The sequence below is a fragment of the Paenibacillus glycanilyticus NBRC 16618 genome, assembly GCF_004000805.1.
In the GTDB taxonomy this organism is placed as follows: domain Bacteria; phylum Bacillota; class Bacilli; order Paenibacillales; family Paenibacillaceae; genus Pristimantibacillus; species Pristimantibacillus glycanilyticus.
This window is the reverse complement of record NZ_BILY01000007.1, coordinates 115,343-173,013: the sequence shown is the minus strand read 5'-3', so window position 1 is coordinate 173,013 and position 57,671 is coordinate 115,343. Positions and strand designations below refer to the sequence as shown.

Genomic DNA, 57,671 nt, shown 5'->3' with positions numbered 1-57,671 from the left:
TACTTATATTGTCCTCTTTGATATGCCTTATAATTGCCTTTACTGTTGGTCTTTTTATGGCGCGCAAAGCTCTTCAGCCAATCGAACGGGTCGTCCACGCTACCGAAAAAATTCATAGCGGTTCCGATTTGAGCGTGCGGATTCCGATTGAGGGTCCGAAGGATGAGATTGGCCATTTGGTCTATACTCTGAATATTATGCTATCCCGCATCGAAATGGCGTATAACGGACTGGACGAATCGTATAAAGCGCAGCGACGGTTTGTTTCGGATGCGTCGCATGAGCTTCGTACTCCGCTGACGACGATTCGCGGCAATATTGAACTGCTGCAGCGGATGTGGTCCAAGACGCTTGAGCCGGATGAAGCGGGAGATATTGTACTGGCGCTTGATTCACAGCGCTATGAGCTGTCTAACGAAGCCATGCAGGATATTGCGGCGGAGGCGCGGCGGATGTCCACTCTCGTTAACGACCTTCTAGCTCTGGCAAGAGCGGATGCGGGGTACGAGATGGAAAAAACAACGCAGCCAATGCTGCCGATCGTGGAAGAAGTAGGCCGGAGAGCGGGCCTCTTGCCTCGCAATGCGGAGTGGCGGATTGGGGATTTGACCGCGCTGGACGGTTACCAGGTACACGGGAATGCGGATTATTTGCAGCAGCTGCTGTTTATCTTCATAGAGAATGCGTTCAAATATACGCCAAGCGGCTGGATCGAGATGTCGGCGACACGCCGGGAGAACCAGCTTGGCATTATTATTAAGGATACGGGAATCGGCATGAATCCGAAGGAGGTTCCTCATATTTTCGACCGGTTCTACCGGGCAGACGAATCGCGCGGCAAGACCGTTGGCACGGGGCTTGGTCTGTCCATTGCCAAATGGATTATCGATGAGCACCGCGGCTCGATTGAGGTGACGACGATGGAGGAAGAAGGGTCCACGTTTGTCATTTGGCTGCCAATAGACTTTTCCCCCCAGCCTGCTTCGATTATAATAGAAGGAACCGATCGAATCGAAGACTAACCTTCGTTATTCAGAAAGCAGGTGCAACAAGTGGAAATTGTTAAAATATCGCCGCGAGGCTATTGCTATGGCGTTGTGGATGCCATGGTGCTCGCGCTGCAAACCGCCAAAAACCTGGACCTTCCGCGTCCGATTTATATTCTTGGCATGATTGTTCATAATGCGCATGTAACGGAAGCTTTCGAGCAAGAGGGCGTCATTACGCTTGACGGCGAGAACCGTCTGGAGATTCTGGAGCAGGTGGAGAGCGGAACCGTTATCTTCACGGCCCACGGCGTATCTCCCGAAGTCCGCAACCGTGCGCGCGAGAAGGGTCTGACCATCGTGGACGCGACTTGTCCGGATGTAACCAAGACGCATGACTTGATCCGGGAGAAAGTCGCCGAGGATTATCATATTATTTATATCGGCAAAAAAGGCCATCCGGAGCCGGAAGGCGCCATTGGCGTGGCACCGGAACGCGTTCACTTGATTGAACGCGTTGAGGATATTGCCAAGCTTAACGTGCCTGAAGGCCGTATTATCATTACGAATCAGACAACAATGTCGCAATGGGACATCCGTCATATTATGAGCAAGCTTCTGGAGACGTATCCGAAGGCGGAGATTCATAACGAGATCTGCTTGGCTACGCAAGTACGCCAAGAGGCTGTAGCGGAGCAAGCCGGACAGGCGCAGCTGTGCATTGTTGTTGGCGATCCGCGAAGCAACAACTCCAACCGCCTTGCCCAGGTATCCCAGGAGATCGCGGGCGTACCGGCCTATCGCGTATCCGACGTATCGGAGATCGAGCAGGAATGGTTAAAAGGTGTTGACCGCGTTGCCGTAACTTCGGGCGCCTCGACACCAACTCCGATTACAAAAGAAGTTATCGCGTATTTGGAGCAATACGACCATAACGACCCCTCCACGTGGGAGATCAAGCGTACGGTCAACAAGAACAAGCTCCTTCCGACCATTCGTACCAAATCGGCTTCCGGCGCAGCCGAAGCTTAATAGAAGATCAAGTAGATGCGGTGCTCCCTTGCACCGCATTTATTTTGTTTTATGCAAGTATCAACGATGCGGCGCATCGTCAAGCAGTGAGAAACCCATGATTAGGCGGTCGTTTGCATGGTTTAATCGTGCCTTAACGATGTACGTCATCGTAAAGGTGGCTACTCTGCTCTAAATGATAGAGCTTAACGATGCCGCGCATCGTTAAGCAGTGAGAAAGCCATGATTAGGCAGTCGTTTCCATGGTTTAGCCATGCCTTAACGATGCACGGCATCGTTAAGGCGGTTGCTGTGCCCTAAAAGGAGAAGCTTAACGATGCCGTGCATCGTTAAGAAGCGTGAAAACTGTGAAAAAGCGGCCGTTTGCCTGGTTTAGCCTGCCTTAACGATGTGCGACATCGTAAAGGTGGCTGCTCCGCCCTAAATCATAGAGCTTTAACGATGCCGCGCATCGTTAAGCAGCGTGAAAGTCGTGAAAAGGTGGCCGTTTCCATGGTTTAGCCATGCCTTAAAGATGCGCGCCATCGTTAAGGAGGCTGCCCCGGCCTAAATGATAGAGCTTAACGATGTCGCGCATGGTTTCCATGATTTAGCCATGCCTTAACGATGTGAGACATCGTAAAGGAGGCTAGTTGTCCTAATTGGTGGAGTTTAACGATGCCGCGCATCGTTAAAAAGCGTGAAAGCCGTGAAAAGGCAGCCGTTTGCCTGGTTTAGCCGTGCCTTAACGATGTGCGACATCGTAAAGGTGGCTGCTCCGCCCTAAATGATAGAGCTTAACGATGCCGTGCATCGTTAAGAGTGGAATGAGATTAAGCTGAGCAGAGCCCAGCTATCCTGACATCGTCGCCAACGATTTGATCATTTTTTCGGTGACAGGAAATTCGGATGGACACAGATAAGGTGTGAAGGTCCGGTTCCCCCGGACATTAGGGTTGAGTGTGTTATTGTTTTCCTGAAGCAAACTGCGGCGAAGGAAGTGAATGTTCTGGAGAAGCGGAGATAATGCTTACGAAACAGCTTTCCTTTGGAAAGCTTGTAGCTCGCCTTGCTATTTGGATTTCAACGGATAAGACTAGTTCAGGGAAATCCGAATAGAACAGCGATCGTAAGAATATTCATTTCCGTAGCTGCTTAGCAGCTGGTTTAAGAAAAATAATAATTGACGAACCCAAAGTCCATCGTGTATATTTGCTTTAACAAGTAAAAGCATAAAAGCCGCAAAGCCGCAAAGCATAAAAGCGTATAAGCGTTGAAGTGAAAAAGGAGAGATGGACATGATTGTAATTACTAGCCCACATATTGCCGAAGAGCGTATTCAAGAAATTGTGAATCATATTGAAAGAGCGGGCGTGCAAGCCCATGTTTCCAGAGGGACGGACCGTACGGTTATCGGAATTATCGGCAAGGCGGAGCCAACGCTTGCGGAGCATCTCCGTCAAATGAAAGGCGTAGAGAACGTGATCAAAATTTCGAAGTCCTACAAGCTGGCGAGCCGGGACTTCCATCCGGACGATACCGTCATCGATATAAAAGGCGTTAAGATCGGCGGCGAGAACCTTGTTATTATGGGCGGCCCTTGCGCGGTTGAATCCCCGGAGCAGATCGATGAGATCGCACGCCTTGTCAAAGCAGCCGGCGGACAGGTGCTTCGCGGCGGCGCGTTTAAGCCGCGCACGGGTCCATACAGCTTCCAGGGCGTTGGCGTCGAAGGTTTGATCATGATGGCGGAAGCGGGCAAGAAGCATGGCCTGCTCACGATTACGGAAGTCATGACTCCGGAGTATGTTGATGTATGCGCCGAATATGCCGATATCCTTCAGGTCGGTACACGCAACATGCAGAACTTCGATCTGCTCCGCAAGCTCGGTACCATTCAGACTCCGGTCTTGCTGAAGCGCGGCTTCAGCGCAACGTACGACGAGTTCCTGAACGCGGCGGAATACATCCTCGCGGGCGGAAATCCGAATGTTATGTTGTGCGAGCGCGGAATCCGAACGTTCGAAACTTACACGAGAAATACGCTGGACTTGTCCGCGATTCCGGTCCTGCAAGGGCTTAGCCATCTACCAGTCATTTCGGACCCGAGCCACGGTACGGGCCGCCGCGAATTGGTAGAGCCGATGTCCAAAGCATCCGTTGCGGCAGGGGCGAACGGTCTGATTGTCGAAATGCACACGGATCCGGATAATTCGATGACAGGTGACGGTGTACAATCCTTATTCCCTGACCAATTCGCTAATTTATTAAAGGATTTAGAAAAGCTGGCGCCAATCGTCGGAAAGCAATTCAACACTCCAAAAGAACCCGCAGCCGCTTTTGCGGAATGGAAAATTTAATCCAGTTTTAAAATGTGAAAAGCCGGGAAGCCTTGATACACAAGGCCTCCCGGCTTTTCTGATCGAATGTAAAGGCTTAATTGTGAACAAATGTTTAAACTTGTAAGTATACCTTACATATGAATAAAAAATACCTGACATAAGTATTGACGATGCCAAAACGTAGTCTTATAATTACCTCATAGTTTAACGAGAAACTTGAACAATAACTGTTCACCACTATGCAAATGTTCGGAAATGGAGGAAATATCTGATGTCAGTTCAAAAAGTTTTGGAACAAATTCAAGAAAACAACATCCAGTTTGTAGATTTCCGCTTCGTGGATCTTGCTGGTCGCGCGCACCACATTACTCTTCCTTCGACAGAAGTTGACGCTGATACTTTCGTAAACGGTGTAGCTTTTGACGGTTCCTCGATCCCAGGTTTCCGCGGTATTGAAGAATCTGACATGGTAATGATGCCAGATACTGATGCAGTATTCGTTGATCCTTTCACAGATCATCCTACACTGAACATTATGTGTAACATCCATACACCGGACGGCGAGCGTTATGAGCGTGACCCACGCAGCATCGCTCAAAAAGCGGAAGAATACCTGCAAACAACCGGTATCGGTACAACTGCATTCTTCGCGCCTGAGTCCGAATTCTTCATCTTCGACGAAGTTCGCTACGAAAGCACAATGAATTCTTCTTCCTTCTACGTGGATTCCGAAGAAGCAGGCTGGAACACGAACCGTAAAGAAGAAGGCGGCAACCTTGGCTTTAAAGTTCCTGTAAAAGGCGGCTACGTGCCAGTTGCTCCGGTTGACCAACAACAAGACATCCGCAGCGAAATGGTTCGCCTGATGCAAGAAGTTGGCCTTCGCGTTGAGCGTCATCACCACGAAGTTGCAACAGCCGGCCAAGCAGAAATCAACTTCCGTTTCAGCACTTTGACTAAGACAGCTGACAACCTCATGCTGTACAAATATATCGTTCACAACACAGCTCGCCAATACGGCAAAGTGGCTACTTTCATGCCAAAACCGCTGTTCGGCGACAACGGTTCCGGTATGCATGTTCACTCCTCGATCTTCGACGGCGACACTCCGCTGTTCTATGAAAAAGGCGCTTACGGCAACCTGAGCCAACTGGCTATGCACTACATCGGCGGTATTCTGCACCACGCACCAGCTCTGATCGCTTTGACGAACCCTTCGACAAACTCGTTCAAACGTCTGGTTCCTGGTTACGAAGCTCCGGTTAACCTCGTATTCTCGAAAGGTAACCGTTCCGCTGCAGTACGTATTCCAATCGCATCGGTAACGCCAAAAGGCTGCCGCATCGAGTTCCGTACTCCGGACTCCACAGCTAACCCTTACCTGGCATTCGCGGCTATGCTGCTTGCTGGTCTGGACGGCGTGAAACGTAAATTGGATCCAGTTGCTCTGGGCTACGGTCCATTCGACAAAAACATCTACGAACTGCCAGAAGAAGAGAAAAAAGAAATCCGCAGCGTACCTGGTACACTCGACGAAGCGCTTGACGCTCTCGAAGCGGATTCCGAATTCTTGACTGAAGGCGGCGTATTCACGGAAGAATTCATCGCTAACTATGTTGCCGTTAAACGCAGCGAAGCAAAAGCGGTATCGATTCGTATTCATCCACACGAGTACAGCCTGTACTTCGGCTGCTAATTCGAAACGCACTTATTCAAGCGGACTCCCTTGGCGGGAGTCCGCTTTTTATTTGTCGAATTGTGCGACTGCAATGGGATCGTACATAGGTCTTTCGCCTAACCGGGTACGGTATAGCGTAATGCCGGTGATGTCGAAGGCTGTCTGATGCTGCAGAAAGGGGCTTGAGAGCTTCTCAAGCTTTTCGGCTGTGCATGGTTCATCGGCGGAATATTTCCGCGCTAAGGTCACGTGAGGCCGGTAAGGACGGGTCTCCGGCGTATAGCCAATACCCGAATGAAGCGACTGGCCAAGCGATTGATGAAGCCTGGTTAGCTCGGCGGGCAATTGCTTTAAGCCAAGCCATAAGACGGAGGGGCGTTCCTCGCGTCCGAAGCTGCCAAGTTTCGACAGTTCTAACGAGAAGGATGATGTTCGGGAAACGGCTTCCTGCATGGCAGTCTGTATGGCGGGAATGGAGGAAACGGGCATGTCCCCGATGAAGTGGAGCGTTATGTGCAGATCCCGGGGATCCACCCATTTCTGGAAAGAGAGCTGATCCTGCCAATCGGGCAAATGGCTAACGATTTGTCCGCTAAGGTTTGCTGGAATGGATATTGCGGTGAAAATCCGAATATTATCTGCCATGTGAATAATCTCCGTTCGACTTTTTGTCACTAACATTATGTAAATGTACTTGAAGAGAGCCGGTAAAATTGCTATCATAATCAATATCATGTGAGATGCTTAACAAAAACAAAAGGTGGGTAACGGAAATGAAACGAGCCTATAATTTCAATGCAGGACCGGCCGCTTTACCGCTCGAGGTGCTGCAGCAGGCGCAAGAGCAATTTGTCGAATATCAGGGCGCGGGGATGTCCATCATGGAAATGTCCCACCGCAGCGCACTTTATGAGCAAGTGAACAACGAATCACAAGCCCTCATGCGCGAATTGTTCGGTATTCCGGATAACTATCATGTTCTTTTCCTGCAAGGTGGCGCAAGCCAGCAATTTGCCATGATTCCAATGAACCTGCTTTCCGCGGGCCGTCCAGCCGCTTACGTTAAAACGGGCGCTTGGGCTGACAAAGCCATTAAGGAAGCGAAGCTGATTGGCGAGACGGTTATTGCTGCTTCGTCAGAAAACGACAATTTCATGCGTATGCCAAGCATTAACGAAATCGTTGTGCCGGAAAATGCAGCTTACCTTCATCTGACATCTAATGAGACAATCGGAGGCGTACAGTTCCAGGAGTTCCCAACGAACCTTGGCAATGTACCGCTTGTAGCCGATATGTCCAGCGATATTTTGAGCCGTCCTATTGATATTAGCAAATTTGGCCTCATCTATGCCGGCGCGCAAAAAAATCTTGGTCCATCCGGTGTTACGGTTGTTATCGTACGCGATGACCTGGTTCAAGAAAGTCCGAAAAACATCCCGGCAATTTTCCGCTACGACACGCATGCGAAGAACAAGTCGCTTTACAATACGCCGCCATCCTTCTCGGTCTATATGGTTAACCTGGTTCTGAAATGGATCAAGGGCAACGGCGGGGTTGCTGCTATGGAGCAGCTCAACCGCGATAAAACAAAGCTTATCTATGATGCGATTGACCAAAGCAACGGCTATTACGTGGGATGCGCTCATCCGGACAGCCGTTCGCTTATGAACATCACTTTCCGTATGCAAAGCGAAGAGCTGGAGAAGCAATTCGTTAAGGAATCGGAGCAAAACGGTTTTGTTGGCCTGAAGGGCCACCGCGATGTTGGCGGTCTGCGCGCTTCGACGTACAACGCCGTTCCGCATGAGAGCTGCAAAGCGCTTGCTGAATTTATGGCTGACTTCCAGCGCCGCAACGGTTAAGAAAGTTGACAAAGACCGCCATTTCCGTAATCGGAAAGGCGGTCTTCATTGTTAGGGGTGTCTATGCCAGTGACGAATCGGCCATATTAGGGGCGTGAAGCTTGTAGCCGACGTTGCGGACCGTCATAATGTACTCCGGCGTTCTTGCGTTTTGCTCGATTTTATCTCGAAGATGGCTGATATGAACGTCAACGATTCGCGTATCGCCGAGGAAGTGGTAGTCCCATACCCCGTGAAGCAACTGCTGACGGCTTAATACTTTGCCTCTATGCTTGCATAAGAAGAGAAGAAGCTCGAATTCCTTCGGTGTCAATTCAATGGTCCGGCCATCAATCAGCACTTCGCGCTGTTCGGCGCGTACCGTCAACCGGCCAATATCGAAGGTTGTTGATTCAGCTTGACCCGGAAGGGACTGAATTCGGCGGAAAATGGCCTGAATACGCGAGATCAGCTCTTGCGGGCTAAATGGCTTCGTCATATAATCGTCGGCCCCGTTATCAAGCCCGGCGATTTTGTCCGTGACGTCCTGCAAGGCGGTTAGCATAACGATTGGTACCGCATTGCTCTGCTTGCGCAGCTCACGGCATACTTGGATGCCATCCATCTTCGGAAGCATCAAGTCGAGTACGATCAGGTCAGGACGGAATGGCTTTAACATCTCGAATACGGCCTCGCCATCGCTTACACACCGGACATCGTAACCGGCGAGTTTCAAATTAAATTCGATAAGCATGGAGATGGACGGCTCGTCATCAACGACCAATATTTTCTTTTTCATCGTATCTATTCTCCTTTTGCCTCCTACATGATGTTTTCATTATGAGGGGAGACATTTATGCGGAGATTAAGAGTACGTTAACCTAATGTAAAAATTGCCTCTTTGGCACTGGTGCGAGAACGCAGTGTTTCGTGTATAATGACATAGAATGTGAGGTTGGTACAGTTATGGCTTTTCATATTGTTTTGGTTGAACCTGAAATTCCTGCAAATACGGGTAATATCGCCCGGACTTGCGCCGCAACAGGCGCGCATCTTCATCTTGTACGCCCCCTTGGATTCCAGACCGATGACCGCACTCTCAAACGCGCCGGACTGGATTATTGGCATGCGGTTCATGTGGAATACCATGATTCCTTCAAGGAGCTGCAGGATGCGAATCCAAACGGAAGATTCTTTTATGCAAGCACGAGAGCTACCAAAGTGTATACGGAGTTTGACTTTCGGGACGGGGATTTTTTCGTGTTCGGGAAGGAAACAAAAGGACTGCCGCAAGAGCTGATTGATGCGAATCTGGATACTTGCATGCGGATGCCGATGACGGGAGATGTCCGGTCGCTGAATCTTTCCAATTCGGCGGCGATTATTGTGTATGAGGCGTTACGCCAAAATAAGTTCCCGGGAATGGACTGAATTTACATAATATTAAGGACTATCCTAACATAGGAAGGAATTCGTTAGGGACCATCGAAAGTCTACTGTGCTATGTTTACACAACGTTAGCTTGCAAATCCAGTCATAAAAAGAGGTGAAAAGATGAAACCAGCAGGTGTGGTTAGAAAGGTGGACCAACTCGGACGAATCGTTCTTCCTAAATCACTTCGTAAAAGGTATCAAATGAATGAGGGGGACCCTGTAGAGATTTTAGTGCAAGGCGACCATATTATTTTGGAGCGCTACCGCCCAAGATGCGTGTTCTGCGGATCAATGGAAGATGTGAAGGAATTCAAGGACCGTTATTTATGCGAACCGTGCATGATTGAAATGGGACAACTTCAAAACCGTTAATCGGATAATCATCCAAGCACTACTACAAACATACGAAGATAAAAAAAGAAGCTCCTCCCGCAAACGAGGGGAGCTTCTTTTTTTGAATTCCAAGCCATTTATTACAACGTCTTAGAATTCTCCGGAATGAAAACGCGCCTCGCAGCCAAAGGATGGCAAAGCCGTTTCACCGAGCCTTTATTAAAGGCCTTTGGTCTTGTCGTCGTTGTACGAAGACGTCAAGATGGCAGTCAGGAACAAAATAAAGACTGTCATAACAATAACGAAAGTAATAGACATTTTGTGCACCTCCGATATGCTAGCTTCATTATAACCAAGTATTAGGGAAAAGAAAACGTTTAAGTTTGCATGGATTCTTTTTATTATGCGACAATAATGACAGTACAAATCATGGTTTTTAATTGCGGGAGGAGAAGGGAAATATGGAATTTCGCTTTGCATCAAGAATGACGCAGGTTAAGTCTTCCGTCGTAAGAGATATTCTGAAGCTGACGCAAGGAAATGACATCGTATCCTTTGCGGGCGGCCTGCCGGCGGAAGAGCTTTTTCCTGTACAGGCTGTCAGGGAAGCCGCGGACCGCGCGATTTCTGCGGGTACAAGCGCATTGCAGTACGGGCTTACTGAAGGTTACTTGCCCCTGCGCGAGCAGCTGTGCGTCCGAATGGCTCAGAAGGGGATGAACGTGCAGCCGGAGGAAATGATTATTACGACAGGCTCCCAACAGGCGATCAGCCTGCTTGTTCAAGTTCTCACCGAGCCGGGGGACACGGTGCTTGTTGAGCGGCCTACCTATTTAGCTTGCCTGCAAGTGTTTGAACTGCATGGTCTAAAGGTGGTTGCCGCGGAAAGCGATGAGCATGGCATGATTCCGGAGGATGTGGAACGACTGGTCCGCGAGCATAAGCCCAAGTTTATTTATGCCGTTCCGACCTTTGGCAATCCGACGGGCAATGTGTGGAGTCTGGAAAGAAGGCAGGAAATTCTGCGGATCTGCGCCGGCCATCAAGTGCCTATTATTGAGGACGATCCGTACGGCGAGCTGAAATACGATGAAAATGCGGCTTACCCAACGCTGTTTGCGCTTGACCAGCAGCAGTTTGGAAGCGGCGTTGTTATATACACAAGCACCTTCTCGAAAATCGTAGCTCCCGCGCTCCGGACCGGCTGGGCGATTGGCGATACCCAGGTGATCAAGATGCTTGCAAAAGCGAAGCAAGCGGCCGACCTGCAGTCCAGCACGATGGATCAGCAGATCTTGAGCCAGCTGCTTGCGCATTTCCCGCTCGACGAACATATCCGCATCATTTCGGAATCCTACGGGGACCGGATGCGGGAAATGCAAAGCCTGATCAAAGCGCAAAAAATCGAAGGACTTCATTGGATCGAGCCGAAGGGCGGCATGTTCCTATGGGTTGAACTTCCCGAAGGACTGGATGCCGAAGCGCTGCTGCGGGTTGCGGTATCAAAGGGCGTCGCTTTTGTTCCGGGCATCGCTTTTTATGCTTACGATCCTAAACGCAACACAGCCCGGCTTAATTTCACCCATAATAAAGGAGAAAAAACGGTGCTTGGCGTTGCGCGTCTGGCGGAAGCAATCCGCGAGTTTACCGCTCGTAGCTAAAAGGAGTTTCCTTTGCGCGTTTGGACGTTTTTCCCTCGGAAGCTTTGGGAGCTTTCGTTCTTGACGCTTTGGCGGGTTTGGGCTCGGGTGCCGGCGGAAGGGTAAAGGTCTCTTTCCATTCGGCGATCACCTCGGCATACTCCGCCAAGGCCAAGGCTCCGGCTGGCGTTAGCCGGTATTGGCCGCGCCCCACCTTCTCGAACCAACTATAATAATTGCTTCGCAGCATGGAGGCGCTTTGCGGATTGCCCGTCAGAGATGCCAGCTGACTTGGCGACAGGATGCCGGCTTGCTGCATGGCGTATGCGGCCCGAAGGGCCTTCTCCCGATAGGCGGTGACCAGCTTGCGGCCGGTGCTGCCGCCCACGTTGTAATCGCCGCTCCGTTCGCGGAACTCCCTGAGGAGCCGTGCCTGGCGGGTTCTTCGGATCCCGCGCTTCGGCATCTCGCCGGGCTCGCACAGCATTTCGATCAGAGGCGCTTTGGTCTTGAAGAAGGTGACCGTCATCAGGCCGAGACCCAGCATCCGGCACAGCTCCGTAATATCGCTGAAGCGCTGGTTGTGGGCGCCGCTTTTCTTGCGGTTGCGCTCAACAGCCAGTACAACATGATCATTTATGCGTAAACGTTCAATCCCTTGCAGCAGCAAAGCGAGATTGAACGTTTTTTTCATTTCGACAACAACCGCCTCGCTGCCATCCGGTTTCATCGCAACCAAATCGCAATGGAGAACCTCGCTTTTTACCGTAAAACCTAGCTTTTCGTAGTAGGCCTTGATGGGGCTGTACAGCTCCTCTTCCTTGTTAACTGCCATGTTAATTCCCCTCTTTCTCCCATCATTATAGCAAATGCTTGTCGTTATTTGCCGGATTGCCGACTAAAATAGTGGTCAATTTCCTACATAACTAAGCATAGGATTGTAATACTTCAGTAAAAAGTTGGTCCACACGATCAATGATGTAGAGATAATCCCGGGCGGAATGAAAACTAGCGGATTGCGGAAGCGATGGGAGGAGGCACGGCATGGACATTTTCAAGCGAATATCGGAGTATCAGACAGAGAGTGAAAAGCTTGCGTGGACGGGATCTTTCAGAGAATATATTCAACTGCTTAGAGAGGACCCGACCCCGGCCATGACTGCGCACGCGCGCGTCTATGAGATGATTGATTCTTTTGGGGTAGAGGACGATAACGGAAGGAAGCGTTATAAGTTCTTCGAACAGGAAATTTTCGGTCTCGACCGCGCCGTGGAGAAGCTGGTGGAGGAATACTTCCACTCGGCGGCCAGAAGGCTGGATGTCCGTAAACGGATCCTGCTCTTAATGGGGCCGGTCAGCGGCGGCAAATCAACCATTGTAACGATGCTGAAGAAAGGGCTGGAGCGTTTCTCCAGAACGGAGAAAGGAGCTACTTACGCCATTAAAGGCTGCCCGATGCACGAAGAGCCGCTGCACTTGATCCCGCATGAGCTTCGTCCGGAGATTGAGAAGGAGCTTGGTGTCCGCATTGAAGGCAACTTGTGCCCTTCCTGCCAAATGAGGCTTCGGGTTGAATACGATGGAGATATAGAGAATGTCATTGTTGAACGCGTGCTCGTATCGGAGGAAAACAGGGTGGGTATCGGTACGTTCAGCCCTTCCGATCCGAAGTCGCAGGATATTGCCGACTTGACAGGCAGTATCGACTTCTCGACGATTACGGAGTTTGGTTCGGAATCCGATCCGCGCGCGTACCGCTTCGACGGCGAGCTGAACAAGGCGAACCGCGGTCTGATGGAATTCCAGGAGATGCTCAAGTGCGACGAGAAGTTCCTATGGAACCTGCTCTCGCTGACGCAGGAGGGGAATTTCAAGGCGGGCAGGTTTGCGCTTATATCGGCCGACGAGCTGATTATCGCGCATACGAACGAATCCGAGTACAAGTCGTTTATCAGCAATAAGAAGAACGAGGCGCTGCAATCGCGTATGATTGTCATGCCGATTCCCTACAACCTCAAAGTATCCGAGGAAGAGAAGATTTATACGAAGCTGATCGGCCAAAGCGATATGAAGCATATTCATATTGCGCCGCATTCCTTGAAATCCGCGGCCATCTTCTCCATACTTACTCGCCTCAAGGAAACGAAGAAGCAAGGCATGGACCTTGTCAAGAAGATGAGAATGTACGACGGAGAAGAGGTCGAAGGCTTCAAGGAAGCCGATCTGAAGGAAATGCAGAACGAATATATTGAGGAAGGCATGTCCGGCATTGACCCTCGTTATGTCATCAACCGGATTTCCAGCGCACTCATCAAGCAGGATATGCAGTGCATCAATGCTCTCGATGTGCTTCGGGCACTGAAGGACGGCCTTGACCAGCATCCTTCGATTACGAAGGAGGAGCGGGAGAGATACCTGAACTTCATCTCGGTAGCGCGCAAAGAGTATGATGGACTGGCGAAAAAGGAAATTCAAAAGGCATTTGTTTATTCCTTTGAAGAGTCCGCCCGGACTTTATTCGAGAACTATCTCGACAACATCGAATCGTATTGCAATTGGTCCAAAATCAAAGATCCGCTTACCGGCGAAGAGATGGATCCCGATGAGCGCCTAATGCGGTCGATTGAGGAGCAGATCGGCGTTTCCGAGAATGCGAAAAAAGCGTTCCGCGAAGAAATTCTGATCCGGATCTCTTCGTACTCGAGGAAAGGGAAGAAGTTCGATTTCACAAGCCATGAACGTTTGCGCGAGGCCGTTGAGAAAAAGCTTTTCGCCGACCTGAAGGACATCGTGAAAATTACGACTTCGACCAAAACGCCGGATGAAAGCCAACTGAAGCGCATTAACGAAGTGACCAAACGGTTGATTGACGAACACGGCTACTGCCCGGTGTGCGCAAACGAGCTGCTGCGGTACGTGGGAAGCCTCTTGAATCGTTAAGTGAATCCCCAAAAGCGGTGCAGGAAATATTCTGCGTCGCTTTTTTTATTTAATCTTCAGCTTAATGACAACGGAGCAGTTCGAATGATTCTGTAGAAGCGTAGCGTTCGCTTTTGCTCTGAGGATTCCAACCATATCTTATTCATTTAATGGAATCCTCGAGCAATGGCGATCGGAAGAACATTCGAATGCGCAGGTTGCTAATTAAGCCCCCCCTTTCGTCATGAAGAATACAAGAATGCATACAAGTCGGTTCCTTATTTTCCGATATAATCGTTATAAGACTTTTGACTTTTTAGGGGGAGATCGGAACTATGATTAAAGTCTCGGAAGAACGCCGCAAACAGCTGGAATATACCCGTATTACGGAAGAAGATTTGAAACGGCTCGCGGCATGCAAGCCTATATTCGAACAAGTCGTCGAAGAGGTTGTGAACCGCTTCTATGACAACATTGGACAACAGCCGCATCTGATGCGCATTATCTCGAATGTAAGCACCATTGAACGGCTTAAACAGACACAACGCGGTTATTGGCTGTCTCTGGCTTCAGGAGTCATTGACCAGGAGTACATCGAGAACCGCATTACGATCGGGCTTGTCCATTCCCGGATTGGACTCACGACGGACTGGTACCTGGGAAGCTACATGACCTATCTCGATATCGCCGCAACCGTGCTGCAGCTTGCGATTCCGGAGAAATGGACTTCCGTTCTGCACTCCCTGTCCAAAATGTTTAATCTGGACTCGCAGCTGGTGCTTGAAGCGTATAACCGCGCCGAGCAGTCTTTGATTCAGGAGCTGGCTGACCAAAGATCGGTTATGCTCACAACGATTACAGAGTCGGTGCAGCAGCTGTCGGGATTGATGACGGAGCTTGACCAAGGCGCCAAGTCGATTGCCGAGGCGGCCGTATCAACTTCGCAGTCGCAAGACCACTCGCATGAGCTGCTTGGAGATCTGCAGGAGGAGCTGGCGGGTATTACGGAGATGGGGATGTTGATCCGCGGGATTGCCGACCAGACGCATCTTCTTGGTCTGAATGCCGCTATTGAGGCAGCGCGCGCCGGCGAAATGGGACGAGGCTTCGAGGTTGTGGCCAACGAGGTTCGCAAGCTTGCGGCATCCTCGCGTACAGCGCTGGAGACGATCCAAACGAACCTGGACGAGATTCACAAGAAGATCCATTTGGTTCAAATGGAATCGGAGAAAACCTCGGTTGAAGCCCGCAATCAGGCGGCGAGATCGCAGGAGCTTGCCGTTTTCGTTCAAACCGTGGATGCCGTTACAAAAGATTTGCGTCAATTGAATACATAACAAGAGAATAGGCATATGATATAAAGCAGGGTTTCTTCGCCAGCGCAGAAGCCCTGCTTTCGTGCTATATAAGTTGACATGAAAATCCATTTCTTGTATGATAGTTCTAACAAAAATTTACTTTCATAAAGATTTTCATGGTATAAATGTAAATTAAGTTAACATTTAAAAGGTTCTGAGCCAACTTTGGTAGTCATCAATGCAGGCATCAGGGAAGGTGCTGTACCATCATGGAGGAGGCGGTTGGCATGTCGACGGCCAAACAGTCGCAGTCGCATTATTACGATTCGCAATCATTTTACGATGAAATGTTCGAGAAAGACTTTTCGGTTCGTCCCCACTATGACAATATCCATCGGCTGTTCGCAAGAATGAAGCCGTCGGAATTGACGATGCGGCAGCATGCTCTTAATCAACGCATGATGGAGGAAGGAATCACCTTTACCCTGAACAGTCCTAACCAAAGCGAGCCTCTGGAAAGAACCATTCCCTTTGACTACATCCCTCGCGTTATCCCTAAGCATGAATGGGAAGCAGTGGACCGAGGCGTCCGTCAGCGGACAAAGGCGCTTAATATGTTCATCCACGATATTTACCACGCTCAGCGCATTGTGTCCGACGGGGTCATCCCAAGACGAATGATCGTATCCAACGTATATTTTCGCCCGGAAATGATGGGTTTAGACGTTCCGGGAGGCGTGTATATTACGTCCTCCGGCATAGATTTAATTAGAGACGAGAAGGGCCGTTATTTTGTCCTCGAGGATAATCTCCGTTCGCCTTCCGGTTACTCCTATTTGTTCAAAGGCCGTACCATCATGAGCGAGCTGTTCCATGATTTATACTTGTCCTCTTCCGTTCAAAGCATTGAGCGCAGCCTGAACTATTTCCTTCGTTCTTTGCGTTCTCTCGCGCCTAACGGGAAGAAGGATCCGTTAATTGCGCTTCTTACTCCAGGCTCGTACAATTCGGCGTATTATGAGCATACCTTCCTCGCGCAGCAGCTCGGCATTCATTTGGTTGAAGGCCGCGACCTGGTCTATAAAGATCACAAAATTTATTTGCGCGATCTGAGAGGCCTTCGTCAGGTGGACGTCATTTACCGCCGGATAGACGATGATTTCCTTGATCCGCTTGCTTTCCAGCCGGATTCGCTGCTGGGGGTTCCGGGGCTGATGAACGCTTACCGGGCAGGCAATATCGCCATAGCGAATGCGCCGGGTACGGGTGTTGCGGACGATAAGGCAGTGTATGCTTATGTTCCGGATATGATTCGTTATTATCTCGGAGAAGAGCCGATTCTGCACAATGTACCGACGTATCTGTTATCCCGGAAGGCAGAGCGAGACTACGTTCTGGAACATTTGGACCAGCTGGTCGTAAAGGAAACTTCGCTTTCAGGCGGGTACGGCATGCTGATCGGCCCTACGGCTACCCCCAAGGAAATCAAGGAGTTCGCCGAGGAGATCAAAAAAGATCCGAGCCGTTACATCGCGCAGACCACAATGAAGCTGTCGCGGGCGCCGGTTATGGTCGACGGGCAAATGACGCCTCGCCATATCGATCTGAGGGCATTTGCGCTAATGGGGGAAGATTCCACTCATGTTATTCCCGGCGGACTTACCCGCGTTGCTTTGCGGGAAGGCTCGCTGGTTGTTAACTCTTCGCAAGGCGGAGGAGTGAAGGATACATGGGTGTTAAATCGTTAATAGCTTCAATCCAGAAACGGAGGTATCGCTGTGCTTAACCGAAACGCTGAAGCGTTGTTTTGGATCGGCCGCTATATGGAAAGAGCGGAGAACCATGCAAGATTAATTGATGTCCATTATCACCTGCAGGCAGAGGATGAATTAGGCGTTGAAGCTTGCGGTCAAGACGGCGAGAGCAAAGGGGTTCCATGCAAGTGGACCCGGATTGTAGACGCTTTGGGCAGCAGAAGCGCTTACGAGCAGCAATACGGAAATTATACCGAACAAGACGTGCTTCATTACATTACGCTTGACCGGGACAACGGCAACTCGCTGGTCTCTTGCGTGAGCCATGCCCGAGGCAACCTTCGTACTCTGCGCGAGAAGGTTCCAAGCGAGCTGTGGGACACGATTAATGCCTTTTACTTATGGCTGCGCGAGAAACAGCCGGAAGACCTGATGAAGGAATCGCCTCATCTGTTCTATGGCCGGATCAAGGAATGGGCGGCTCTGTTCCAAGGCTTGTGCCAATCGGTTATGCCGCGCGAGAACGAATGGCATTTCATCGAATGCGGGCGATTCCTGGAGCGGTCGGAGAATACGCTGCGGATTATTAAAGCGGTTGGCAATGCGGCCGTTGGCGATGGCTGGAACAATGCCGGCGCTTACCCATACTTGCAGGCTGTCCTGAAATCGCTGAGCGGTCATCAGTCGTTCCGCCGTTATTATGCCGATGGAATGTCGGTCGAGTCCATCGTGGAATTCGTTATTTTGAACCAATCGTTTCCACGTTCCGTTCACTTCTCCTTCCATGCGCTCGACGAGCATATGAAGCAGATTGAGCTGTCGGATAATCAACTGCGTACCGCGAATGATCGAATCATCCGCCAGGTAGCGAAGGTGAAGGCGGACTTGGCTTGCCTGGAGCATGACGATATGATCGTCGACCGGAACGGATCGATCGTAGGTCATTTGCTGGAGGCGTGCCAGATGCTTGGGCATTCTTTTGCTAAAACCTTTTTTCGCATGGGGGAGGCAAGCGCATGAAGCTAAATATATCCCACGTGACGCAATACGATTACGAGGAGACGGCAACGGACAGTGTCAATGAGATCCGGCTGACGCCAAGCACCAATGAACGTCAATCCTGCTATCAGCAGGCTATCTTCATAGAGCCGAATGCCTCGCTCTTCAGCTATGAGGATTTCTTCGGCAACCGGGTGCATTCGTTCTCGGTGAACCCGCCGCACAAGCGCTTGACGATCCGTACGCAGATGACGGTCGTAACGAGGCATGCACCTAGTCCCGAGGAGCAGGCGGCTCTGCTGAACGGCAAGCTTGCCAGGGAGGCATGGACCTGGCTGGAGACGGAGGAAGCGGCTAACCGCTTCGCAGAGTTTCTGCTGCCGACCGGTTACGCGGATTTAACGGCCGATGTGGAGCGCTATGCGGAGAGCGTTGCCTTGAAGGAAGGCGAAGACATGAGCGTATTGAGCTGGCTCATTTCCTTGTCCAGCAAGATCAGAACCGAGTTTATTTACGACCCGGAAGCTACGACCGTTACGACCAAAGCCAGCGATCTGATCGAGCGCAGACGCGGGGTATGCCAGGATTTCGCCCATCTCATGATTGCCTGCTGCCGGTTTCATCAGATTCCCGCCCGTTACGTAAGCGGGTATCATTTCGTGGGGGATCTGCAGGGCGGCAGTGCCGATTTCGAGCAGGCTTCCCATGCTTGGGTAGAGGCGTATGTGCCGCAGCTTGGCTGGTGCAGCTTCGATCCGACGAATGAAGCGCCGGTTGGGGAGCGGTATGTCAAGCTGGGGCATGGCCGGGACTATAAGGATATTGTACCGGTAAAAGGAGTATACCGCGGCAACGGGCTTCAGAAGCTGAAGGTAACGGTAGATGTACGCAAAATCGAGGATTAATGCGATGAAGGATAGGAAGTTAAAATAAGGCTGCATCCACAGGTTCGTTCAATGGACGGAACCGAGGGAAGCAGCCTTTTTATTTTTATCGCTAACCAAGAAAATAATCGAGCTCGACCTCAACCTCTTCGATGACAACATCCGTGATCCGCTGATCCCGCGTATATCGCCATTGCTCGTAATACTCCTCTTTCATATAGACATGAACCATAAACCTTGGTCCCACATTAAACATAACTCTGTAGCCTATGAATTTATCTTTGGACAACGGTATCACCTCGGAAGTCTTTTTGCGCGTTAGTAGGTACTAGAGAAATTATAGTGAAGATAGAGAGAAAATGCTATAAGCGGGTATCTTGCTTTATTGGGCGAGTTTTCCTAAATTTTTTCTCATAATTGGTAACGGAGGAAATGATTTTTGGAGGAATTTTTATCCTGCAAAATGACGGAAAACAGCCTAAAAACGCGGCTTCCCGGATGCTATCAAAGCTAGTCACTGCCTAGGTTTGACGAGGATTTTCATTAAAGCTTACTAAGAAAAAACATTGGTAAAGGTTAGAAAATTAGAAGGCCGTAAGATTGGCTCCGTCTATCAATAGTGGTACTTTTTGGTCATTGCGGTGAGAGTTGGCATATATTTTAATAGGGGTGGGAGGGATGACAAAAGCATGAAAAAGCAATTACTAAGCCTCGCTATTATCGGATCTTTACTAGGGACAGCCGGCATTGCAAACGCAAGCACGACCTGGACTACGGCAAGCGCAGTAAAGAAATACAATGAGTACATAAACGCGGATAGCTATGTGAAGGACGAGCTCTATAATGTGGCGGATTTCCGGGCGAAATACGGAAGTCAGTCGAACACTCTCGCTTACCAAATCGTCGAACGGGCGATCTGGTATATGGAAAACGGTTATATGGTGTATGGCAGCGGTTCGGATGCTTACGGCAAATACGGCTACGAGGACTGCTCGGGCTTTGTCCGTTTCGTATTTGGGGACTTTGGCATTAACGTTACAGGAACATCCGCAAATTACAACACGGTTGGCACAAAGGTTGCCGGTGTCGGCAAACAGAAGGTGAACGGCAAGTGGAAGCTTACCGGCATTGAGAACCTGAAGCTTGGCGATATTCTGACCTGGCAGGAAACCGATCATATTATGCACGTTGCGATTTACATGGGAACTAACCGCGATGGTCAGCCGGTTGTTATCGGCACCCGCTCGGACGGCAACCCAACAGCGCTTGGCACGGTTGACGGCTGGGAATATTGGTGGGGCGAGAACTTCAAGGAAGCCCGCCGCGTAGTCCCTGCAGCCGGATTCACGGGTATGGCAGGCAAAACGATTAAAGCGCCTACCATTCCTGAGTCGTATGTGCTGCCGCCGCAAAAGCCGGTTCCGGCTTGGACGGGCCCATCAACAGGCGGCGGTTCTACAACACCTGCACCAACGCCAACTCCGGATCCGACACCGTCGAATCCGTCCAATGAGAAGACTACATATGTGGTAACGGTCAAGGGCTGGGTTAGCCTGAAATCGGCTGCGAGCTCGAGCTCGTCCACGGTTGGCAGACTGGAGCTTGGCCAAAAAGCCGAGCTGATCAAGAAAGTCAACAGCTACTGGTACCAAATTAAAGTAAACGGCAAAACCGTCTACATCACAACAAACAGTACTTATACGAAGACGATTACGGAATAGAAGCTGAAATAGGGAAGCTGTTCCTTAAGGCGTAGCTTCGCGCTATAGCTGGTGCTTTGGGAAGGGCTCCATGGACAAGCGCGAAGCAGCCGATAGAAGGAAGAGGATCTTTAGCTCAGCACAAAAAAAGGGTTGTTCCCGAAAGCCGATTTTGGCAGAGGGAACAGCCCTTTGTTTAGTTTGGTTATCAGGATTTCAGGATTTGTTAGAATCGGCCATTAATGTCCGTATCCGGTTATCGACAAGACTGAGGTCCCACGGGTAAAAGAAAACATGGTCGCCGTCGTCGGCAATACTGAAGGAATAGGCGATCGGCTCATTCGTATAAAAGACCATTGAATAATAAGACGGGTCTCCATTCTGGGTGTTTGGCGTATAAGTAGGCTTATATTCGCCGGATTTCAATAAATGGATAAAGTCGGCTTGCTCTTGATTCACAAGCGTCCGGTACGGTATGGTTTCGTTCATTTTATACAGTTCGATCTTGCTGACCTGGTCCATAGGAAGGTCCTTAAAGCTGCGCCGGTTTAACGTTTTGTAATAGGAATCTTCCACATAAATGCGGTACCCGCCAATTCTGCTTTTGTCCTCTGCAGCAATCATTTCTTCAGGTTTATAACCCTTTACCTCATAAAGCTGCGTACCGATAGCAAGAAATGCCGCATCGCCTTCCTTGGTCCGGTATTCCGGATTGGAGACAACATCCCCTACCTTGAACTTCACCTTGCCTGCCACAGCATCCGTTACATCGTCCGGATTCACAAGCACACCGTCATAAAGGCCGGTGTAGGTATGACCGTTAAGCTTAACGAAATCCACCCAGTCGATTTCCGCATTTCCTTTAATCGATTGGGAATGATCCCTTGCCAGCGCCCAATAGGTGATTGCGCCCAATCCTAGAATAAGCAGCAGGCTTGAACAGAGGATAACCGCATTTTTTTGCACGAGACACCACTCTCCTAATAATTACTTAACGGGAGCATGAGCCGAATAGTTGCAGCAGCAGTTGTATGGAGGCCTATCCACTTCAGCACAAGTGGCATTAAGCGACGGAACATACACTGGGATTGGAGGGTGAATTCCATGTACGTAAAAAAATACAAAAGCCGAAACATCTACGGAAAGCTTAAGGTGTGCCGCTATTTACTTTCTCACAAAAGCTTGAAGAAGCTTGTCCCTCACACCGTATCGTTCAGCCGGAAACATATGGCATCGATGCTGGCAGAGCACTCCTCGGTCTATGTAAAGCCGGATACGGGCTCGCTCGGAGTGGGGATTTTTAAAGTCAAGAAAGCGAAGGGCTCCGGCTATACGGTCAAGCATATCGTGAACAAAAAGCAGCTTAGCCGGCGGTTGACTGCGACTTCAGCCGTGTATGACCATATCAGCAAGAGGTCTGAGAAAAGGTTAATTATTCAGCAAGGCATTTCACTCGACCGCGTGGACGGCAGAGCGTATGACATCCGGGTAATGGTGCAGCGCAAGCCGGGCGGCTCCTGGACCGTAAACGGCTGTATAGTGAAGGTTGGGGCTCCAAAGAAGATTGTTACGAATTATTATCAAGGCGGCAAGCTGTATACGATGGAGAAGCTTGGGAAGAAGCAAGGCCTCTCGCCAAAGAAAACAGCGAAGCGGATCTCGCAGCTAAAATCGAAATCGCTTAAAATAGCTAAGCATCTCAGCGGCAAACGCAAAGGCATGCATGAGCTGGGCATCGATTTTGCTTACGACGAGAAGCAGCGCCTCTGGGTCATAGAAGTCAACTCCAATCACCCGCAGTTTTACCCCGTGAAGCGACTTGACCCAAAGGCGTACAAGAAGATGAAAGAGTTCGCGAGGAGTTACGGGCGGAAGGACGCATAATAAGGAAAAGCCGCAATCCGGTGCCTGACGAACAGGCCGTGGATGCGGCTTTTTTTAATCAAAAACGCTACACAAACTTCCGGCTGGTCTTCTTCCCGTCGCAGCTAAACACGATTTTCTTGTCCTCAACGATGGTCTCGAGGTGGACGTTTTTGCCCCACAGCTGCACGACATAAGGGAGGGTCCGCTCGACGTATTTCAAGTCCAGCTCGGTTCCCTCGTAGTTATGCTTCAGGTACAGCTCGCCGATGCGGTTGAAGTCTCCGTCGGTGACAACGATGCTCGGGAAGCCGCCGTTCACCTTGGAATAGACGAGCTGATCGCGGATATTTTCCCAGGATTTATCGGTAATTTTCCATTCGGGGCCTTTCTTCTCGAAGATGTAAAGATCGAGCTCGTCGGTCAGATTCTTGGTTAAGTAGTTGCGCAAGAAGGAGATGTCGGAATCTTCTTCCCGGACCTCGAAAATTTTCTCCCGGCCTTTGCCCGGCACGCGTCCGAACCGCGCCTGCTCTTCCTTCGTTGGTTTATCCCAGCGCTTCTCGATATCCTCGAAGATCTTCAGCCCGAGATAATACGGGTTGAGGCTGTGGCGGGAAGGGACAACGACGGAGGAGTTCAGCTTGGCAAACTCGATCGTCTCGTCGCTTGTAAGCGACAACTCGCGGATAATGCGCTGATGCCAATACGAAGCCCAGCCTTCGTTCATGATCTTCGTCTCGATCTGCGGCCAGAAGTAAAGCATCTCGTCGCGGAGCATCGACATGATGTCGCGCTGCCAAGGCTCAAGCTTTGGCGAATATTCCTCGATGAACCAGACCAGATCCTTCTCGGGCTCCGGAGGGAAGTGATTGGACGCCGGAGGGGCTGCTCCAGCCGACTCGGCGATCTCCTCGAGTGACCACAAATCCTCGTATTCCGACTTTGCCGACTGCTTCGAGGAACGCGATTTTTCCTTCGTCAGCAGCTCGATATACCGGGTCTTATCCAGCTGGTAAGGCTTAATAATGGTCGGATCCACATGCTCCTGAATGGCCAGAACGGCGTCAATAAACTTCTCGACGGCTTCCGTGCCGTGGTCCATCTCGTATTGATGAATGCGGTCGGCGGTAGCGGACATGCTCTCCACCATGTTGCGGTTGGTTTGGCTGAAGCGGGCATTGTTCTTGAAGAAATCGCAGTGGGCCAGAACGTGCGCGACAATGAGCTTATTCTGAATCAGCGAGTTGCCTTCGAGCAGGAAGGCGTAACACGGATTCGAGTTGATCACAAGCTCGTATATTTTGCTTAGACCGAAGTCGTATTGCATCTTCATCTTGTTGAACGTTTTGCCGAAGCTCCAGTGGCTGAAGCGCGTCGGCATCCCGTAAGCGCCAAAGGTGTAAATGATGTCCGCCGGACAAATCTCATAACGCATCGGGTAAAAATCTAGACCGAAACCTGTCGCGATTTCCGTAATTTCATCGATGGCATATTCCAGTGCACGGATCTCATCCTGATTCATTCCGCTATCCCCCCGTACTTGATAAATACCGTTCATACCATGTGTATGCCGCCGTGGCGGTTGGATATGCCCTTTAGCGTTCAAGTAATCTCCTATTTATTTATTAGACAAATTCGTATATGATTTCCCTATTCATGAACGATAGGACCTAGGAGGGCGCAGCAATATGGAGAAGCGGATGAGAACCTTCATGCCGTTTACGTATAAAATGATGATTTCCTACCTGCTGCTGGTCTTGGTTACGGACGTTGTCATCGGTTATGTCTCGTATACGATGCTGGTGCAATCCCGTACGGAAATGGCAGAGACCAACATTAAGACGGCCATGGAGCAGACGGAAAATAACCTGAGCTACCAGCTGGGCGAGATACAGCGAATGTCCGATACGCTGTTCGGCAGCTTATCCTTTCAGCGGGCGCTGCAGAAGAAAGGAGATCCGCTCCAGACGTATCTGACGATGCTGGATGAGATCGTGCCTCAGATCCAGGCGCCGCTTCACTTGTACGGCAATCATATCCGGCTGCTAGTTTATACGACCAACGGCTATTTGAACGAGGTTGACGGAGACAGCATGTACGAGGAGATTAAGGACAGCGATTATTACATTTTGCCGTACAGCGAGATTACGAATAAGTCGTGGTTTAATGCAATTCAGGATTCGGACAAGGATAATATATGGCTGCAGGTCGATACCGACCGGACCCTGAACAATATTTCGCATTTCCGGAAGCTGGTCTCTTACAACGATTATAAGACGATTATCGGCTATGTCCGGATTACGACGCGGCTGGATGATTTGCTCGGGGATTTTAAAGCGTTTCCAACCGAGGAGGGGCTTATTCTTCGCCTGGTGGACACGGGCAGCGATACGGTTCTCTATCAACGGGGAGACAATGGGGATACGGACGGGGCTGCTGCTGCAAGCACGATGCCAGAGGAGGATAACGGCACTTATCTCGTTATGCAAAATAAGATTCCGAACACCAGCTTCGTAATAGAGACGCTGGTTCCGAACGAATACCTGAGAAAAGATGCGGGCAAGCTGGGGAGCGTTATTTTCTACGTATGCCTGATCAGCTTTCTTGTGATGTCGATTATCGGGTTCCTCGTAGCCAGATTGTCCGGACGAAAAATGAGGCGTATCGTCACGTTCCTCCGTTCCTTCCAGCAGGGAAGCTTCCAGAAGCGACTGCGCTTCAGCGGCAATGACGAGTTTGTTCATATTGCCGGTGCGTTTAACGATATGGCGGAGAACATTCAGGACCTGATCAAAAAGGTATACGTGGAAGGCATTCAGAAAAAACAGGCGGAGCTCGAAGCGCTGCAGGCGCAGATTAATCCGCATTTCCTGTACAACACCCTGTCGACGATAGGCAGCCTTGCGAATTTGTCGGAGACGGAGAAGGTGACGGGCATGGTGGAAGGACTGGCGAAGTTTTACCGGCTTACGCTGAACGACGGCCAGGTATTTATTCCGCTGGCGAAGGAGCTGGAACAGGTTGAAGCTTATCTGGACATCCAGCGTATAAAATACGCGGGGAAATTTGATGTTCATATCGATATGGAGCGGGGACTTGGGGACTGCAAGGTGATTAAGCTGATCCTGCAGCCTTTTGTAGAAAATATTTTCAAGCATGCCTGGTTTGGCAGCCATATCGCGATCCGGATCAGCGGCAGAGCGGCAGGGAATAAGGTGGAGCTGAAGATCATTGACACCGGGATCGGGATGAAGCCGGATGTTTTGAAGGCCGTTATGGCACAGCCGGGACAGTCGGGCGGATACGGCATCCGAAACGTGGATGACCGCATCAAGCTGCGGTATGGCGACGAGTACGGGATTGAGATCGGAAGCGTGTTTGGCGGAGGGACAACCGTGCGGATCCTGCTGCCGATCGACCGGCAGGGCAACGTGGACGAGGAAGAGCAAAGGAGACTGCTGGCATGATTACAGTATTACTAGTAGATGACGAAGCGATAGATCTGGAATGGATGCGGCGCAGGGTAACGGGCAGCCCGCTGCCCTTGCAGGTGGTGGGGACGGCAAGCAGCGGCTTTGAAGCTCTGAGGCTGATGGAAGACGAGCGGATCGATGTCATTCTGTCCGATATCCGGATGCCGATTATGTCGGGGACGGAATTCGCGCGGAAGGCGAAGGAACGGAATCCGCATGTGCAGGTTGTTTTTATAAGCGGTCACGAGGATTTTCAATACGCGAAGGAAGCGATACAGATGAACGCTTCGGGCTATTTGCTGAAGCCGGTCAAGGACCAGGAGCTGCATGAGATGCTGGAAACGGTGTATACGCAGGTGGAGAGCGAGCGGAAGCGTCATTCGATCGTAACGGAGGCCTTGTCGCTCGTGAATAGGGAGCTGATGCTTAAGTGGCTGGCCGATGCAACAGAAGAGCATGAGCGGGAGCATATCGCTCCGTTCCTGAACTCGCTCCTGCAATACGGGGCAGCCGCAGCGGTTATCGAGATCGATGACGTGGAGTGGAAAATTCCCGAACAGGAGCGGCGCAGCCAGGTCCGCAGCATCTCCTCCTTTATCGAGCAGTTCGTTGGCGACCATGACGGAGGTACGGTGCTGGTCAGCCATGATCAGCGGATCGTTATTCTCTCTCCCATTTCCGATGACCGGTTTAACGCCATGCTGGAGGAGTTGGTTGGCGAGGTCCGCCAGAGCTTCCCCGTAACGATCACGGCAGGAGCCGGCAGCTCCGCACGGGACACGGAGGAGCTGCGCGAATCGTACCGGCAGGCGCAGGCGGCCCTTAGCGCGAAGTGGCTGCTGGGCAAAAACCGGCTGATCAAGGATGTATCCGGCACGGCAAGAGAAGACAAGCTGGAGCCCAATGTCGAAGAGAACGTCGAAGAGATGCTGAACGCCATTCTCGATTACGACCTGGTAGCAATAGACGACCGGCTGCTGAAGCTGTTCGACAAGAACGAAAGCGTATCCCAGAAGCAATATGCGTACGACCTGATTATCCGGATAACGTCGAAGCTGCATGCCGATCTGCTGCAGCAAAACGAAAATCTGTACGAGCTGCTGAAATGGGATGCGCAAAAGGCGGCCGTACTGTTCCAGTTCGAGACGATCGACGATATCCTGTCCTGGCTGCGAAGAAGGTTTTTCGAGCTGTCCGAGCTGCTGTACGTAAAGCGCCAGAAGCAGAAGCGCAAGCTGTTCGACAACATTATGGCGTTTGTGGACGAGCGGCTGGAGCAGAAGATTACGCTGAAGGAAGTAGCGGCGTTTTTTGATTTTACGCCTAACTATTTGAGCACCTTGTTCAAGGAAGAGACCGGCACCTTATTCAGCGACTGGCTGAATGAACGGCGCATGGACCGCGTCAGGGAGCTGCTTGCGGATCCTTGTCTGAAGGTATACGAAATAGCGGAGAGGGTCGGCTACAAGAACATCATTTATTTCAACCGGCAGTTCAAGCAGTTTACCGGCATGACACCAGGCGAATACCGAAAGAAGCATAAAATCTAGCCCGTTTGACCTTCATTCATAAGCCTGCGGCTGTTTTTCCAAGCCTGCGGGCTTTTGTTTTTCCTCCCCTTATAAACTAAACTTTCCAGCCAAAATCGTAGATTAAGTATTACTTTTTGTAGTTTGGCTTAATTTTGGAGGGGCTGTGAGGTTTATATAATTAACGTATAAGACAGAGAGATTGTACAGGAGGAGAAACGAATGAAGCGACGCGGATTTTGGGGTTACGCCCTTCAGAACAAGACGCTGCTGCTCATGCTGGCGCCGGCGGTATTCTTTTTTATACTGTTCGCTTACGTCCCGATGGCCGGCATTGTGCTTGCATTCAAACAATACAACAACACGGGCGGCATATTCGGAAGTCCGTGGAACGGAATCAGCAACTTCCGCTTTTTCTTCGAATCGGGCAATGCCTGGATGGTTACGAGGAATACGGCGCTTTATAACATCGCCTTTATCATCGTCAACAACGTGCTGCAAATCGCGGCGGCGATCTTCTTGTTCGAAGCGGTGGGCAAATGGTTCCGCAAGTTAACGCAAACGATGCTGTTCCTTCCTTACTTTATTTCGTGGGTTGTCGTAGGCGCTATTGCTTACAACCTCTTCAATTACGACGTGGGTACGCTGAACGTGCTGCTGAAGGCTGTAGGCATGCAGCCGGTTGATATTTACAACACGCCTTCCTATTGGCCGGTCATTCTCGTGCTCGTATCCGCTTGGAAAACGCTTGGCTACGGTTCGGTTATGTATCTGGCGGCCATCACGGGGATCGACAACGAGATGTACGAAGCGGCTGAGATCGACGGAGCAAACGTGTTCCAGCGGATCTGGCGCATTACGCTGCCGAATCTGTTCCCAACCGTGATCATTCTGGTCCTGCTTGCCGTAGGCAATATTTTCAGAGGAGATTTCGGGATGTTCTACAACATGGTCGGCAACAACGGCCTCTTGTTCTCCTCAACCGACGTTATCGATACCTTCGTCTTCCGGTCGCTGACGACCTCGAACGAAATCGGCTTATCGGCCGCTGCAGGCTTCTATCAATCCGTGCTTGGCTTTGCAACGATCTTGCTGGCTAACTATGCGGTACGCAAATACGACAAAGATCATGCATTGTTCTAAGCACATGCTTACGAAGGAGGGTTTATAGATGAGTGCAATTGCCCAAACGGGAAAAAGCGGGGTTAAACGTCAGGCGGACATCATGCTGCTGAGATTCATCGGATACATCTTTATATCGCTCTTGGCTGTTATCTGCTTCATACCGTTCCTGCTTGTAGTATCATCCTCATTATCGCAGGAAAGCTCCATTGTGGAGAAAGGTTATCAGCTCATACCGGCGGTGTGGTCCACGGATGCTTACAGCATTCTGTTTAAATATCCGGAGCAAATGCTCCGGGCGTATGGGGTCACCATTGCGGTGACGGCAGCCGGGACGCTAGTTGGTTTATTCATAACTGCGATGACGGCTTACGTTCTTCAGCGCAAAGATTTCAGGTGGCGCAACCAGTTTGCTTTCTTCTTCTTCTTTACGACATTGTTCAGCGGAGGTCTTGTACCATGGTATATGCTGATCGTTACGTATCTGGATTTGAAAGACAAGTTGATCGTCCTTATTCTCCCGATGCTGCTGAACGTGTTCTACATTATCGTCATGAAGACGTTTATGAGCAGCATTCCGGAGGCGATTACCGAATCGGCCAAGATCGACGGCGCGGGGGACTTCCGCATTTTCGTCCAGCTGATCCTGCCCCTGTCCAAGCCTGTACTTGCCACCATCGGTTTGTTCATCGCTTTGGCTTACTGGAATGACTGGTACAATGCGCTGCTGTTTGTGAGCGATGAGAAGCTCATGCCGCTTCAGTATTATCTGTACAAAATGCTTGGCAATATGGATGGCATGCGCAAGGCGATGGTTGCCTCGGGAGCGGTCGTTACGACCAACATACCGACGGAAAGCTTGAAAATGGCGATGACGATTGTCGCTACCGGGCCAATCCTGCTCGCTTATCCGTTCATTCAGCGTTATTTCGTGCAAGGCCTCACCCTTGGCGCAGTAAAAGGTTAGGATGACCTCAGGGCGACCTGGTTATCATATAGGACTACCATTATTTAGGGGGATACACATGCGAAACAAAAAAACGGTCATGATGCTGGCAGCAACGTTTGCCCTATCTGCTACGGTTCTTGGTGCATGCGGCAGCAACAATGGTAATAACGGCGGAACAAATGCGGGAGCGACAGGGTCGCCTGCCGCGGAATCGCAATCTCCTGCGGCATCGGCTGATGCCGGCGCGGTTGACACCTCGCAAGAGCTAAAGATCAAAATGCTGATGGTTGGCGGCAAGCCTGTTGATTACGACGCGGTATTCGCGGAGATCAATAAAAAGCTGAAAGAAAAGGTTAACGCAACCATCGATGCCGAGTTCCTCGATTGGGCGGACTGGACGCAGAAGTACCCGCTGAAATTCGCGGCAAACGAAGATTTCGATATCGCATACACGGCGAACTGGGCGTTCTACAATGACCAGGCACTCAAAGGCGGCTTCATGGAGTTGACCGACGATATGCTCAGCAAGTTTATGCCGCAAACGATGAAAGCTATGCCTGCGGTAGCATGGGAGCAGTCCAAGGTGAACGGCAAGCAGTTCATGGTGCCGAACAACAACCCGGAAGTAACGGACAAAGCGGTGCTGATCCGCGAAGATCTGCGCAAGAAATATAACCTGGAGCCGGTTAACAGCCCTGAGACTTACGCGGCTTATCTGAAGGCGATTGCGGCTAACGAAAAAGGCATTAACGGCTTTAACGCCAAAGGCGCCGACGGCTGGAAATGGCATGAGCTTGACCAGATCCTGCTCGAGCAGGCGAATGATTTCAACCTGGTCGACTACAGCATGCCGCTTGCTTACAAGCTGGACGATGCAACAGGCAAAGTATTCAACATTTACGACACACCGGAATTCAAATCCCTTCTTGCTTATTATAAAGATCTGGCTGACAACGGCGCATGGTCCAAAAATATCGTGTCCAACAAAAACGACGTATGGCAGGATATTAAAGCCGGCAAAACCGCTTCTTACGCTCAAAACCTGGGTACGGTAGCGATGAACCTGGCTGAACTGAAACGCGAGCAGCCGAATGTTGAGCTGGCCATCGCGGATCTGACGCCTAACAGCAAGAAAATCGCGGCAATCTCGACGCAAAACGGCTTTGCGATCCATGCGACGTCGAAGAAAGCGGATCGTTCGCTCATGGTGCTTGACCTGCTGCAAAACGATAAAGAAATCCATGACCTGTTCATGTACGGCATTGCGGGCACGAACTATGAGCCTGTAGGCGATGACAAGTTTAACGCTTTGCCTGGCACGCCGAACTACACCGGCTTCTCCAACTGGGGCTCGAACTCCCCTCTGAACCGTAAAGACGCATCGTATCCGGCGGAAGCAGACGCGATTGCAACGGATTGGGAAAAGAAGGTTTACCATTTCAAGCTTGAGACCTTTGTATTCAACGACGCCAACGTGAAGAACGAAGTAGCTAACGTAGGCAACGTGATGCTTCGTTACGCGATTCCGCTCGAGTACGGCCTGATCAAGGACATCGACAAAGGCCAAGCGGATCTGATCGCGCAGCTGAAAGCAGCGGGTATCGAGAAGGTTCAGAAAGAGCTGCAATCTCAGATCGATGCTTTTTTGGCTAATCAATAAGGGGAGACCGTTGTCTCTCCCTTGCAAGAAAATGATTGATTCGAGAATGGGAGGCGTGCAGGAACGGGGTATCCCCTTCGGCCGCTGTTGTCTGCAGGAAAGATGAATCCAATTTGTTAAGGAGATTTCCTGCAGACAAAGGCGGACGCTAACGCTCCTCAGGGGACACCCCTTTTCCTTTCGCCAACTATTCTCTTAGAACAATTTTCTCAGCTTAAGGAGGAGACAAAAGTCTCCTCCTTATTTATAGCCAAATGGGGAGGAAAATTTATGAAACGAATGGTGAGAAGAAGCATTCTTTTATTTTTCACATTTACGTTAGCGCTTACATCGATGCTGGCTGTTGGGCCGGTGAAAAAAGCGGAGGCGGCGGAGAGCAATTTGTCCGATCCCGATACGTTTATTAAAGGCGTCGATATTTCGACTTTGCAGGCGCTCGAGGATAAGAATGTGAAGTTTTACGATGGAGGAATCCAGCAGGATCTGTTGACCATCATGAAAAATCATGGCGTCAATTACGTCCGTCTTCGCCTCTGGAATGACCCGGTGCAAGCGGATGGCTACAATGACAAGGCTCATGTGCTTGCGATGGCGGAGCGGGTGAAGGCGGCAGGAATGAAGCTGCTTCTGGATTTCCATTATTCCGACTTCTGGGCGGATCCCGGTCAGCAGGTAAAGCCGGCGGCGTGGAAGGACCTCAGCTTTGCGGATCTGAAGTCAGCTGTTTATGATTATACGGCGGATGTCATGAGCGATCTGGCGGATGCGGATGCTTATCCGGACATGGTGCAGATCGGCAACGAAATTAACAGCGGCATGCTGCTGCCCGACGGATCGACCGGCAATATGGATAACCTTGCCGGGTTGATCGGCGAAGGCGTTAAAGCGGTACGGGATACTACGCCAAACGGTCAAACGACGCAAATCATGCTGCATTTGGCGGAAGGCGGCAATAACGGCAAGTTCCGCAGCTTTTTTGACGCAATGGAAGCGCGGAATGTAGACTATGACGTTTTCGGCATGTCGTATTATCCGTTCTGGCACGGTACGTTCCAGCAGCTGAAATCCAATATGGACGATATCGCCGCAAGATACGGCAAGCCGATTGTCGTGGCGGAAACGTCGTATGCCAATACGCTTGAGAATGGCGATGATCATCCCAATACGGTTGGCGAGAACGAAACGAAGCTGGTTGGCTTTGAAGCATCCGTGGCGAACCAGAAGCTTGTCACCGAGACGGTGCTGAACACCGTTGCCCATGTGCAAGGCGGACTGGGACTCGGGGTTTTTTACTGGGAGCCGGCTTGGCTGCCGGGCGTTGGCTGGAAGCAAGGCGAAGGCAATGCATGGGAGAATCAGGCGATGTTTGATTATGACGGCAATGCGCTTGACTCGCTTAACGCATTCCAATATGTACCGGGGAGCATCGCAAGCGTAGATCCGATCCTCGTGTACCCGGCGACACCGGTTACGATTGCAACGGGAGATGCCTTGATACTGCCGGCAGATACAAAGGTGCTTTATAACGAAGGGACCATTACGGCGGCACCGGTTGAATGGGAGGAATATAACCCGGAGCTGTTGAGTACGCCGGGAACGTTTACGGTTCAAGGGAATGTGGCGGGCACGAATCTTCGTACCTCGGTAGAAGTGACGGTGACGGGAAGCCCGAATCTGTTGAAAAATGGCGGCTTTGAGAGCGGTACGTTGGCGGATTGGACGGTTTCCGGCGATACGGGCGCGGTGAAAATCGAACATAATGCGGGTAACGCAAAAGCTGGCGAATACGCTTTGAATTATTGGTCCGGCTCGGCTTTTGCCTATCAGGTATCGCAGACGGTAACGGGTCTTGAGAACGGAACGTATGAGCTTCGCGGCTATGCTTCCGGGGGCGAATATGCGGATCAGACGATCTCGCTGACGGTTGAGACCGGCGGACAGACGCTTTCCACTCCGGTAACGAATGCCGGATACAACGTCTGGAAGCCATATACGATTGGGGAGATTCGGGTTACGGACGGCCAATTAAAGGTCGGTATTCATGTGAACGGACCGGCAGGAGCATGGGGGTATTTTGACAAGCTTGAACTGGTAAAAGTGGAAGCGGCAGAAGTTAACGTCGTGCAAAATCCAGGCTTCGAAACCGGCACTCTTGTACCTTGGACGGTTACGGGGGATAGCGGAGCGGTTAAGGTCGAGCATAATGCGGCTAATGCCAAGTCCGGGGAGTATGCGCTGAATTATTGGCTGGGCACGGCATTTAAGTATACGGTTACGCAGTCTTTCGAGAACCTAGAAAACGGCATTTACGAGCTCCGCGCATCGGCTTCCGGCGGCGTATACGACGAGCAGAAGATAAGCTTGTTCGCCAAATCCGGCGGATTAACGTACAGCACCGATGTTGTAAATACCGGCTGGAACGATTGGCATTCTTATAAGGTCAGCACCATTGCAGTTCGTGACGGCAAAGCATCCATTGGTTTTGATGTGGATGCTCCAGCTGGTGCATGGGGCTACATGGACGATATTGCGCTGGTGAGAGTAGGAGATCTGCCTTCCGGCGGCGATAATAACGGCAACGGCGGAACAAGCAGCGGCAATAGCGGGGGATCAAGCAATAACATAAACGGTGTTGCTACCGTTACTTCCTCCCAATTGGCTGCGGACGGCAAGGGCGGTTATACGGTAGAGTTACCGACGGGAACAACGCAGGCCGTTTTACCAGCCGGCTTGTATGATCAATTGAAGAAAGGGCCTGTTACTTTGTCTGCCGCAGACCTGTCCCTCACGATTCCTTCGGCGGTCGTAACCGAGCTGCTTGGCAAGCTGAAGACGGAGGCGGGCAGCAAGATTACTTTAAGCCTCGTGCCCGTGACAGGGGAGGCTGCGGATACAAGGCTTGCCGGCACCGGCGCGGATGTCCGAGCGCTTGGCACCGTTTATAACTTTGAGTTGTCGTTAACCGATGCGGCCGGCAATGTAGAGAAGCTGACCAGGTTCAGCAGTCCGTTGACTCTTCGCATGAAGGCTTCGCAAAGCGGGAACGCGGAATTGACGGGCATTTATTATATCGCTGAAGACGGATCCATCCATTATGTTGGCGGGCAATTCTCAAATGGCGTATGGCAGGCAGACGTTGCGCATTTCAGCAGCTATGGTTTGCTTGAAGTGAAAAAATCTTATACGGATGTGCCGGATGCGCATTGGGCAGCGCTTGCCATCGGATCCCTCTCGGCGAAGCAGATTATTAACGGGACCGCTGCCGCAAGCTTTGAACCGGAGCGCGCGATCAGCCGTGCCGAGTTCACCGCCATCCTTGTTCGTGCATTAAAGCTGTCCGGTACCGGCGGTCAAGGTTCGCGCTTTAGCGATGTACCGGCAGCCGCCTGGTATGCCGAAGCCGTATCGGCGGCTTATGAAGCGGGTCTTGTAAAAGGACGTTCGGCAGAGCTGTTTGTGCCAAACGGCCTGGTTACACGCCAGGAAATGGCCGTTATGCTGGCCAAAGCCTATGAAATTTCCCATAAAGCAGCCCCGGCTACCTCTATTGCCGAAAAGGAACTCCCGTTCCTGGACAAATCGTCAATTGCGGATTGGGCTATGCCTTCTGTACAATGGGCTTATGAGCAAGGGCTGTTAAAAGGACGGAGCGGTGACCGGTTTGCCCCGGCAGCATCGATGACACGCGCGGAGGCAGCTGAAGTCGTCTATCGCTTGCTTAAATAGAATCAGGAGCTTTCATTCCGTTATGCATCTAGATGAACTGGTATTTGTTTTTATGATTGTCCTGCTTGCAGGCTTTGTGCAGGGATTAACAAGCTTTGGCTTTGCCTTAATAGCAATGCCGCTGCTTGTAAAGCTGATGCCGATGCAGCAGGCCGTCCCCGTCGTTGTTGTCTTAAGTCTATTAACCAACATTGCCGTGCTGTACAGCAGCCGGAAGCATATCAGGATCAGGCAGATTTGGCCGCTTATGGCCGCAAGTTTGCTCGCGGCACCGCTTGGAACCTATGCCTTGCTATATGTTCCGGCGAATGCGCTGAAGCTTGGGGCCGGCCTGCTTGTCGCTGTCGTGTCCATCCTGATGCTGAGCGGAAAAAGCTTTCCGCTTGGCCGGCTGGCTTATGCGCCGGTTGGTGCGGTAAGCGGCTTTTTGAACGGGAGCATCTCGATGAGCGGGCCTCCGGTGGCGCTATTTTTGACTAACCAAGGCCTCGACAAAATGACCTTCAGGGCGAACATTACGGCTTACGCCTTAATCCTGAATATCATTACGATAGGGACGTATAGGTATGAAGGACTGCTTAACGAGACGGCTATGAAGACGGCAGGCTGGGCGGTTCCGGCGCTTATTGCCGGGGTTATTATGGGGATTAAGGCGGTTGGACGGCTCAATGACAAGCTGTTCAAAACAATCGCGCTTTGGCTCATCCTGATTACCGGGATATGGACAGCGGTGGGCGGACTCATCGGCTAGCAGCAAAACAAAAAACCTTGAAGGTGTGGCGCCTAGGTATGGCGCTTTCCCTTCAAGGTTTTTTTCTTAACTGCTTCATTCGATACATCGCTTGGTCAGCGTCGGTAATCAGCTGCTTGAGACTGGTATACCGGTCTTGATTGGAGCTTATGCCAATGCTGGCCGATAGGCTAATGGGCTTGCCTTGAACAAGAAACGGATCCAGGAAAGCAGCGTTGATCTTGTCGTGTACCGTCCGAACGCCGTTATCCTCGCTTAAGTTCTGGAAGCAGATAATAAACTCATCGCCACCGTACCTGACGATCCGGTCGCTGTGCCGGATTTGCTGCTTCAGGCGTTTGGCGATTTCAATGAGCAACAGGTCTCCAAACTCATGGCCGAATTGATCGTTAATCTGCTTGAAGTCGTTCAGATCGATAAACAGGACCCCTAGAGGTGCCTCAATGTTCCGCTGGAACAGCTCGTCCAGAAACCTTCGATTGTACAACCCGGTTAAACTGTCGGTAACGGTTGCGTACTCCAAATCTATCGTGTAACCAAGTAAGGCGGCCATGGCATTCAGAACCGACTGCTCCTCTTCGCTCGGGGACAAGGGATCCCGGTCAACCAGATAAAGAGCGCCATGAACGACGCAATCGCTTGTTGATATCGGAACTATATAGTGGGAACGTTGTCCAATAATTACGCTGATGTCGGATTGAAAAGTCATTCCGGTCTGCACGAGGATGTCACTTCGGTTATAAGCACCAACGATCCGGTGGCTTGAACCCTCCTGTACCGCAATAAAGAGAGTGTCGACATGAAGAAACGAGGTCAAAAGCTGTAGGACATGTCCGGCTGCATCGTCGAATGAGCGAATTTTGCTGGGCATTGCGTAGTTCATCTCCTGCAAGAATGGCGAACCATATCGAAAAATTACCTTCTGATTCCAGTTTAGTCGAAACCGGCTGCGGACTCAACATAGAACTTCTTAATAATGGGTATTTCAAAATGAAACTATTCTTACTAATTAATATTTTTATTAATTCAAATATATAAGAATTCGTTATTGAATTATTCCATTGGCTGATGTTTAATAAAGATATTGATTTATACATTTATCACGAGGTGATTCTTTAATGACGAACCGTGCAAAAATGATCGTTGACAAAGATTTTATCGTAGGCGAAGTAGATAAACGAATTTACGGCTCCTTTATTGAGCATTTGGGACGTGCGGTATACGGCGGTATTTACGAGCCTGATCATCCGTCTGCAGACGAGCAAGGCTTCCGTTCGGACGTGCTTGAGCTTGTAAAAGGATTAGACGTACCTATCGTCCGTTACCCTGGCGGCAATTTTGTATCCGGTTACAACTGGGAGGACGGCGTTGGTCCGGTTGCGGACCGCCCTAGCCGTCTTGAACTGGCATGGCGGACAATCGAGCCTAACCTGGTAGGCTTTAACGAGTTTGTGGACTGGTGCAAAAAAGCAAACACCGAAGCGATGATGGCTGTTAACCTCGGCACCCGCGGGCCGGAAGATGCCCGCAATCTGATCGAATACTCCAACCATGCTTCCGGCTCGTATTGGTCCGATCTTCGCATTAAGCATGGCTACAAAGACCCGCATAATATTAAAACCTGGTGCCTTGGCAACGAGATGGACGGACCTTGGCAGATTGGCGCAAAGACAGCCGTGGAATACGGCCGCATTGCCAATGAAACGGCTAAAATCATGCGCTGGGTGGATCCAACGATTGAGCTCGTGGCCTGCGGCAGCTCGGGCCTTGGCATGCCAACCTTCCCGGATTGGGAAGCAACCGTGCTTGATCTGACGTACGATAACGTTGATTACATTTCGCTGCATCAGTATTATGGAAATAGAGACAAGGATACGAAGAACTTCCTGGCTCAATCGTTAGGAATGGATTCCTTTATTCAGACGGTTATTTCCACGGCCGACTATGTGAAAGCGAAGAAGCGCAGCAAGAAAAACATTAACCTCAGCTTTGATGAATGGAATGTCTGGTTCCACTCCAACGAGAGCGACCGCAAGATCGAGCCTTGGTCCATCGCGCCGCCGCAGCTGGAGGATATTTATACGCATGAGGATGCGCTTGTGGTTGGCTGCATGCTGATCAGCTTGCTGAAACGCGCCGACCGGGTGAAAATGGCTTGTCTCGCGCAGCTCGTTAACGTTATTGCGCCAATTATGACGGAGAACGGCGGAGCCGCATGGAAGCAATCGATCTATTATCCGTATATGCATGCAAGCCTGTTCGGCCGCGGCACGGTATTGGTTCCTTTGCTCAAATCGGATAAATACGACTCCAAGGATTACACCGATGTACCTTATGTGGAAGCGGTAGCCGTTCATAACGAAGAACTTGGAGAAGTAACCGTATTTGCGGTTAACCGCGATTTGGACAATGCGAGAACGTTTGACATCGATCTTCGCAGCTTTGGCTCGTTCCGCGTCATCGAGCATATTGTCCTTGAGAATGACGACCTGCAAGCCGTTAATACGGCAGCAAATCCGGATAACGTGAAACCGCATGCGAACGGCAATGCAAAGCTTGAACAAAACGGCACGATTGAAGCTTCTCTCAGCAAAGCTTCCTGGAACGTCATTCGAATTAAACTTCAGTAACAGGATGTGAAACATGTTAATCAAAGCGGATACCGATCAAGCCTGGCTTCCGCTTTATGAAGCGCTGGCTAGTCCTGTGCGATTAAATATTCTGGATCTTCTCGCCGCTGCGGCTGAGCCGATGAATGTCAAAGATCTGGCTGCCGCGCTTGGGCTGAGCAGTGCCATCGTAACGATGCATGTCCGCAAGCTCGAGCAGGCGGGAATTATCCAGACGAAGATGGTCAGAAAACAGGGTGGCACGCATAAAATTTGCGAAATCGCGGCCTCTCGCATCCAGATTGATTTGCCGCAGCCCGGCTTTACTCCGAAGAAAACCCACGAGATCAGTATACCGGTCGGCCATTATACCGAATTTGAGGTGTATCCGACCTGCGGTATTGCAACAACGGAGAAAGTCATTGGCCAATTTGATGACCCGAGGTATTTCCTCGAGCCGGAGCGGATGAATGCCGGCATTCTATGGTTCGGCAAAGGGTACGTCGAGTATCGGATCCCGAATTATCTGCTGCCGGGCCAACGTCCCGAGGAGCTTGAGATTGTGCTGGAGATCAGCTCCGAGGCGCCGGGCTACAATGAGAACTGGCCGTCGGATATCGTATTTACCCTGAACGGCGTCCGGATTGGCATGTGGACCAGTCCCGGCGATTACGGAGCCGTAAAAGGGAAATACACGCCAACTTGGTGGCAGGATTTCGTTAATCAGTACGGCCTGCTCAAGATTATCCGCGTCCAGAAAAACGGTACCTTCATCGATGGTCAGAAAATTTCGGATGTCGGAATCGACCAGATTGGTCTGAACCGCAATCAATGGGTATTCCGCCTTGCCGTCGAAGACAACGCCGCCCATGTCGGAGGCCTGACGTTGTTCGGCAAAGGCTTCGGTAACTACAATCAGGACATGATTTTCCGCGTGAGTTATTTGGAAGGGCTGGACTGCTGATGACTCAGCAGTCCTTTCTTTTATAGGTCGTTCTGGCATAAGCGGCCAACATCATATAAATAGGGGACGTTCCTTAGTCATTTCAATGACTTAAGGAACGTCTTTTTCTTATCTTCCGACTTTACAACTTCATCACAACTCTCCCATATCGCGAATATATCCCTGTCCTATACTGTATCTGCACCAGGTAAGACAAGGAGGAGAATAAAGTGAGCAAAAAGCAAGCACTAAGGGCTCGAAGGAAATGGATGATTTCGTTTCGTATCGCTGTTTTGATTCTAATTCCTACAAGCTATTTCGGTTATCAAAGCATGGGGGTATATCGGGCGCTCGATAATCTTGACACATCGAAGAATGAACTTCAAATCGGCGCACATCAAGAGGATGAATCCATGAAACCTGTCGAGTGGACCGGAACAGAGCCCGTTAACATCCTGCTGATGGGAGGGGATAATCGGGGATTAAAGAAGAACGAATCCGCGCGTTCGGATTCCCTGTTGGTAGCTTCAATTAATCCCTTGACGAAGGAAGCCCGTTTGTTCTCTGTACTGAGGGATACTTATATCCCTATTGAAGGCCACGGTGAAGGACGAATCAATACATCGCTTGCGCTGGGCGGTCCGAACTTGGCGATGAAGACCGTAGGCGTTTTGCTTGACCTCCATATCCAATATTATGTCTATACGGATTTCGAGGGTTTCAAGTCGTTAATCGACGCAATTGGCGGTATAGACTTAGATGTAGACAAGGACATGAATTATACGGACAACGCGGACGGAAACCTTTACGATATTCATTTGACAAAAGGCATGCAGAAACTCGATGGAACAAAAGCTTTGCAATATGTCCGTTTCCGCCATGACGCAATGAGCGATTTTGCCCGTACCGAACGCCAGCGAAAATTGCTTGCAGCCGTTGCGGATAAGCTGAAATCAGGCTGGAATTTGACACGCATGAAACAAATAGCGGAAAGCGCCGCCCCTTATATTCAAACTAATTTGGACGTCTCCGATATGCTTAAGCTGGCATCGCTCGGTTCCAAAAGCGAGCTGGCAGGCACTGCGCAAGTGCCGCCAATGGATTTGCTTGAAGGCAAGAAAGTGAATGGCGCCTCGGTATTAGCCGTTAAAAGCCAAGATAAAGTGCATGAATTTGTAAAAGAGATCCTGAAAAATAGTGATGACACCGAACAATCTGGTTTGAATACGGATACCACTGGAGCAAAAGTTGGAGACGGAGGGGAATAATATACCGCAAACGAAAAACCGATACATGCCTGGTCTGGATGGTCTGCGTGCCATTGCCGTATTCGCGGTAATCGCTTATCATTTCGGCTGGCCTGCCGCTTCAGGGGGATTGCTTGGGGTTGGAGTTTTTTTCGTCTTATCCGGCTACCTCATTACCGATTTGCTTCTCGAAGAAAGAAGAAACACCGGAAGGTTCAACCTTGGCCGATTCTGGATCAGACGAGCCTTAAGGCTGCTTCCGGCCATGCTGTTCATGCTTCTAGCGGTAACCGTCTATCTGGCGCTTACCGCCCCCGGACGATTATCCGTTATTCACAGGGAGTTGTTATCCGCCCTAACCTATACAAGCAATTGGTATCTGATTTATCGGCAAGTTTCATATTTCGAAAGCTTTAGTCCGTTATCGCCTATAGGTCATCTATGGTCGCTGGCAGTGGAGGAGCAGTTTTACCTGCTATGGCCTCTGTTCATATGGGGGATGATCCGTTTCATTCCTATCCCGACGCGAGGTAAGCTGTTGGCAGCAACATTGACTGTTGCGGCTGCTTCATTCATAGCCATGGCGTTCTTATATATGCCCGGGACCGATCCGAGCAGGGTCTACTACGGAACGGATACGCGTGCATTTGGGCTATTGATTGGTGCAGCATTCGCGATTTTTATTCCTAGTCGCAAGCTTGCCGAGCCCTTTCAAAAGGGAAGCATTTTGCTGGATGTCACAGGGGCAATTGGACTTTGCATCTCGATTTGGATGATAGCGAGCATAGACAAATATGACGATTCGCTGTATAGAGGCGGTATGCTTGTTTTATCTGTGGCTTCCGGATTAGTTATTGTCGCTTCAGCGAGCCCGTTCAGCAAAATAGGAAGGTTATTGGCATGGAAGCCGCTTCGCTGGATCGGGGTTCGTTCCTACGGCATTTATTTATGGCATTATCCGGTGCAGGTGCTGGCTGGCCCCAAGGAACCCGGTGCGGAGTCAAACCTGCTGTACCAGCTTGTTCAATTAGTCATAATCCTCATTATTTCTTCCTTATCCTACCGCTATCTTGAGAATCCGATTCGTAACGGCACATGGTTTAAAAACAAGAAGAAGGAGAGAAAGTCGATGAATTCTAAAAAAATGAAAAAAGTTTATCGGACAATCACTTTGGGCATGGCAATTATGAATATGCTTCTAATCACAGCATGCGAAGGTGCCGGAAACAATAAATCGGCCCTTCCTCGCGAAACAACTGAAGAAACTTCTGCGAATATTCCTGATACGGCGACACCGACGCAGGCACCAGGTCATTCACCAGCAACGCATGTGGGACAATCGGGAGGCGTAACGGTGATTGGGGATTCCGTAATCGTTGGCGTAAAACCAAATTTGGAAAAGCTTATTCCAAACATCGTGGTCGACGGAAAGGTAAGCCGGCAATTATCAGACGCAATTGATGTAGTAAATACATTAAAGGCTGATCATCAACTGGAAAGTACAGTTGTCATCGAGCTGGGTACGAATGGACCGTTTAGCTCGAATAAGCTGGATGAGCTATTGGATGCAATCGGAGAGGACAAGCAAATTTATGTGGTGAATTCCCGCGTGCCGAGAGATTGGCAGGATTCGGTGAACAAGACGCTGGCGGAAGCGGCCGATGAGCATTCTAATGTGAAATTGATCGATTGGCATTCATTCAGCAAAGGTAAGACGGAATGGTTTACGAAAGACGGCGTTCATTTGCAGCCGAAAGGAGCAGAGGCCTACGCGGGACTCATTGAGGAGGCGATTCGATAAATGCACCGTTCCCTAATTATTGGATTATTTTGTATTCCGGATATTTCGTTTTTTTTAAGAATTGGCGTTTACAATGAGTGATGCCCGGAGTAACGGATAATCGGAAGAAGTGGGGATGCTGGTCATGGATAAAAGGATTCTGATCGTCGAAGACGATATGAACATTTCAAATATTATTAAGATGAATCTCGTTCTTGTTCATTATGAAACGGTACAGGTCTATGACGGAATCGCGGCGCTAGAGGCGATTGAGGGAGGGGGAATAGATCTTGTTCTTTTGGATGTTATGATCCCAAAGCTGGACGGCTTTGCTCTAATGGAAAGAATCAGACCGAAGGGGATACCCGTTATCTTTTTGACTGCGAAAAATACCGTATTCGATAAAGTAAACGGCCTCAAGCTTGGGGCCGACGATTATATGGTCAAACCATTTGAGGGAATAGAACTGCTTGCCCGGATTGAAACCGTACTGCGCCGATACGGCAAGGAGGAGGCGGAGATTACCATTGATGGCGTCCGTGTGTATCCGAACAAAAGGATAGTGACTTTAAAGGATGAGCCGGTGGAGCTGACACCCAAGGAATTTGACCTGCTTCTTGTTCTGATTAATAACAAAAATCTCGCGCTTTCCAGGGAGCAGTTTCTTGATAAAGTATGGGGCATGGACTACTACGGCGATACAAGAACGGTAGACATGCATATCAAGTCGCTGCGCAAAAAGCTTGGATTGCAAGACCGAATCAAAACCGTCTTCAAAATCGGTTACCGGCTGGAGGATTAGCCATGAGGTTTTGGCTAAAGATTTTCACGTATTCGATTCTGGTATTTTTCCTTATCTTCAATGTCACCTCCGTTATCGTCATTGAACGAAATCACGGGAAGATACTCACTCGCGAAATCAATAATGCGTTAAGCCAGAATATGAATATTCATTCAAGCGTAGATGCCATATTGCCTGTCGTCCTTATTTACGATTCTGAGCAGTACGAGGAAAACGTGCTTGCGAATATTGCTAAAGCATTCGTTGGAAAGGTTGGTGACGAAGGCGTTTATATGACGATTAAGGATGATAAAGGAAAAAGCGTCTATAACAATACTGACTTTGAGATGTCCATGAATCGGGCAGAAACAGAAAAGCTGAAAACAAATGAAATCAGGTATATTTTGCGCGATGTCGGAAACCGAACCATCCTGTTTACTTCCAACCTTACGGAAATTAATCGGAAAATATATACGTTTACGTATATGAAAGATATCACATCCGTTTACCGGGAGCGTATGGATCAGTATCAATTTTACCTAAAGGTCGATATTGTCGCTTGCTCCGCCTACATGATGATCATGTTTATCGTCAGCAGAAGGCTGACCACCCCTATACACCGTCTTATTCGTACTGCTCAATTTATCGCAGCCGGAGCTTTTTACGAGCGCGCGGAATCAAGATCGAAGGATGAAATCGGCGTATTAGCCAACAATTTCAATATTATGGCATCGGTAATAGAGGATAAAATCAAAGATTTGGAGAGGCTCAACCGGGAAAAGCAGTTGTTTATCGATAATTTTACGCATGAGCTAAAAACGCCATTAACTTCGATTATCGGTTATGCGGACTACCTTCGAACGGCAAAAACAGATGCTACCCAGCTGCTGGATGGATTAAATGTGATCTTATCCGAGGGAAAGCGGCTTGAATCCCTTTCTTTTAAGCTGATGAATTTAATCATGCTCGAAGGAACCGAGTATCCTATGGAGGATATGGATATCTGCTCGATCCTTGCGGAGATAAAGCCTGCAATGGAAATGAAAGCAAGGGAAAAACGAATAGCGATAAAGACTAGCTGTGAGTCAGCCCGTCTGCCGCTGGAGAAAGATTTGATGAAGATTCTGATCTTTAATCTCGTTGACAATGCGATCAAGGCTTCGTCGGAGTGCCAAAGCATCGTGATCCGTACATTCCGTCAGGGCGCAGATTGTATTCTGGAAATCGAAGATGAAGGGATGGGGATTGAAAGCGAGCATCTGGATCGCATATTCGAACCATTCTATATGACGGATAAAGCCCGAACCAGGAGAAACAACGGCGCCGGCCTGGGGCTTTCGATTTGCCAGAGCATAGCGACGCTGCACAATGCCGTAATAAGCGTGAGAAGTTTACCGGAGCAGGGAACCACGTTTAGTATCGCGTTCAGCCGGAGAGGAGCAGCACTATGAACAAGTTAGCCTGTTTATTCTTAGCTTTTGCACTGCTGCTTCTGATGACCGGCTGTGGATCCCTTATGAATCCTATCCCCAAGAATGTCGTTATGGTTAAGAAAATCGAGGAAGACAATAAAAATGATGCAATTTCTATGCCAAGGGGAGTCCTTGCCGTGGAATCCACAAAGTCACTTGGGCTGAATGCGCTTGGAAAGTATTTCGGAGTGCGGCTTTCGGCCGATCAGGCTCAATTCGAAGTGAGGGTGGTGGATATAAACGCGCTTAAGGGGCTTGTTGAGCAGAATATAGAACCGGATGAAAGAAAAGATGCAGAAGCGATGCTTAAAGAGGTACCCGAGGGTTTGTTTTATTTGACCATTACCTCGTCAAGCAACCACAGATACGAGCTTGTATTGAATGCGGGAACCGGTGAAGTACTAAAAATCTCGAATCCAAATCAGGCGAATAGGTTGTCCGATCTGAAAACGTTCGAGCTTGATTCAAGTACGATAGATAAGTTCCTTCAAGAGAAGCAGGGGGTAAAATCGGAGGAACTCGAGCAGATTGAAAAATTGATTTTCGAAAATAGGGAAGTTACCTATGTATACAGGAATCTGAAAGACGATCGCGTGAGATATGTAATCGAGGAGGATATAACCCAGAACAAGATAAAGGGATTTAGTAAAGACATCATGGCGCTGCTTACCTGGACAGCGAAATTGAAAAACGGTTATCCAAAATAGGGAATAAAAAGGGCCGTACCCAAGTCAAAGTGACTAGGTACGGCCCGTCTTCTCTTAGCCTTCGAGCAACAGGGTTTCTGGATCTTCCAGCATTTCTTTTACTTTTACAAGGAAGCGTACGGCTTCCGAGCCGTCAACGATACGGTGATCGTAAGTGAGGGCGATGTACATCATCGGACGGTTCTCCGAACGTTCTGCGTCGATTGCTACCGGACGAAGCTGGATTTTGTGCATACCCAGGATGCCGACTTGCGGAGCGTTCAGGATTGGCGTCGACAAGAGCGATCCGAATGTACCGCCATTCGTGATCGTGAATGTACCGCCTTGCAGTTCATCCAGCGACAGCGAGTTGTCGCGTGCTTTTTTAGCCAGGGATACGATCGATTTCTCGATCTCTGCGAAGCTCAGGCGGTCCGCGTCACGCACGACCGGAACAACGAGACCTTCTTTAGCCGATACCGCGATACCGATATCGTAGTATTGTTTAGCGATGATATCGCCGTTGTTGATTTCAGCATTCAGGTTAGGGAACTCTTTCAGAGCGCCAACAACTGCTTTCGTGAAGAAGGACATGAAGCCAAGACCAACTTCGTGTTTGTCCAGGAACGATTGCTTACGGCGTTTGCGAACGTCCATGATCGCTGTCATATCCACTTCGTTGAACGTAGTCAGCATAGCTGCCGTATGCTGTGCTTCAACGAGGCGGTTAGCGATTGTCGCGCGGCGGCGGGACATTTTCGTACGAGTGTATGGCTTGTTCGACGTAAATTCCGGTTGAGCCGCTTTTGCAGCTGGAGCCGGTGCTGCTGCAGGTGCAGGAGCCGCAGGGCGAAGCTCAACGCGTCCAAGCGTCGATTGCGCTTCGCTGATGTCGATGCCTTTTTCTCTTGCAAGCTTGCGGGCTGCAGGAGAAGCATTCAGGTGGCTGTCAGCCGCAGGTGCCGGAGCAACGGCTACCGCTGTGGCCGGAGCAGCAGCTGGAGCTGCAGGAGCCGGAGCGGCTGCCGGTGCAGGCGCTGCTTCAGCTGCCGGAGCAGCCGGTGCCGGAGCGGCAGCGCCGCTGCCAGCTCCGATTGTGCCGATGACTTCACCGATTTCAACGGTGTCGCCTTCGTTTTTCACGATTTCTTGCAGAACGCCGTCTTGCTCAGCGCTGATTTCGATGTTTACTTTGTCTGTTTCAAGCTCAAGAAGCACGTCGCCTTGTTTAACGGCGTCTCCTACTTTAACGACCCATTTGGAGATTGTGCCCTCCGTAATTGATTCACCCATTGCCGGTACTATGATTTGTTGCACGTGAGCTTACCTCCCTGTGTTATATGTCAACGTCGGACTGTATTTTAAAGTTTGCAATAAAATGTGCTGCTGCTCGAAGCTGTGTACTTGCTGGAAGCCGCTTGCCGTACTCGAGCGCTCAGGACGGCCGATGTAGCTTACGCTTGCAGCGGCTGGCGCGATTTTGCGCAGACGAGGCTCCATGTAGAACCACGAACCCATGTTTTGCGGCTCTTCTTGTACCCAGACGATTTCCTTCAGATTCGGCAGGCGTTCGATAATCGCCGCGATTTCTTTCTCAGGGAACGGATACAGCTGCTCAACGCGTACGACATGCAGCCAATCCAGCTCTTGATCGCCGTTTTTCTCGATTGCTTCTTCAATATCAATGGCCATTTTGCCAGTCGCAAGAACGAGACGTTCTACGCGGTCCGGCTTCGCGCCAAGACCTTTTTGCTCGATAACGGACTTGAACGAACCGTTGCTCAGCTCGGAAATTTCCGCGGCTACGCGAGGGTTGCGGATCAAGCTCTTCGGTGCCATGATGATCAGCGGACGAGCGGCATCGCTTTCCGTGATCGAAGCTTGGCGGCGAAGCAGATGGAAGTAGTTCGCCGCGCTGGACAGGTTCACAACCGTCCAGTTCTCTTCGGCGGACAACTGCAGGAAGCGTTCCAGACGAGCGCTGGAGTGCTCCGGTCCTTGACCTTCGTAACCGTGCGGAAGCATCATGATCAGGCTCGATTTTTGCTGCCATTTTGCACGGCCGGCGGAAATGAACTGATCGATCAGTACTTGCGCAACGTTAGTGAAGTCACCGTACTGCGCTTCCCAGATGACCATAGTCTCCGGAGCGTGTACGTTGTACCCGTATTCGAAGCCAAGCACGGCTGCTTCGGAAAGCGGACTGTTATGAATCGCAAACGATGCTTTCGCTTCAGGCAAGTGATGGAGAGGGCAGAACGTGTCGCCAGTCTCGGCATCATGCAGCACCAGGTTACGGTGTGCGAACGTTGCGCGTTCTACGTCCTGGCCGCTGATGCGGATCGGCTTGCCTTCCGCCAGAATCGATGCGAACGCAAGCGTCTCGGCATGGCCCCAATCCATTTTCTCGCCGTCGTTCACAGCCGTTGCGCGGCGTTCCAAGATGCGTTGCAGCTTCGGATAAACCTTGAAGTTCTCCGGCCATTTCAGCAGGTTGGCGTTGATCTCGCGAAGGGTTTCAACCGAGATAGGAGCTACCGCTTCGCCGGTTGCCAGATCGTTAGGCAGGCCTTGCGTTTGATGAACCGGCTCTTGGCCCTCGCGGCTCTTCATTTCCTCGTAAGCTGCTTTCAGACGGCCGATAACTTCTTGCTTCAGGCCTTCTGCTTCTTGCTCGGTAATCGCGCCTTCCGCAATCAGTTTGTCCGTAAAGATACGGCTTACCGTCGGATGAGCTTTTACTTTTTTGTAAATCGTAGGTTGCGTTGTTTCCGGATCGTCGGTTTCGTTGTGACCGTATTTGCGGTAGCCGATCAGGTCGATCAGGAAATCCTTTTTGAACTTCGTACGGTATTCGCTTGCCATGCGGGCCGCCGCGATTACCGCATCCGGGTCATCGGCATTGACGTGAACGATAGGAATTTCGTAGCCTTTCGCAACGTCGCTTGCGTAATGCGTCGAACGGGAATCGTGGCTCTCCGTAGTGAAGCCGATTTTGTTGTTGACGATAATATGAAGCGTACCGCCATGCGCGTAGCCGTTAAGCTGCGACAGGTTCATGGTCTCCGCCACGATGCCTTCGCCCGGGAAAGCGGCGTCGCCGTGCATAATGATCGCAGCGGCAAGATCCGCGTTCTGCTTCGGATAGCCGGGAGCCGTGCGGTCATCCTGCGCCGCGCGGGTGAAGCCGTCGACAACCGGGTTCACGTACTCGAGGTGACTCGGGTTGTTCGCCAGCGTAATGCGGGTCTTAACCGTTTCGCCCGTACCGATCGAACGGTTCGCGCCAAGGTGATATTTCACGTCGCCGGTCCAGCCGTAGTTGATGCCGATGGAGCCTTCGGACGGACTCATTTTCTTGTTCGTTGCATTATGGAATTCGGAGAAAATCTTGCTGTAAGGCTTGCCGAGCACATGCGCCAGAATATTCAGGCGGCCCCGGTGAGCCATGCCCATCAGAATATGTTTAACGCCGTCATTGGACAGCTCATGGACCATCTCGTCAATGAGAGCTACGAGAACGTCGTTACCTTCAACCGAGAAGCGTTTCTGGCCAACGAATGTGCGCTGCAGGAAATCCTCGAACTGTTCGGCTTCGAACAGCTTCGTCAGAACCTTCTTGCGTTCTTCCGTATTCAGCTTGGTTCCCGGATTTTCTTTCTCCACGCGTTGCTTCAACCATGCGCGTTCTTCTTCGTTATGAACGTGGCTGAACTCGTAAGCGATCGTTCCGGTGTAAGCTTTGCGAAGCTTCTCGATCGCGTCCCAGCCGTTTTTAACGTCAGCGGGAGCTTTCGTCCAGACAAGCTCTGCCGGAAGGGCAGCGAGATCGGCTTGCGTTAGACCGTATGTTTCAAGTTCCAGCATGTTGGTGCTTACCTTAGGACTGATACCGAGCGGGTCGATATCCGCAGCTAAATGGCCGAAAGCGCGTATGTTCCATACAAGCTTACCAGCCGCTACTAGGTTTTGAAGGACTTTGGCATCGATTGCGGCGCCGCCGGAAGCTTGCGCGGTTACGATTGGTGCTGCCGTTTGGCCTGCGTATTGAGGCGGTTCGCCATATTGCTCGAACAGCTCGCGATACTCGGCTACGACGGATTCAGGGTTTTGTTTAAAAAGTTCGTATTGTTCTTGGACGTAACCAAGGTTGGGCCCATAATAGGAAGCCCAAGGATCTTGCTTGTGTAAATTGCCAGATGACATCGACAGATACCTCCGTCTAGGATTTTGAAGTTCAAAGGGACGGAAATTAGAACTTACTTATGCATCCATTATATTATAAACAGGCCTTAAAACTTAAATAACGAATATGTATCATTATTATCTTGAATATAGATTGATTCGGCTTGGCGGGCGGCATTTTTCCTTCTTATTATGCTCATATTGGCAATATCCAACACGTGAGCGCCGCAGAAAGCTGCTGTTTTCTTATAAAAGGCATTCATTTTCGAGAACGATCCTTCTTTTTGCGTTGCAAGGCGAATAGAAATTTACCCCGCAAGCCGCCAAAAATATCCCTTTTTCGCGCTGTTCAAGCCCTATAATGGAAGGGGATGGACATATTGATCAGCGGGAGTGAGGAATCGTGAACGTATCAATTGGAGGCTATTCGTTTAACAACACGTACCTGGAAGGGAAAATGGATGTATTCGGCTATTTGGAAACGGTCAAATACCGTTACAAGCTGGATGTCGCCGATCTGTGGAACGGCTTCTTTATAGACCGCAGCACGGGGCCGATCTATCAACTTGCAGAGGAAAGCTATATCCGCAAAATCCGCGAGGCTTTGGACGAAAAGGAAATGTCGGTGGTCAACTTCGCCGTCGACGGCGCTCATCTGTGGGATCCGGATCCTGAGGTGCGACAACGGCTTTATGATAACGCGATTGTGCATTTGCGCGCATCGGTCATTCTCGGCGCGAAGACCGTCCGGATAGATACCGGCGGCAGCTATCATGACGTGGAGACGATGACGGAGGAGCAATTCGATTATACGGTCCGGACATACAGGGAGTTTGCGCAATTTGCGTCGGATAACGGTTTCCTGATCGGCCCCGAGAACCATATGGGCGCATCGCTGCTGCCGCGCGAAATGAGACGGATCGCCGAAGCGGTCGACCACCCGGCCTTTGGCTTCCTGGTCCATCTCGGACGGTGGAAAGCCGACCCTGAAGAGGGCGACAGGCTGGTTGCGCCGTGGGCCTACCATACCCATTTCGATGAAAAAACCGCCGTATCCGGCGATGCTTTGAATACGATCGCAACATTGAAGGATGCGGGTTACAAGGGATATTGGGGAATTGAATACAACGCGGCGAAGCGGCAGTATCTGGAGACGGAGAGGCTGCTCGGCATGGTGAAAAAGCTGCTTGCGGACGAAGCTGACTTAAGGAGTGAAGGGTAATGGAGATAGTTAAAATCGGGATAATCGGCGTTGGCCAGATCGGCAAGCAGCATATCGAGAAGTACCGACAGATCGCCGGCGCCCAGATTATCGCGGTATGCGACGTAAACGAGGCGGAGGCCAGAAGGGTAGCCGAGCAATACGGGATCCCGCATGTATACTCGGATTATCGCGAGCTGATTGGGCGCGAGGATATCGTTGCGGTTGATGTCTGCCTGCACAATAACTTCCATGCTCCCGTCACGATTGCCGCGCTCGAGGCCGGCAAGCATGTGTATTGCGAGAAGCCGATCGCCGGTACTTACGAGGACGGCAGAAGAATGCTGGAGGCGGCGGAGGAAACGGGCAAGCTGCTGCATATTCAGCTGTTTACGCTGTACGGCAAGGATACGAAAGCGGCCAAAACGCTGATTGACGGCGGCAAGCTTGGCAGGCTGTACCATGCGCGTTCCACCGGCTTCCGCCGCAGAAATCGTCCGTATGTAGACGGGTACGGGACGCCCTTTTTCACCCGCAAAGAAACGGCTGCTGGAGGCGCTCTGCTCGATATGGGCGTATACCATGTGGCACAGCTGCTCTATTTGCTTGGCAATCCGGAAGTAGAACGCATCTCGGGCAAGGTGTATCAGGAGATGGCGATGCTGGAGGAACGCAAGAATAGCAGCGGGTTTAACGTGGAGGAGCTGGCCACCGGTTTTATCCGGTTCAAGGGCGGTTTAACGCTTGACCTGATCGAAGCTTGGTCGGTTCATATGGGAAGCTTTGAGGGAAGCAGCATTCTTGGCTCGGAAGGAGGCGTCAGATTGCCTAACGGACTGTCGGGCGAATCCTCCCAGCCATTCAGCTACCATAGCACGGTTTGCGATATCGATATGGACAGCACGATTGACCTGGACATGATGGATTTGCGCTGGCACCGGCTTCGCGGGAATGAAGACGCTTACGACTCCTCGCAGCATCACTGGATTGCGGCACTGCAAGGAAGGGTTCCGCTGCTGCCGACAGCCGATATTGCGCTGCGTACGATGCTGATCAGCGAAGGAATTTATTTATCGGAGGAGCTCGGCCGCGAAGTGACGGCGGAGGAAGTCATCGCCCGGTCAAGCTCAACGGCTATTCCCGTCTAGGCTGCAAAGAAAGCGGTGATGGACAACATGAGTGAGATAGAAGGAAAAATAGAAAGAAGAAGCTTTCACTTTATTAAGGCGTTCAATTTTTTCAGTTACGGAACGATAGCGGTCTACAGCACGTTTTTTGCCCTTTACTTGCAGTCGATCGGAATTAATCCGCTGAAGATCGGGGCTCTTATGGCAGGCGGCCCTATCGTGTCGCTTATTGCCAACCCGTTATGGGGTTATTTAAGCGACCGGACTCGCAATATCCGGCTGATCCTTATTCTGATGCTGGTCGGCAATCTTGTCGCGATGCAGCTCGTTTTTTTAAGCGATTCCTACGCGTTTATATTTGGCTGCATGCTGCTCTTTTTCTTTTTCCAGATGCCGTTGTTCTCGCAGAGCAACAGCCTGATCCTGAACAGCATCGAAGGGACGCGCCACAAGTTCGGGGCATTCCGGTTATGGGGATCCTGCGGATGGGCGATACTTGCTCTGGTTACGGGGCCGATACTCGGGCAGATCGGCATCAGCCGGCTATGGCTGGTGTATACGATTATGATGCTGATCGCGATCGGATTCGCTTTTACCCTGCCAAGAGGATCCTCCCCAAAGACGGCTCAGGGCGTAAATTACCGGCAGATGCTCGGCAACAGGGTGTTTCTCGTGTTTCTCGTAATCGGGCTTCTGATCTCGATTCCGAACTCGATGAACACAACGTTTATCGGATTGTACATGACGGAGCTTGGCGGGCATACGGATCTTGTGGGCTGGTCAGCCTTTCTGTCCTCCGTCTTCGAAATTCCGGTATTCCTGCTCTTTGACCGGTACTTGTCCAAGCATGCCCGGACGATGGTCAGCTGCCTGATTCTCGTCAGCCTGCTGTATGCGCTTCGCTGGTTCCTCATGGCGGGAGCGGGCAACGCGGAGCAGATTATTTTCATCCAGGCGCTGCATTGTCTGACGTTTGGAGCTTTCTACTATATCGGTACGCAGCTGACGGCACTTCTTGTGCCCAGCGAGCTGCGGGCATCGGGGCAGGCGGTCTATGCGTTGACATGGGGCGGCTTGTCGGGAATCGCATCCGGATTTCTCGGCGGGTATCTGTTCCAGCAAGTCGGGCCAAAGTCCATCTATTGGACGGGAACGGGAATGGCGTTAATCGGACTGGTCGGGTTCACCTTGCTTTACTTGTATATGAGGATGACGGCCGTCAAAAAGAACAAGCGGGAAATCAGCTTTTAGCAACCTTTAGCGAGGCACCTTCGTCCATAACTTTGAACAGCTGTTCAATATCACAGCTTAGAGGATGAAGGAGGACATACGATTATGAAAAAACGCATCACTGCCGCGGCCATTTCCGCCGCTGTCTTGTTCGGAGCGTTATCCGGCCAGGCGCTTGCCGCCGATCATTCCAGCTTTACGGACATCGCCAATACTGGCAGCCGCGCTCAAATTGAAGCTCTCCAGGAGCTTGGCATTGTGAAAGGGGTATCTTCCTCGGAGTTCCATCCAGAAGAGAACCTGACGGGAGCGCAAGGGATTGAGCTGATCGTCCGCACGATGCAGTTAAGCCTGGCCGCCATTGATTTCAATCAAGCTCCTACCGCGGACGGCTTTTTCACCAATGTGAAAAATGATGCCTGGTACGCGGAGAGCTTCGTCATCGCGCACTATAACGGACTGGATCTGCCGGCTGACATCGACCCGAATAAGCCGCTCACGAGAGAGCAGTTCGCTCATTATTTGGTTCAGGCCCTTGAGAAAACCGGCCAATACCCGCTGATCAAGATGTACATCAACATCCAGGATGAGAAGGATATAACGGTAGATTATCAAGGAACGATTCAGCGCGCGCTGCTGTACAAGATCGTTGCGCTTGACGCGGACGGCAATTTCCATCCGCAGCAAGTCGTAAACCGCGCGGAAGCGGCTGCTATTCTTTTTGCGGCTCATGAATTTGTAGAGACGCATAAGGATAACGGCGAAGCCGGGGCTCCCGAAGAACCGGCGGCTTCGGCGCCGGCAACAGCGTAGGAGCAAAAAAGGCAGAGGCTGTCTATCCGACAAAATGTCGGGCGGACAGCCTCTTTCTTTTATCGCGCCGCAGCGCGTCATTTCATAGTATAATAGGAGCATCATGTGTCCCATAACGACGGCATCTTTGCGCAAGTGTTATGGGCAGCTGGAGAGAGGAACACGAATGACGCAAATTAAAGATCTTCGCAATCAGGACGATTTTACCGGCTTCTATTTGCTTAAAGAGCTGGAAGTCAAGCAGACCAATGCAACAACACCAAAGGATTATTTCGATATTGTACTAGCCGATAGTACGGGGCAGCTGGGGGCTAAGTTTTGGGATGTCTCCTCGCAGGACAAAGAAACCTTTTTCACGATGGGACTCGTTAAGGTGCAGGGGGTTGTCCATTTGTACCGCGAGAAGCTTCAGATCAAGATTTCGCGCATGCGTCCCGCGGTAGAGGCAGACGGCATTACGCTGACAGACTTTATCCGTTCGGCGCCGGTTGCTTCCAATGAACTTATCGATACGATTTATAAAGCGAAGGACAGTATTCAAGATACGGAGATTAAGGCGATTGTCGCTTATTGCGTGTCGAAGGTGGAGGAAAAGCTGACGCATTACCCGGCAGCCAAGACGCATCATCATGCGTATTTTGCCGGACTTGCTTACCATATGGCCAGAATGCTGGAGATCGGGGAATTTCTGTGCAAGCAGCGGCCGTTCCTGAACGCGGATCTGCTTAAAGCCGGCATAATTCTTCATGATATCGCCAAGCCCGAGGAGATGATCGCGCAGCTTGGCATCGTATCCGACTACAGCCTTTCGGGTAAGCTGATGGGACATATTTCGCTGGCGTCCACTTGGATTACGGAAGCGGCCATCCGCTGCAATATTAATTTGGATTCGGAAAAAGTGCTGGGATTGCAGCATATGGTGCTGTCTCATCATAATCTGGGAGAGTGGGGGAGTCCCGTTCAGCCGCAAACGGCGGAAGCCGTGGCGCTGCATCATATCGATGCGATGGACGCCAAGCTTCAAATGGTCGAGGATGCCCTCCAGACAACTCCGGAAAGCGAGCCATGGACGCCTGTTGTCCGCGGACTGGAGAATAAACCGATCTATCGGATGAAGCTGTAATTATAAAGGGTAATGGGGTGAAAGGCGGGTGCTCGAACACCCGGCACTACCGATGACCGATAACTTGCAAACGACTCAATATAAGCAATGCGTGCATTGCCTGGAGCAAAAGCCGGTGACGGATTTTCTCCGCCGTACGGGCAGACGTTCGGGACCGGCTTCGCGGCGCGGTTCATGCCGCAGCTGCCGGAAAACAAGAAGCCGGATTACCGCGCCGATTACGGTGTCTGCCGCTAATCAAGAGGCGGCGGTTCAGCCGGCAGCGCCATTGGCTGCGATGCCCGAGGCGGTTGAGGCCGTGCCGGCAAGCCAAGCTAAGCCTGCCGTTGGGCCGGCTGCCGCTTCAGAGCCAGCTGCGGCAGCTGCTCCTGCCGTGGCACCAAAGCGGCCTAGACCGTCCAAAGCTCCGGCGCGGACTGCCTTAGCCGGCGGGAAATACCGTCCCCGTCCGCTGCCGGCGAATTATTCGCCGACGGATGCCAGTCTGCTGCGGACGACGCGCAAAGGAACGGTCTGGATGCGCGGCAAGACCGATAAAGGACGGCGATGGCACCAGGAGATTGAACTGGAGCTTGCGGTTACGCTCGTGAAGGAGCGGGCTGCCGTTATCGTGAACCGGACCACGATACGCCGATTGTTCAGCAACAAGGATTTCCGGAGCTATATCCTGACAAGAGACAATTACACCTGCCATTTCTGCGGGCAATACGGCGATACCATCGACCATATGCTGCCGCGCGCAAAGGGCGGCCATACCACGCCTGATAATTGTGTATGCGCCTGCAATGAGTGTAATCAGTCCAAAGCGGATAAAGATATTGACGAATTTATGCGGGAGCTTTAAGTAGGGTGGGATGCGCGTAGCCTGCCGAGTCTGGGACTCGGGGCTACGTACATCCCTTTTATTTTTGGCTTAAGGTCCCTTAGGGGACCTTAAGTTAAGGACACTATGTGGGTGGGGTATAGGTATAAAAAGTGTACATGCGTTGTAGCCAAGATAAGACCCTGTCAGGGTCTTATCTAATAAAAATAGGGTAGCGGCCAGCTACATAAGACCCTCGCGGGGTCTTATTCGTTTGCGAAACGCAGAATAATCGGTGAAAATACGCATTGTGGTTGAGTATAAGCCCCCATCAGGGTCTTATCAATTAATGTAACAGCCTTAAACAGCCCAATAGGACCCTCACAGGGTCTTATTGGGCTCGAAACTTCTCTCATAACTCTAGAATAAACTCCAATCCAACTCGCGCGAAAGGGTCTCAAGAAGATGGACGCCGGCGATGCTGTTGCCTTTGGAGTTAAGAGCCGGACCAATTACCCCGATGCCAAGCCTTCCCGGCACCATCGTCAGGATTCCGCCGGACACGCCGCTTTTTGCGGGAAGCCCTACCTGGATGGCGAATTCGCCGGATGCGTTGTACATTCCGCAGGTGATCATAAAGGTCTTCGCGATCTGCACATACCGGCGGGGGATAAGGGAGACGCCTGTTACCGGATCGGTGCCGTTGTTTGCGAGGACCAGGGCCATTCGGGCCAAGTCGCTGCAGGTAACCTGAATCGAGCAGTGACGGAAATAGACGTCCAGCACATCCTCGACTTGTCCTTCCAGAACGCCGTTGTCCTTCAGCAGATAAGCCATTGAACGGTTCAAATTGGCGGTATCCGATTCGGATTTGTATACGTCCATGTCGTACGTTAACGTATCGTTGCTTGCAAGCGACTGGAAGAAGGAGAGAATGCGTGAGGACTTCTCAGCCGAATTCCGGCCGTGAATCAAAGAAGATATGGCGATAGCGCCGGCGTTGATCAGCGGATTGAACGGGATGCCGGGACGGACAAGCTCCAGCTTCAGCATGGAATTGAAGTTGTCTCCGGTCGGCTCCATGCCGACCTTTTGAAAGACGGCTTCTTCCCCGTTGTCCATCAGGGCGAGAATAAGCGTATACACCTTAGAGATGCTTTGCATCGTAAAAGCCAGGCCGCAATCGCCGGCCGAAACAGCTTGCCCGCTTGTATCGATCATATGGATGCCAAGCGCATGCTGCGGAGCTTTGGCCAATTCCGGAATATAGGAGGCCGTCTTGCCGTAGGCGGAACGGACTTTGCTCGCCTCTACCCAAACAGGGAGCTGGCGATTTATTAATTCGAGTTCTTGTGCAGTAAATGACATAGTAGGTTCCTCCATTCCAAGCCGTTCGTATCTCTATTTTCTATATTATATTTCATATTCCGAATTGCGAACAGTGCGAGCGAATCTCTAGATTGATTTATGAATAGGACTCGCTTAGACTTGGGTCTTACAGGCTGCTGACTGCCAAATAAGGCAGAGAGAGATAATAAAGCCAGCCGGATATAATCGGGAGGAATGGAAAGTGAGAAGTAAATTAATCGGGCTCGTCATGCTCGCACTCCTTGTGGCGATTGTCGCGGGATGCGGTCAAAATAATAAGCCAGACAAGCAAGACAATCAGGCAACAAACGAAGGAAAAGCCGGACAGGAAGTGAACCTGAAGGTAGCGGTTCTCATCCCGCCGATGAGCGAGATTCTGGAGCTGGTGAAGCCGCTCTTGAAGCAGGAC

Annotated in this window: 45 protein-coding genes and 2 pseudogenes (2 of these 47 running past the window's edge); 37 read left to right on the top strand and 10 right to left on the bottom strand. The window is 50.7% G+C overall.

Annotated elements, in window-relative coordinates; genetic code table 11:
- From PGL01S_RS07570 to glnA, 4 genes are all read left to right on the top strand, one after another.
- On the top strand, positions 1-1,022 hold the 3' portion of the coding sequence (locus PGL01S_RS07570; protein WP_127493066.1) for a sensor histidine kinase. Its footprint begins 496 nt before the window's first position; 1,022 of the gene's 1,518 nt are visible here — the last part of the coding sequence; its start codon lies beyond the left edge, outside the window; it ends in the stop codon at positions 1,020-1,022.
- Between the two features lie 30 nt (positions 1,023-1,052).
- Entirely contained in the window at positions 1,053-2,018 is a 966-nt protein-coding gene (locus tag PGL01S_RS07565; protein WP_127493064.1) for a 4-hydroxy-3-methylbut-2-enyl diphosphate reductase, read from the top strand.
- Positions 2,019-3,295: 1,277 nt separating this feature from the next.
- Entirely contained in the window at positions 3,296-4,357 is a 1,062-nt protein-coding gene (gene aroF / locus PGL01S_RS07560) for a 3-deoxy-7-phosphoheptulonate synthase (RefSeq protein ID WP_127493061.1), read from the top strand.
- Positions 4,358-4,610: 253 nt separating this feature from the next.
- Positions 4,611-6,035: a type I glutamate--ammonia ligase gene (gene glnA, locus PGL01S_RS07555; RefSeq protein ID WP_127493059.1), complete on the top strand. Its 1,425-nt coding sequence runs from the start codon at positions 4,611-4,613 to the stop codon at positions 6,033-6,035.
- Between the two features lie 48 nt (positions 6,036-6,083).
- Here the strand turns inward: glnA and thpR are convergent, their stop codons facing one another.
- Positions 6,084-6,662 carry an RNA 2',3'-cyclic phosphodiesterase gene (gene thpR, locus PGL01S_RS07550; RefSeq protein ID WP_164775405.1) on the bottom strand — a complete coding sequence of 193 codons (579 nt, stop codon included), beginning with the start codon at positions 6,660-6,662 and terminating at the stop codon, positions 6,084-6,086.
- Between the two features lie 128 nt (positions 6,663-6,790).
- On the opposite strand from thpR, the gene serC reads away from it, so the two are divergent.
- Positions 6,791-7,879, top strand: a complete 1,089-nt coding sequence (gene serC, locus PGL01S_RS07545) for a 3-phosphoserine/phosphohydroxythreonine transaminase (protein WP_127493055.1) — start codon at positions 6,791-6,793, stop codon at positions 7,877-7,879.
- A gap of 61 nt (positions 7,880-7,940) precedes the next feature.
- Here serC and PGL01S_RS07540 read toward each other — a convergent pair whose 3' ends face one another.
- Positions 7,941-8,657, bottom strand: a complete 717-nt coding sequence (locus PGL01S_RS07540) for a response regulator (RefSeq protein ID WP_127493053.1) — start codon at positions 8,655-8,657, stop codon at positions 7,941-7,943.
- A 167-nt stretch (positions 8,658-8,824) separates the two neighbouring features.
- Here PGL01S_RS07540 and trmL point away from each other — a divergent pair, with 167 nt between their 5' ends.
- From trmL to PGL01S_RS07525, 3 genes are all read left to right on the top strand, one after another.
- A complete protein-coding gene (gene trmL / locus PGL01S_RS07535) occupies positions 8,825-9,289 on the top strand; it encodes a tRNA (uridine(34)/cytosine(34)/5-carboxymethylaminomethyluridine(34)-2'-O)-methyltransferase TrmL (RefSeq protein ID WP_015846324.1) in 465 nt (154 codons plus the stop codon).
- A 123-nt stretch (positions 9,290-9,412) separates the two neighbouring features.
- Positions 9,413-9,664: an AbrB/MazE/SpoVT family DNA-binding domain-containing protein gene (locus PGL01S_RS07530; RefSeq protein WP_127493051.1), complete on the top strand. Its 252-nt coding sequence runs from the start codon at positions 9,413-9,415 to the stop codon at positions 9,662-9,664.
- Positions 9,665-10,086: 422 nt separating this feature from the next.
- A complete protein-coding gene (locus tag PGL01S_RS07525) occupies positions 10,087-11,286 on the top strand; it encodes an aminotransferase-like domain-containing protein (RefSeq protein ID WP_127493049.1) in 1,200 nt (399 codons plus the stop codon).
- Here PGL01S_RS07525 and PGL01S_RS07520 read toward each other — a convergent pair.
- The gene (locus PGL01S_RS07520; RefSeq protein WP_127493047.1) at positions 11,270-12,100 is read right to left on the bottom strand and encodes a DUF2161 domain-containing phosphodiesterase; all 831 of its coding nucleotides are present in this window, start codon (positions 12,098-12,100) and stop codon (positions 11,270-11,272) included. The two genes, PGL01S_RS07525 and PGL01S_RS07520, sit on opposite strands and share 17 nt — an antisense overlap.
- 209 nt (positions 12,101-12,309) lie before the next feature.
- On the opposite strand from PGL01S_RS07520, the gene prkA reads away from it, so the two are divergent.
- The 6 genes and pseudogenes from prkA (at position 12,310) to PGL01S_RS07495 (ending at position 19,140) form a co-directional block, all read left to right on the top strand.
- Positions 12,310-14,205: a PrkA family serine protein kinase gene (gene prkA, locus PGL01S_RS07515; protein WP_127493045.1), complete on the top strand. Its 1,896-nt coding sequence runs from the start codon at positions 12,310-12,312 to the stop codon at positions 14,203-14,205.
- Between the two features lie 314 nt (positions 14,206-14,519).
- Positions 14,520-14,978: pseudogene (locus PGL01S_RS31580) on the top strand (protoglobin domain-containing protein); the annotation flags it as partial.
- Between the two features lie 228 nt (positions 14,979-15,206).
- A pseudogene (locus tag PGL01S_RS31575) lies at positions 15,207-15,521 on the top strand (methyl-accepting chemotaxis protein); the annotation flags it as partial.
- A gap of 248 nt (positions 15,522-15,769) precedes the next feature.
- Entirely contained in the window at positions 15,770-17,230 is a 1,461-nt protein-coding gene (locus tag PGL01S_RS07505; RefSeq protein ID WP_127493041.1) for a circularly permuted type 2 ATP-grasp protein, read from the top strand.
- 30 nt (positions 17,231-17,260) lie between these two features.
- Positions 17,261-18,256: an alpha-E domain-containing protein gene (locus PGL01S_RS07500; RefSeq protein WP_127493038.1), complete on the top strand. Its 996-nt coding sequence runs from the start codon at positions 17,261-17,263 to the stop codon at positions 18,254-18,256.
- Positions 18,253-19,140 carry a transglutaminase family protein gene (locus PGL01S_RS07495; RefSeq protein ID WP_127493036.1) on the top strand — a complete coding sequence of 296 codons (888 nt, stop codon included), beginning with the start codon at positions 18,253-18,255 and terminating at the stop codon, positions 19,138-19,140. Before PGL01S_RS07500 ends, PGL01S_RS07495 begins: the two co-directional genes overlap by 4 nt.
- A 91-nt stretch (positions 19,141-19,231) precedes the next feature.
- Here PGL01S_RS07495 and PGL01S_RS30775 read toward each other — a convergent pair whose 3' ends face one another.
- Positions 19,232-19,408, bottom strand: a complete 177-nt coding sequence (locus tag PGL01S_RS30775) for a hypothetical protein (protein WP_164775404.1) — start codon at positions 19,406-19,408, stop codon at positions 19,232-19,234.
- A gap of 400 nt (positions 19,409-19,808) precedes the next feature.
- Here PGL01S_RS30775 and PGL01S_RS07490 point away from each other — a divergent pair, with 400 nt between their 5' ends.
- The gene (locus PGL01S_RS07490) at positions 19,809-20,840 is read left to right on the top strand and encodes a C40 family peptidase (RefSeq protein ID WP_127493034.1); all 1,032 of its coding nucleotides are present in this window, start codon (positions 19,809-19,811) and stop codon (positions 20,838-20,840) included.
- Between the two features lie 195 nt (positions 20,841-21,035).
- On the opposite strand, the gene PGL01S_RS07485 is transcribed toward PGL01S_RS07490, so the two are convergent.
- Positions 21,036-21,785 carry a hypothetical protein gene (locus PGL01S_RS07485; RefSeq protein WP_127493032.1) on the bottom strand — a complete coding sequence of 250 codons (750 nt, stop codon included), beginning with the start codon at positions 21,783-21,785 and terminating at the stop codon, positions 21,036-21,038.
- Between the two features lie 138 nt (positions 21,786-21,923).
- On the opposite strand from PGL01S_RS07485, the gene PGL01S_RS07480 reads away from it, so the two are divergent.
- Positions 21,924-22,703, top strand: a complete 780-nt coding sequence (locus PGL01S_RS07480) for a YheC/YheD family protein (RefSeq protein ID WP_127493030.1) — start codon at positions 21,924-21,926, stop codon at positions 22,701-22,703.
- A gap of 67 nt (positions 22,704-22,770) precedes the next feature.
- Here PGL01S_RS07480 and PGL01S_RS07475 read toward each other — a convergent pair whose 3' ends face one another.
- On the bottom strand, positions 22,771-24,207 hold the full coding sequence (locus PGL01S_RS07475; RefSeq protein WP_127493028.1) for a SpoVR family protein: 1,437 nt from the start codon (positions 24,205-24,207) through the stop codon (positions 22,771-22,773).
- 166 nt (positions 24,208-24,373) lie between these two features.
- Here PGL01S_RS07475 and PGL01S_RS07470 point away from each other — a divergent pair, with 166 nt between their 5' ends.
- The 7 genes from PGL01S_RS07470 to PGL01S_RS07440 all read left to right on the top strand — a co-directional run bounded on the left by PGL01S_RS07470 (position 24,374) and on the right by PGL01S_RS07440 (position 35,895).
- Positions 24,374-26,152 carry a sensor histidine kinase gene (locus PGL01S_RS07470; RefSeq protein ID WP_127493026.1) on the top strand — a complete coding sequence of 593 codons (1,779 nt, stop codon included), beginning with the start codon at positions 24,374-24,376 and terminating at the stop codon, positions 26,150-26,152.
- Entirely contained in the window at positions 26,149-27,708 is a 1,560-nt protein-coding gene (locus PGL01S_RS07465; protein ID WP_127493024.1) for a response regulator, read from the top strand. Before PGL01S_RS07470 ends, PGL01S_RS07465 begins: the two co-directional genes overlap by 4 nt.
- A 201-nt stretch (positions 27,709-27,909) precedes the next feature.
- Positions 27,910-28,830, top strand: coding sequence for an ABC transporter permease (locus PGL01S_RS07460; protein WP_127493023.1), 921 nt, complete (start codon positions 27,910-27,912; stop codon positions 28,828-28,830).
- Between the two features lie 28 nt (positions 28,831-28,858).
- Complete coding sequence (locus tag PGL01S_RS07455; protein WP_127493021.1) at positions 28,859-29,776, top strand: carbohydrate ABC transporter permease; 918 nt, start codon at positions 28,859-28,861, stop codon at positions 29,774-29,776.
- A gap of 58 nt (positions 29,777-29,834) precedes the next feature.
- Positions 29,835-31,418 carry a DUF3502 domain-containing protein gene (locus PGL01S_RS07450; RefSeq protein WP_127493019.1) on the top strand — a complete coding sequence of 528 codons (1,584 nt, stop codon included), beginning with the start codon at positions 29,835-29,837 and terminating at the stop codon, positions 31,416-31,418.
- 270 nt (positions 31,419-31,688) lie between these two features.
- Positions 31,689-35,144, top strand: a complete 3,456-nt coding sequence (locus tag PGL01S_RS07445) for a glycosyl hydrolase 53 family protein (RefSeq protein ID WP_127493018.1) — start codon at positions 31,689-31,691, stop codon at positions 35,142-35,144.
- Between the two features lie 22 nt (positions 35,145-35,166).
- Positions 35,167-35,895 (top strand): sulfite exporter TauE/SafE family protein, encoded by a 729-nt coding sequence (locus PGL01S_RS07440; RefSeq protein WP_127493016.1) that lies wholly within the window; start codon positions 35,167-35,169, stop codon positions 35,893-35,895.
- A gap of 52 nt (positions 35,896-35,947) precedes the next feature.
- Here PGL01S_RS07440 and PGL01S_RS07435 read toward each other — a convergent pair whose 3' ends face one another.
- On the bottom strand, positions 35,948-36,766 hold the full coding sequence (locus PGL01S_RS07435; RefSeq protein WP_164775403.1) for a GGDEF domain-containing protein: 819 nt from the start codon (positions 36,764-36,766) through the stop codon (positions 35,948-35,950).
- Between the two features lie 247 nt (positions 36,767-37,013).
- Between PGL01S_RS07435 and arfA the strand changes: the two genes are divergently transcribed.
- The 7 genes from arfA to PGL01S_RS07400 all read left to right on the top strand — a co-directional run bounded on the left by arfA (position 37,014) and on the right by PGL01S_RS07400 (position 45,434).
- A complete protein-coding gene (gene arfA / locus PGL01S_RS07430; RefSeq protein WP_127493013.1) occupies positions 37,014-38,525 on the top strand; it encodes an arabinosylfuranosidase ArfA in 1,512 nt (503 codons plus the stop codon).
- Positions 38,526-38,538: 13 nt separating this feature from the next.
- On the top strand, positions 38,539-39,468 hold the full coding sequence (locus PGL01S_RS07425) for an ArsR/SmtB family transcription factor (protein WP_127493011.1): 930 nt from the start codon (positions 38,539-38,541) through the stop codon (positions 39,466-39,468).
- A 248-nt stretch (positions 39,469-39,716) separates the two neighbouring features.
- Positions 39,717-40,715 carry an LCP family protein gene (locus PGL01S_RS07420; protein ID WP_127493196.1) on the top strand — a complete coding sequence of 333 codons (999 nt, stop codon included), beginning with the start codon at positions 39,717-39,719 and terminating at the stop codon, positions 40,713-40,715.
- Entirely contained in the window at positions 40,696-42,495 is a 1,800-nt protein-coding gene (locus PGL01S_RS07415) for an acyltransferase family protein (protein ID WP_244935541.1), read from the top strand. The genes PGL01S_RS07420 and PGL01S_RS07415 overlap by 20 nt, the downstream gene beginning before the upstream one ends.
- Before the next feature lie 124 nt (positions 42,496-42,619).
- Entirely contained in the window at positions 42,620-43,276 is a 657-nt protein-coding gene (locus tag PGL01S_RS07410; protein WP_127493009.1) for a response regulator transcription factor, read from the top strand.
- 2 nt (positions 43,277-43,278) lie between these two features.
- Complete coding sequence (locus PGL01S_RS07405; RefSeq protein ID WP_127493007.1) at positions 43,279-44,706, top strand: sensor histidine kinase; 1,428 nt, start codon at positions 43,279-43,281, stop codon at positions 44,704-44,706.
- Positions 44,703-45,434, top strand: coding sequence for a hypothetical protein (locus tag PGL01S_RS07400; protein ID WP_127493005.1), 732 nt, complete (start codon positions 44,703-44,705; stop codon positions 45,432-45,434). The genes PGL01S_RS07405 and PGL01S_RS07400 overlap by 4 nt, the downstream gene beginning before the upstream one ends.
- 54 nt (positions 45,435-45,488) lie before the next feature.
- Here the strand turns inward: PGL01S_RS07400 and odhB are convergent, their stop codons facing one another.
- Both odhB and PGL01S_RS07390 read right to left on the bottom strand, forming a co-directional pair.
- Entirely contained in the window at positions 45,489-46,730 is a 1,242-nt protein-coding gene (gene odhB, locus PGL01S_RS07395) for a 2-oxoglutarate dehydrogenase complex dihydrolipoyllysine-residue succinyltransferase (protein ID WP_127493003.1), read from the bottom strand.
- Positions 46,731-46,736: 6 nt separating this feature from the next.
- Positions 46,737-49,619, bottom strand: coding sequence for a 2-oxoglutarate dehydrogenase E1 component (locus tag PGL01S_RS07390; RefSeq protein ID WP_127493001.1), 2,883 nt, complete (start codon positions 49,617-49,619; stop codon positions 46,737-46,739).
- A 382-nt stretch (positions 49,620-50,001) separates the two neighbouring features.
- Here PGL01S_RS07390 and PGL01S_RS07385 point away from each other — a divergent pair, with 382 nt between their 5' ends.
- From PGL01S_RS07385 to PGL01S_RS07360, 6 genes are all read left to right on the top strand, one after another.
- Entirely contained in the window at positions 50,002-50,820 is an 819-nt protein-coding gene (locus PGL01S_RS07385; protein WP_127492999.1) for a sugar phosphate isomerase/epimerase family protein, read from the top strand.
- Entirely contained in the window at positions 50,820-51,947 is a 1,128-nt protein-coding gene (locus PGL01S_RS07380) for a Gfo/Idh/MocA family protein (RefSeq protein ID WP_127492997.1), read from the top strand. The genes PGL01S_RS07385 and PGL01S_RS07380 overlap by 1 nt, the downstream gene beginning before the upstream one ends.
- A gap of 27 nt (positions 51,948-51,974) precedes the next feature.
- The gene (locus PGL01S_RS07375; protein WP_244935540.1) at positions 51,975-53,177 is read left to right on the top strand and encodes an MFS transporter; all 1,203 of its coding nucleotides are present in this window, start codon (positions 51,975-51,977) and stop codon (positions 53,175-53,177) included.
- An 84-nt stretch (positions 53,178-53,261) separates the two neighbouring features.
- On the top strand, positions 53,262-53,969 hold the full coding sequence (locus tag PGL01S_RS07370) for an S-layer homology domain-containing protein (RefSeq protein ID WP_127492995.1): 708 nt from the start codon (positions 53,262-53,264) through the stop codon (positions 53,967-53,969).
- Positions 53,970-54,135: 166 nt separating this feature from the next.
- Positions 54,136-55,092: a 3'-5' exoribonuclease YhaM family protein gene (locus tag PGL01S_RS07365; protein WP_127492994.1), complete on the top strand. Its 957-nt coding sequence runs from the start codon at positions 54,136-54,138 to the stop codon at positions 55,090-55,092.
- Between the two features lie 52 nt (positions 55,093-55,144).
- On the top strand, positions 55,145-55,936 hold the full coding sequence (locus tag PGL01S_RS07360) for an HNH endonuclease (protein WP_127493192.1): 792 nt from the start codon (positions 55,145-55,147) through the stop codon (positions 55,934-55,936).
- 378 nt (positions 55,937-56,314) lie between these two features.
- On the opposite strand, the gene glsA is transcribed toward PGL01S_RS07360, so the two are convergent.
- Positions 56,315-57,262 carry a glutaminase A gene (gene glsA / locus PGL01S_RS07355; RefSeq protein ID WP_127492993.1) on the bottom strand — a complete coding sequence of 316 codons (948 nt, stop codon included), beginning with the start codon at positions 57,260-57,262 and terminating at the stop codon, positions 56,315-56,317.
- A 229-nt stretch (positions 57,263-57,491) separates the two neighbouring features.
- Here glsA and PGL01S_RS07350 point away from each other — a divergent pair, with 229 nt between their 5' ends.
- Positions 57,492-57,671 carry the 5' end (the start) of a MetQ/NlpA family ABC transporter substrate-binding protein gene (locus PGL01S_RS07350; RefSeq protein ID WP_127493190.1) on the top strand. It continues 639 nt past the right edge of the window, so the window shows 180 of its 819 coding nt (coding positions 1-180); it begins with the start codon at positions 57,492-57,494; its stop codon lies off the right edge, out of view.

Coding starts and splice junctions, on each gene's coding strand:
- PGL01S_RS07440 (WP_127493016.1), top strand. CDS start 35,167: ATGCATCTAGATGAACTGGTATTTGTTTTTATGATTGTCCTGCTTGCA.
- PGL01S_RS07410 (WP_127493009.1), top strand. CDS start 42,620: ATGGATAAAAGGATTCTGATCGTCGAAGACGATATGAACATTTCAAAT.
- prkA (WP_127493045.1), top strand. CDS start 12,310: ATGGACATTTTCAAGCGAATATCGGAGTATCAGACAGAGAGTGAAAAG.
- serC (WP_127493055.1), top strand. CDS start 6,791: ATGAAACGAGCCTATAATTTCAATGCAGGACCGGCCGCTTTACCGCTC.
- PGL01S_RS07455 (WP_127493021.1), top strand. CDS start 28,859: ATGAGTGCAATTGCCCAAACGGGAAAAAGCGGGGTTAAACGTCAGGCG.
- PGL01S_RS07390 (WP_127493001.1), bottom strand. CDS start 49,619: ATGTCATCTGGCAATTTACACAAGCAAGATCCTTGGGCTTCCTATTAT.
- trmL (WP_015846324.1), top strand. CDS start 8,825: ATGGCTTTTCATATTGTTTTGGTTGAACCTGAAATTCCTGCAAATACG.
- PGL01S_RS07525 (WP_127493049.1), top strand. CDS start 10,087: ATGGAATTTCGCTTTGCATCAAGAATGACGCAGGTTAAGTCTTCCGTC.
- PGL01S_RS07370 (WP_127492995.1), top strand. CDS start 53,262: ATGAAAAAACGCATCACTGCCGCGGCCATTTCCGCCGCTGTCTTGTTC.
- PGL01S_RS07505 (WP_127493041.1), top strand. CDS start 15,770: ATGTCGACGGCCAAACAGTCGCAGTCGCATTATTACGATTCGCAATCA.
- PGL01S_RS07380 (WP_127492997.1), top strand. CDS start 50,820: ATGGAGATAGTTAAAATCGGGATAATCGGCGTTGGCCAGATCGGCAAG.
- PGL01S_RS07360 (WP_127493192.1), top strand. CDS start 55,145: ATGACCGATAACTTGCAAACGACTCAATATAAGCAATGCGTGCATTGC.
- PGL01S_RS07480 (WP_127493030.1), top strand. CDS start 21,924: ATGTACGTAAAAAAATACAAAAGCCGAAACATCTACGGAAAGCTTAAG.
- PGL01S_RS07460 (WP_127493023.1), top strand. CDS start 27,910: ATGAAGCGACGCGGATTTTGGGGTTACGCCCTTCAGAACAAGACGCTG.
- PGL01S_RS07495 (WP_127493036.1), top strand. CDS start 18,253: ATGAAGCTAAATATATCCCACGTGACGCAATACGATTACGAGGAGACG.
- PGL01S_RS07450 (WP_127493019.1), top strand. CDS start 29,835: ATGCGAAACAAAAAAACGGTCATGATGCTGGCAGCAACGTTTGCCCTA.
- PGL01S_RS07540 (WP_127493053.1), bottom strand. CDS start 8,657: ATGAAAAAGAAAATATTGGTCGTTGATGACGAGCCGTCCATCTCCATG.
- PGL01S_RS07420 (WP_127493196.1), top strand. CDS start 39,717: ATGATTTCGTTTCGTATCGCTGTTTTGATTCTAATTCCTACAAGCTAT.
- PGL01S_RS07445 (WP_127493018.1), top strand. CDS start 31,689: ATGAAACGAATGGTGAGAAGAAGCATTCTTTTATTTTTCACATTTACG.
- PGL01S_RS07435 (WP_164775403.1), bottom strand. CDS start 36,766: ATGCCCAGCAAAATTCGCTCATTCGACGATGCAGCCGGACATGTCCTA.
- thpR (WP_164775405.1), bottom strand. CDS start 6,662: ATGGCAGATAATATTCGGATTTTCACCGCAATATCCATTCCAGCAAAC.
- glnA (WP_127493059.1), top strand. CDS start 4,611: ATGTCAGTTCAAAAAGTTTTGGAACAAATTCAAGAAAACAACATCCAG.
- arfA (WP_127493013.1), top strand. CDS start 37,014: ATGACGAACCGTGCAAAAATGATCGTTGACAAAGATTTTATCGTAGGC.
- PGL01S_RS07405 (WP_127493007.1), top strand. CDS start 43,279: ATGAGGTTTTGGCTAAAGATTTTCACGTATTCGATTCTGGTATTTTTC.
- PGL01S_RS07530 (WP_127493051.1), top strand. CDS start 9,413: ATGAAACCAGCAGGTGTGGTTAGAAAGGTGGACCAACTCGGACGAATC.
- PGL01S_RS07520 (WP_127493047.1), bottom strand. CDS start 12,100: ATGGCAGTTAACAAGGAAGAGGAGCTGTACAGCCCCATCAAGGCCTAC.
- PGL01S_RS07470 (WP_127493026.1), top strand. CDS start 24,374: ATGGAGAAGCGGATGAGAACCTTCATGCCGTTTACGTATAAAATGATG.
- PGL01S_RS07475 (WP_127493028.1), bottom strand. CDS start 24,207: ATGAATCAGGATGAGATCCGTGCACTGGAATATGCCATCGATGAAATT.
- glsA (WP_127492993.1), bottom strand. CDS start 57,262: ATGTCATTTACTGCACAAGAACTCGAATTAATAAATCGCCAGCTCCCT.
- aroF (WP_127493061.1), top strand. CDS start 3,296: ATGATTGTAATTACTAGCCCACATATTGCCGAAGAGCGTATTCAAGAA.
- PGL01S_RS07365 (WP_127492994.1), top strand. CDS start 54,136: ATGACGCAAATTAAAGATCTTCGCAATCAGGACGATTTTACCGGCTTC.
- PGL01S_RS07400 (WP_127493005.1), top strand. CDS start 44,703: ATGAACAAGTTAGCCTGTTTATTCTTAGCTTTTGCACTGCTGCTTCTG.
- PGL01S_RS07490 (WP_127493034.1), top strand. CDS start 19,809: ATGAAAAAGCAATTACTAAGCCTCGCTATTATCGGATCTTTACTAGGG.
- PGL01S_RS07375 (WP_244935540.1), top strand. CDS start 51,975: ATGAGTGAGATAGAAGGAAAAATAGAAAGAAGAAGCTTTCACTTTATT.
- PGL01S_RS07425 (WP_127493011.1), top strand. CDS start 38,539: ATGTTAATCAAAGCGGATACCGATCAAGCCTGGCTTCCGCTTTATGAA.
- PGL01S_RS07465 (WP_127493024.1), top strand. CDS start 26,149: ATGATTACAGTATTACTAGTAGATGACGAAGCGATAGATCTGGAATGG.